This window comes from Streptomyces sp. NPDC060049 (assembly GCF_042736715.1).
Classification (GTDB): Bacteria; Actinomycetota; Actinomycetes; order Streptomycetales; family Streptomycetaceae; genus Streptomyces.
The window spans coordinates 362,362-417,623 of sequence record NZ_JBHWVV010000002.1 but is presented as its reverse complement, the minus strand read 5'-3'; the positions used below and the strand labels follow the sequence as shown (position 1 = coordinate 417,623).

Here is a 55,262-nt window from a genome sequence, read left to right as displayed (position 1 = left end):
GAGCACCGAGGCGTAGCCCCCCACCAGGAAGAAGATCCCGAGCATCTGCAGCAGCCAACTGGCCGGGGCCAGGCCGCCGAAGGCGGAGAGCGGGCTGGCGTTGTGCAGGGCGCCGTCCGAGTCGAGGGTGAACCCGCCGAGCAGCCAGTGCCCGGTCGGCACGGCCAGCAGGGCCAGCGCCCGCAGTCCGTCGATCGCCCGGTCGCGGTGGGCGGGGGTCTTGGCGTCGATCCGCGCGGCGGTGGCCCGCGCCGTGGTGAGGATGCCCGGCGTACTCATCGGGATCCTCCCGTCGCGATGGCGGCGAAGGCCTTCAGGGACTGGGTGCCGGGGACGAAGTAGCCGGCGTGCCCCACTACGTCGGCGGCGGCGATCCGGCGGGCTCCGAAGGCCGCCGAGGTGGGATCGGCGCCGTGGCCGAGCCCGGCGAACTCCACGTTGGGCACGTCCGAGATCCAGTCGGAGGGTCCGCGCGCCGCCCAGACGCGGGCGGTGGTGCGCAGCCCCGCCGCCGTGTCCGCACGCATGCCGGGGGAGCCGAAGGCAACGATGTCGGTGGCGCCGGTGTCCCGGGCGGCCAGTCCGCAGACGACCGAGCCGTAGCTGTGACAGAACAGCACGGGGTCGGGGGCGCCGACCGCGCCGAGCCCCTGAGTCAAGCGGGTCAGGCGGACCGCGCCCGCCCGGGCGAGCCGCTGCTGCGCCACGTCCAGGCCGGCTCCGACGGGCGTGGTGTAACCGGTCCACGCGATGACGGCGGTGGAGTCCGGGGCGGCGGCCCGCAGCGCGCGGGCCATCCCCGCCGGGCCGGTGTGCGGGGCGCGCGGGCGGTCGTAGGTGGTGGCGTCGTTGTCCGAGCCCGGGACGATCACCGAGACGTGAGCGGCCCGCCCCAGGTCGCCGAACACCTCGGCGACCGTGCCCCGTCCGCGCGGGTCGAAGGCCAGGACCTGCCGGCCGGGCGCGGCGAGGGAGGCGAAGCGCGCTTCACCCGACGCGAGGACGGCCAGCCGGTTGGCCTCGTACCTGAGGGGGAGCGGAGCCCCGTCCAGATTGCCCACCACCAGCGGGTGGGACCGTACGAGGCTGCGCGCCCGGTCCTCGTCCAGCCCGGCGAAGAACCGCGCGACCTCGCGCGGCGCCGACCCCGCCGGATCCGGCAGCCGCTGCCCGGACACGGTGTCCGCCCGCCAGGCGGCGGTGCCCGGCGGTGGGCCGGTGACCGCCGTCTGGGTGTCGGCGGAGGCCCATCCCGCGGTCCCCGTGACGACGGCCGCGGCGAGCGCGGCCGTGACCAGTGTCCTTGCGAAGCGGCGCATGCCCCTTCTCCTCTCCTCGTGACGAGGAGGAAGGTAAGAAGGAGGTACCGGTGGGGGCGTCGGACCGTAGAGCCAAGTCGGAGGTCATACCCCGGTAGGGGGTGGAGGAGACGCGACACCCCCGGCGCGCGGCGTGCCGCCTTCGTCAGCCCTTCGCGTCGCCCGGCCGCACCAGCCCCGCCTCGTAGGCGAAGATCACGGCCTGCGCCCGGTCCCGCAGGTCCAGCTTGCCCAGCACCCGCCCGATGTGGGTCTTGACCGTCTGCTCGGCGACCACCAGGTGGCCGGCGATCTCCTGGTTCGAGAGCCCGCGCGCGATGAGCTCCAGTACCTCGGTCTCACGCGGGGTCAGCCCGTTCAGCCGCAGCGCCGGGTCCTTGCGCGGCGCCGGCCGCCGCTCGACGAAGTCCGCGATCAGCCGCCGGGTCACCGAGGGTGCGAGCAGCGCCTCGCCCGAGGCGACCACACGGACCGCCGCGATCAGATCCGCCGGCGGGGCGTCCTTCAGCAAGAACCCGGAGGCTCCCGCGCGCAGGGCCTCGTACACGTAGTCGTCGATGTCGAAGGTGGTCAGCATCAGCACCTTCGGCCGGTGCACCACCCCCGGCGGGGGGTCGAGGAGCTCGCGGGCGGCGCTCAGCCCGTCCATCTCCGGCATCCGGACGTCCATCAGCACCACGTCGGGGTGGACGGTGCGCGAGAGCCGGACTCCCTGGCGCCCGTCGGGCGCCTCGCCCACCACATCGATGTCGGCCTGCGCCGAGAGCAGTGCGGCGAATCCCGCCCGCACCATGGCCTGGTCGTCGACGATGATCACGCGGATGGTCAACTCTGTTCCTCTGCCGGGGTGTTCAAGGGAAGACGGGCGGCGACCCGGAAGCCGCCGTCGGGCAGCGGACCGGTGTCCAGCGTCCCGCCCGTCAACCGTACGCGCTCCCGCATCCCCACCAGACCGTGCCCGGTGCCCGAGGACTCCAGCGCCACCACCGCGTCCCGGGCCGGGCCGTTGACCACGAGCACGAGGATCTCGTCGGCATCGAAGGTGACCGACACCCGGGTCGGCGCGCCGGGCGCGTGCCGCACCACATTGGCGAGGGCCTCCTGCACGATCCGGTACGCCGACAGGTCCACGGCCGGCGGCGCCGCCCCCGCGGCCCCGGCGGCCAGCGCCAACTCCACGGGCTGCCCGGCCCGTACGGTCGCCTCCACCAGCTGCTGCAACCTGCCGAGCCCCGGCTGCGGGGCCAGGTCGTGCCCGCCCGTCTCGTCCCCGCGCAGCACCGTCAGCAGCCGGCGCATCTCGCCCAGCGACTCCCGGGCGCTCGCGGCGATCGCCGCGAACTCCTCCCGTACCGGCTCCGCCATGCCGGGCAGCCGGTACGGCGCGGAATCCGCCTGCACCGTGATCACCGACATGTGATGGGCCACGACGTCGTGCAACTCGCGGGCGATGCGCGCCCGTTCCTCCAGCAGGGTGCGCCGGGACCGCTCGGCCTCGCTGATGCTCTCCTGCTCGGCGATCTTCTGCCGGGCGTCGCCGAGCCCGCGCAGCGCCCCCGTCAGCGCGAGCACGACGCCGGAGAGGACGAAGAGCAGGGCGATGGTGTTGACCACCCCGTCCGGCTGGAAGAAGCCCAGCACCACCCCGGCCGCCCCGGTCGCCAGCCACACCCAGACCAGGGTCCGGATGGACTCGCGCAGCCCCAAGCAGGCCATCAGCACCAGGTAGCCGATGATCACCATCGGCGTCCACGGCCAGGCGTGCCGGGCGACCTGGTCGGCCTGGGTCAGTACGACCGCCCCGACGACGTCGGCGAGCAGCACCAGCGCCCACGCCTGCAGCGGCCGGGTCACGGCGAGCAGCAGCGGCACGGTCTGGGCCACGCCCAGCGCGCCGGCCCAGCCGCCTCCCGCCTCGTAGTCGTTGGTCAGCACCACGATCGTCACCGGCAGCAGCGCCATCACGCACAGGGCGGTCACGGCGTAGGGCATCATGCGCTGCCAGGCCTTGGGCGCCTGGGCGAACAGCGGCTCGCCGGGCCGCGCGGGCGTGCGCAGCGCCACCACGGGCCGGGCCGGCGGGTGCGGCGCCCCCGCGGCGGACGCGGCGGCGCCGGCCTCGGCGGAGGAAGCCTCGGCGGCGGACGCGGACAGGGATCGGGCTCGTTCGCTCATGATCCGTCCAGCGTATGCGCCCGCGGGCGGGCCGGCCCCGTGCGGCGCCCGCCGAGGGGAAGCGGACTCCCGACGCCGTCGGCATAGACTGCGCCGGGGCCGGACGATCAACGAACGGCGGGGAGCGAGAACGCATGGGCGGGGCAGCCGCGCTCGAGAAGCTGATACCGGTCGTACTGGCCTTCGGCGCCGGCGTGCTGCTCGCGCGCCGCAAGGTGGTCCCCGCCGAGGCCTCCAAGGTCTTCGCCGACTACGCCTTCCTCTTCGCCGTCCCGTGCTACCTGTTCGGCAACATCTACGCCGCGAACCTCTCCGCCCTCTTCGACTGGCGGGCCATCGGCGGCTACGCGACGGCCGCCGCCCTCGCCGTCGCGGCGATCGCCGCCGCCTCGGTGCTGACCGGCCTGCGGGAGCCGCGCGCCGTGGCGCTGCGCGTGATGGCCGGGGTCCAGGTCAACACCGCCTACTTCGCCGTCCCCGTCTTCATCACCTTCTTCGGGACGGCGGCGCCGATCTTCCCGGTGCTGCTCTTCCAGGTGTGCGTCCTGTCCCTCGTCGTCATCTCCATCATGGAACTGGGCCGCGCCGACCCCGGTGCGGGCGGCCCCCCGCAGCGCCTCGCCCGGGCCGTCGGGTCCTCGCTCCTCACCCCGCTGGTGCTCGCCTGCAACGCCGGGATCCTGCTCAACCTGCTCTCCGTGCGCGTCCCCGGAGTGGTCCTGGACGGGGCCGCCTTCGTCGGCGACAGCGCCTCCCCGGTGGCCCTCTTCGCCCTCGGCCTCCACCTCGGCGGCATCGGCCTCGACATCCGTGGCACGACGCGCGAGGAACTGGCGCTCATCGGATTCAAATGCCTCCTCTTCCCGCTGCTGGCCTGGGCGGTGTGCGGGGCGCTGTTCGGGGTCCGGGGCGAGTGGCTCACCTATCTCGTGCTGATCGCCGCGATGCCGACGCCGCAGAACCTGTTCATCTTCGCCCAGCGCTACGACGTGGGTGTGGACCTCTCCGCCGCCGTCGTGATCAAGAGCTCGGTGGTGTCCCTCCTCCTGCTGCCGCTCTGGCTGCAGGCCGTGTCCGCCTGAGACACCGGTACGGGGCCCGGGGCGGCCGGGAGATCGGCCACGGCCCGTCGTTCCCCCGGCGGTCTCCGCTCGTTGACCGGGCATGGAGCTGCCGATCATCGCGGCGCCCGGCGTCGGGGAACGGGCCGACGCCGTGGCCGATGCCGCCTGCCACCTCTACGACGCCATCGCGCCCTGGGGCCAGGCCGCGCCCGGGGGGTGGAGCCGTAGCGCCGCCGAGGACGCCGCCGAGGCGATCGAGACGGCCGCGTACGCCCTGGCCCACGCCCACCCGCGCGCCGAGGTCATCCTCGGCCCGGTGCACACCGCCCTCGCGGACCTGCGCCGCCAGCTGGGCCTGGCGCCGGCGGATCCGCTGACCGGGGACGGGCTGCCGGTGACCCCGCGCTCGGTCGGCAACCCGCGCCGCACCCGCTGGGTGCGGGTGCTCACCCCACCCGCGCCCCGGCAAGAGCCTTCTCGTACAACTTCCTGACGTCGGCGCCGAAGTACGAGCTGTAGGAGGTGTCGGGGGTGTCCCCGCCCGTCTTCCAGCCGCCGATGACCCCGACGACGTTGCCCGTCTCGGTCCGCTCGTCGTAGCCCGTCAGGAAGGGGCCGCCGCTGGTCCCGCCCGGATAGCCGGTGCAGTCGATCCGCAGGAACGATCCGGGGATCCGCGGATCGGTGCTGGTGAACTTCGTCGTCCGGTTCACGCACAGCCGCGGCCGGGCGGCGGACGCCGGATAGCCGATCAGCGACACCTTCTTGTGCGCGAAGGTGGCGCCGGTGACCAGGCGGTTGCCGCCCACGACGTCCTCCACAGGGAAGCCGTCGGCGTCGGGGCCCACCTGGGCGAAGGCCACGTCGAGGGCGGCGCCCTTGTCCGCGCCGAGCTGCCGGTAGCGCGGATCGATCCACACCTTGGAGCGGCCGCGGGCGTCGCGCAGGATGGGGAACATCCCGTACGGCTGCGGATTCCCGGCCGTGTAGTGCGGTACGAAGGCCACCTGCCGGGCATCGGTCCCCAGCAGGCAGTGCGCCGCGCTGAGCACCAGGTCGCGGCCGGGGGAGGAGACCACGCTCGCGGTGCAGAAGTACGCGCCGCCGCCCTTCATGACGAACATCCGGCCGACGACCGGGATCCCGTCGAAGTCCTGCCCGGTCCCGTTGCCCGCCGCCGGGGCTCCGCCGCGGGTGACGGGGACGGCGGACGCCATCCGGTCGGGGGTCCAGAAGGACTGCGCCTCCCGGGCCGACCACCGCCCGGCGGACGGCGGTGCGCTGCCGGCCTCGGCCAGGGGCAGTGGCCCGGCGGGGACCAGCAGGGCGGCCGTCATGGCCGCCACCGTCAACCTACGTCGCATGTCCGTCTCCTTCTTCGTCGCGTCTCTGGAGCTGGAACTGGAGCTGGAACTCGAGCTGGGAACTGGAAGTGGAAGCGAACTGGACCGGAGGGCGGGGGAGGAGGACGCCGCCGGGCTACACGGCCTGGGGGAAGCGGAAGAGCCGGTCGGGGTCGTAGGCGCGCCGGACCGCTTCGAGACGGGCCAGGTTCGGCCCGTAGTAGGCCTCGCGCCAGCCGGTCAGGCCCGGGTCGGCGTAGTTCTGGTACGCCGATCCGCTCGCCCAGGGGCGCAGGTCCCGCCAGAGCGAGTCGAGCCAGCCCTGATGTCGGGCGATGTCGGCGGCGGGCGCCCGGTCGGGCCAGTAGGCGAGGTACTGCGCGAGGAAGCCGGCCGAGCGGTGCGCGAAGGCGGTGGCGGTCGGTGCGATCCGGTTGAGGGCGCCGCCGCACACACCGTCGAACTGCACCACCCCGAACCCGCCGCTCGGCACGCTTCCCGCGTAGCGCCGGACCGCGGCCAGCACCGCTCCCACGGCCGGCTCGGTGAGCCCACCGGGCGCCCAGAAGTCGCAGCGGGCGGCGTAGGAGTCGCGGCCGAGCCGGCCCCGGGGATCGTGGCCGGGCAGGGTGCCGGGTAGCCGGCACTCGGCGGGGCTCCGGTCGAGGCAGCCCGACATGGCCCGGACGGTGTCCCCGTAGCCGCGGACGACGGTCCAGCCGTCGCGCGGCGGGCGCCCCACCAGGTCGGACAGCCGGGTCAGCTGCCGTTCCAGTTCGAGGCGCCCTCCGTCCAGGCAGAGCACCCGCAGGGCCGGGGCGGCGGCCGGACCGCCGTCGACGGTGAACTCCACCTGGCTCCAGAACGGGTCCGGCAGCGCTTCGAGCCAGCGCTGCCAGCCCCGCAGGACGGTGGCGGAGTCGGCGGGGGACCAGTGCAGTTCGGCGAAGGCGCAGTCGGCCACCGGGTGGGCGCGGAACCGGAAGCCGGTGACCACGCCGAAGTTGCCGCCCCCGCCCCCGCGCAGGGCCCAGAACAGCGAGGGATCGCGGTCGGCGCCGACCTCGCGGACGCGCCCGTCGGGAGTCACCACGGTCGCGCCGGTGAGCTGGTCGGCGGTGGCGCCGTAGGTCCGGGAGGCCAGGCCGAGCCCGCCGCCGAGGGTGAGCCCGGCGATGCCGACGGAGGGGCACAGCCCCGTCGGCACGGCCAGGCCGCGCTCGGCCAGGGCCGCGTTCACGTCACCGAGCCGGGCGCCGGCGCCGATCCGCACGTCGGCTCCCGAGGCGGACACCTCCGCCATGGCCCCCGCGTCGATGACGAGCCCGGCCTCGCGCGTGGACCAGCCGGCGTAGCCGTGGCCCCCGCCGCGCGCGACGACGGGGACGGCCGAACGGCGGGCGAAGTCCAGGCAGACGGACACGTCCCCGGCGTGCGCGGGGTAGGCCACCGCGCCCGGCCGGACCGTGTCGTAGCGGGGCTGGAACAGCCGGCGGGCCTCGGGGTAGTCCGGATCGTCCGCCGTCACCAGCCGGCCGTCGAGCGCCCGGGCCAGCGCCCCGAAGCCGGGGTCCCGCGCACGCCGGCCCGCCGCGCCGAGGGAGGCGAGTGCGCCGGCGGCGCCGGCCGCGAGGAGCTGGCGGCGGTGGAGGCTCATCCCTCCTTCCTGCCACCGCCGCGCCCGTTCGCCACGAAGGCGGGCCCACGGGAGCCGAGTTGCCCCCCGAACGGCCCACAACCGGCTGCCCCGGGGCCCCCGGTCGCTGCCGGACGCCGTCAGGAGGCCTTGCGGGCCGGCAGGAACCCCTGCGGGGACTTCTCGCTGTCGCCCGGTGCCCGGATCAGGCGGGCCGTCTCGGTGAGCCCGGCGCCCGCCAGAAGCGCGGCGATGTGGTCGGGCGGGGTCCAGTAAACGTCGAGCTCGACCGGGTGTCCGTACGCGCGTTCCAGCCGGATCTGTCCGTCGCCCGCCTTGAACGCGATCAGCACATAGCCGCCCGGCGCCGGCACCCGCGCGAACTCACCCGAGATCGGAGCGAGTTCGGAAGGCGGAGTGTGGACCGTGAAGTACCAGGCCAGTACCCCGCCCAGTACCGCGAAGGCGGCCAGTACGGCCCGGTCCAGCGGTTTGCGCTCAAGCTCCCCGGCCAGCAGCCGGGCGTAGTCGGCGGCGACGGCGTCGTAGGACGCCCGGACGCCGTTCGCATGCGAAGTCGGTGCCACGCCGAGGACACTAGGCCGTCTCCGCCGGGCCCGTGACGCCTGGTAGCCCGGCCCGCCCCGAACTCAGCCCCCCGTCAGGGGATTGTCCAGCGCGGCCCACTGGTCGCCCGGGGTGCCGGGGCTCAGCCGCATCAGGGTCAGTGCCTTGGTGGGCAGGGGACGGCCCAGCAGAGCCTCGGTGTCGGCCGTGGCCGCGAGTGCGGGCGCCGCCGCCGCGAGGTCCGCCGCGAGCGCGGCCGCCGAGCCGGCCGTGGAGGCGAGCGCGCCGGCCACCAGCGAGCCGAAGAGCTTGCGCCGCAGCGCGGTCACCTCGTCGGTGATCAGCCGGCCCGTCAGCGGGGGCACCGGCATTCCGTGGCGCGCGAGCCGGGCCGGACTGATCCGGATGTCGGCGAGATCGCGGTAGACGAGGCGCAGCGGGGTCCCGTCGGCGGCCAGGACGACCAGGAGGTTCTGACCGTGGGCCTCCAGGGCGACGCCGAGTTCCAGCACCCGCAGGCACACCGACAGCGCCAGGCGGGCGAAATTCGCCCGCCAGGGTGCGGAGCGCGCGTACGGCGTGAGGGCCAGCGCGGCCACGGGCAGCACGCGCTCGCCCGCGCCGGTGTCCGCGTACGCCTCGGGGGGCTCGCGCAGCACGGCGGCCAGGTCCGGGGTGTGCGCGGTGACGGCGCCCAGGGTGCGGGTGACGTGCAGGCGGCCGTCGAGCCGCTCGGACAGGCTCTGGCCGAGGGCGGAGACCGCCGCGGCCGTCTCGACGGAGTAGGCGGAGATGTCCCGTACGGAGGAGGTGAGACGGGTGCTGAGCGCGGTCTTCACATGCGGCCCGCCGTCGGCGGGGGCCAGGGTGCGCAGGGCCATCAGCGGGTGCGCGGCGGGACCGGGCAGGACCTCCTGCCCCGCGGGGCCCTCCTGCTTGAAGACGTGCTCCGCCTGCCACGGATGGACCGGTACGAGGATCCGCCCGGCCTCGCGCCACGCGGCCGGCCAGTCCCCGGCGACCAGGCACTCCTCGGCCCGCACGGCGGCCAGCCCGAGCGTGACGCGGGGCCGGTGCTCGGGCGCGTACGCCAGCTGCTCCCCGACCGTGAAGCCGGGTCGGGAACGGCAGTTGGGGTGGTACGGATGCCCGTCGACCACCCGCTGTTCCCACTCCCAGGTGGTCCGGGGCTCGGTGTCGGCGCCGGTCGGTTGCCCGGCCCGGGACAGTGCGAGGGAGGCCGCGCTGTCGTCGAGCTCGGCGGCGAACGCTTCCCCGTGCGGCACGCCGAGCGCCTCCACCAGGCGGGCCGCCGCCCGGTACGGGCGGCCGTCGAGCAGGATCTCGGTGACGTAGGGCGCCGTCGCGTAGGGGTCCGCCGCCGGGCCCTCCAGCCGGGCGCCCGAGGCGAGGCGCAGCGCGAGCGAGCCGGAGCCCCGCTCCCGGTGCGCGATCCACGGCAGTGGTTCGCACGCGAGCGCCCGCCACAGCCGGGTCAGTACGGCGGCGCGCGCACCCGGGAGCGCGGCGGCGTACGCGGCGCCGAGGCCGGGACGGGTTGTGGCCCGGGCGGCCAGTTCGGCGGCCACGGCCTCTTCGGCCGGGGTGGCGGGGAGGTTCACGCTGGGGTCCAGGGCCCTGATCCTCTCGGATGACGTGGTGATCTTTTCATCATCGCGGATACTGAAGATCACGGCCGGTGGTACGCCCCGCGACCTCCGGCGATCCGGATGGACCGAATGGAATCCGTGGACCTCAACGCCGCAGGCACCGCCGCCGCCCACTTCGCCGCCCCCGCGGCCGACAGTGCCACAGCCGATGCTTACGCAGCCGCTCCGCTGCTGAACTGCCTGCTCAGAGAGGCGGCAGAACCCGGCGGGGGCACAGGCGGCGAGGAGGGCGCGGATGCCTACCGACTGCTCGGCAGCGGCCGGCTGCTGCGGGTGAGCGGCGGGCGCCGGCCCGCCCGCCCCGAACTGCTCACCGCGGACGGATGGCACCCGCTCAGCCACACGGAGCTGGTCAAACTGGTCGCCGACGAGCTGTTCCAGTACACCGGAGTGTCCAACGACGAGCTCCCCGTGGAGATCGCCGACAGCCGTGAGACCGTCGCCGCGCTGCTGGCCGCGCGGGCGGTGGCCGAGCCGCCCCGGGATCCGTACGTCCGCTCCGAACAGGCCCTGGTGATGGGGCACCCGCACCACCCGGCCCCCAAGGCCCGGGGCGGCGCCCCGGCCTCGGGCTGGCTGCCGTACGCCCCCGAGGCGCACGCCCGGTTCCCGCTGGTCTTCCTGGGGCTGCGCGAGGACCAGGTGGTGGAGGAGGGCGGGGCCGCGGCGGCCGCCGCGATCGACTCGCTCGCGCGGGTGGCGGGCGGGCCGCGCCCGCCCGCAGGCTACCGGCTGCTGCCCGCCCACCCCTGGCAGCTCGACCTGGTCGGGGCCCGGCCCGCGCTGCGCGGGGCGTTCGCGGACGGACGGCTGCTGCGGCTGGGGACCGGGCGGCTGCCCGTCTGGCCGACGGCCTCGATCCGGACCCTGTACGTACCCGGCGGCGGTACGGGGCGGGCCGGCGACCCCGGCTCCGACCTGTTCGTGAAGTTCAGCCTCGACGTCCGGATCACCAACGACGTGCGCCGGCTGTGGCGTCACGACCTGCTGCGGCTCCGTCGCACGGACACGGCGGTCGCGGCCGGCTTCGCGGACCTGCGCCGCTCCGGATCACGGGCGGCCTGGCTGCCCGACCGGGGTTACCGCACGGCCGCCTTCGCCTTCGAGGAGCTCGCGGTACTGGTCCGCGACGGCCTGCGGGCCCACGCGGAGCCCGGGGTCACGCCCCTGCTGGCGGCCGCGCTGGCGGAGGGCTACCCGGGCAGCCCGCTCGCGGCCACCACCGACCCGGCCGCGTGGTGGCGGGCATACCTGCGCGAGGTGGTACCGCCCGTGCTGCACCTGTTCGCCCGGCACGGCGTCGTGCTGGAGGCCCACCTCCAGAACACCCTGGTCGCCGTCGACGCCGAGGGCATGCCCGCGCAGGCCCTCTTCCGGGACGCGGAGGGCGTGAAACTCCTGCCGGACCTCGAGCGCGGCGCCGCCTGGCAGCGCCTCGTCTACTGCCTGGTGGTCAACCATCTGACCGAGGTGGCGGGCGCGCTCGCGCAGAGCCACCCGCGGGCGGCCGGAGCCCTGTGGCCGGCGGCCCGCGCGGAATTCCGGCGCTTCGAGGAGTCCCACGGGCTCCCCGAGGTCACGGCCCTGCTGGCCGCCCCCACCCTCCCGGCCAAGACCAACCTGCTGCTGCGCTGGACCCGGGCCGACGGCGCGGATTCCCGCTACCTGCCGCTCCCCAACCCCCTGCACGGCTGAGGGCCGTGAAGCGGGGGACAAGGTTCCGGCCAATCCGGGCCGGTTGTCGGCGCCCCTCTCACTTACAGGTATAGACCAATGCTAGGTTGGTCGGGCAGACCGCGCAGTCCTTGACCTCCCGTCAGAGGAGAAGCCATGCCCTCCCCTTCGCGGGGCGGCGGCCAGGCCGCCATGCCCAAGTACCAGCGGATCGCCGCAGCCCTGCGGCGCGAGATCGACCACGCCGCGCTCACCCCCGGGGCCAGGCTGCCCTCCGAACGCAGCCTGGCCGCCCGCTACCAGGTCAACCGGCAGACCGTCCGGGCCGCCCTCCAGCACCTGCGCGAGGACGGCCTCGTCGTCACCGGGCGGCGCGGAACGCGGACGGCCCCGCCGCCGCCGCAACCCCCGGCGGCCGTCCCCGCCGCGGACCCGGTACCCGTCGTCGCCGCCCCGGCGCAGGCGCCGCCGGCCTCGGGCCCCGCGCAGCACTGGCTGACGCTCGTCACCCTGGCCCCCGCCCTCGCCGACCAGCTCGGCATGCGCGGCGGCGAGCGGACCCTGGTCCACCACCACCGCGAAAGCGGCCCGGGGGGCGAGACGCGGCGGCACGAGGTGACGTACCTCTGCCCGCGCACCGTCGACGGGACGCCGGAGCTGGCCCGCTACCGCGACCGCGCGGCGGCCGGTGTCCGGGACGAGGACCTGGGCCCCCTGCACCGCTGGCTGGAGCGGGCGGCACGCGGCGGCCGGGTCGCGGAGACCATCACCATGACCCGGACCAGCTTTCCCCACGCGCCGGCGCCCGCGGGCGGACTCTCCGTACGCCGCACCCTGCACGACGTCTCCGGCAGGCTGCTCGCCGTCACCGACCTGGCCTTTCCCGGCTGGGACCGGCTGACCTTCGACCGTACCCACCCCGCCATCGGCTTCCGGGTGACGTAGGTCCCGAGGGCCCCGGGGTCCCGCCGGGGTACGGGCGCGGGCGGCCGTGCCGTCGGCCACGGCCGGCCCGCCGGTTACGAACCCGTGTGGATGTCCCCGGAGGTCGTGGAGGTGATGACCGCGCGGCGGCCCAGGTCACCCGGCGGGATCCCCGGGTGGTGGCCGCCCGGCCGCCCCGCGGCCGCGGGCGCCCCGAGGGCGAGGCGCGAGACGATCCGGTAGCGGTCGCCGCGGTAGACGGAGTGCACGTACTCCACCGGGCGGCCGGTGGAATCGGTCGTGAGCCGCTCGATGAGCAGGGCGGGCGAGAGCAGCGGGACGTCCAGCAGGCCCGCCTCCGCCTCGTTGACGACGGTCGGCTCGATGGACTGCTGTGCCTCGTGCACGTACACGCCGTGGTGGTCGCGCAGGTGCTCGTAGAGGTCCCCGGCCTCCAGCTCGGCCGGTGTCAGGGCGGGTACCAGGGCGGCCGGGATGTGCAGGTGCTCGATCGCCATCGGGGCCCCGTCCACCAGCCGCAGCCGGGCGACGTAGAGCAGCTGCGCGCCGGGCGAGATGCGCAGCCGGCGGCCGATGCGGGCGCCCGCCTGGACGGTGGAGTGCTCCAGGAGCCGGCTGGACCAGTGTCCGGCGGCCTGGCGCATCGCGAACGCCGCCTCGGCGGAGGTCAGCTCCTGGGTGATCTTGGCGGGGGCGACGAACATCCCCCGACCGTGTTCCCGGACGAGGATGCCCGTGGCGACGAGTTCGTCCACCGCCGCGCGCAGGGTGGGGCGGGAGACCTCCAGGGTGGCGCAGAGGGTGCGTTCGGAGGGGATGGCGTCTCCGGGGCGCCGGACGTCGATGAGGCCGAGGAGGTGCTCGCGCACCCGCTCCCGCTTGAGGACCGACCCCGACGCGTCGGACTTCGAAACCGCCTCCGACGCGTCGGAGGAGCCGGATGTGCCCTTCTGCACGGCCAGACCCCGCTTCCCTCTGGTCATTTCACCTGTCCAACTGGTCATGTGTATCTAACCATTCGGACGCCGGGGAGCGCGAGGTGTACGTGCAAAAAGCACCGGGAGCGCGGGGTTGACGGCGAACGCGGGCCGTGTCACCTTCTAGCCACTCAGCTAACCAATTGGTCAGTTGGTCAACTCGTCGATCCCCTGCGTGAGTTGCCCCCACGACCAGGTGAGGAACCACGACGCCGTGCCCGCAGCCGCCCTCCGCCCCGACCTCGCGCTCGTCCCGCGCCCCGACTCGGTCACCGCCCGGCCCGGACGCTTCGCCCTGGACCACCGCACCGGACTGCGGGCCGGCCCCGGCGCCGGGGCGGCGGCCGATCTCCTGCGCGAACTGCTCACCCCCGTCACCGGCTTGCCGCTCGCCCCCGACCCCGACGGGCGGATCGTCTTCCTGCTGGCCCCCGGGGACAAGGCCCTCGGAGCCGAGGGGTACGCCCTCACCGTCCACCCCGACGAAGTGCTGCTGCTCGCCGCCCGACCCGAGGGACTGCTCCGCGGGGTCCAGACCCTGCGCCAGCTGCTGCCCCCCGAGGCGCTCGCCCCCGGGGCGCCGACCGGTGGGGGCGCGCCGCCCCGTACGCCCGCCCCCGACTGGTCGCTGCCCTGCGTACGGATCACCGACCGGCCGCGGTTCGCCTGGCGCGGAGCCATGCTGGACGTGGCCCGCCACTTCCAGCCCGCGGCCTACCTACGGCGCTTCGTCGACCTGCTCGCCCTGCACAAACTCAACGTCCTGCACCTCCACCTCACCGACGACCAGGGCTGGCGGATGCCGGTCGCGGCCTACCCCCGGCTCACCGAGATCGGCGGACGCCGCGCCGAGAGCGCGGGCGACGGCATCCCGCACCAGGGCTCCTACACCCGCGCCGAACTGGTCGGCCTCGTCGCCTACGCGGCCCGGCGCGGCGTGAGCGTCGTCCCCGAGATCGAGATGCCCGGCCACGCCCGCGCCGCCCTCGCCGCCTACCCCGAACTCGGCAACCGGCCCGGCGTCCGGCTGGAGCCGTGGACCAGCTGGGGAGTCTGTGAGAACGTCCTCGGCGTCCACGACGGAGTGCTCGACTTCTGCCGGGCGGTCCTGGACGAGGTCGCGGACGTGTTCCCCGCCCCCTACGTGCACGTCGGCGGAGACGAATGCCCCCGCACGGAATGGGAACGCTCGCCGGCCGCCCGCGCACGGATCGCCGCCGCGGGACTGTCCGGTCCGGGCGCCCTCCACGGCTGGTTCCTCGGCGCCGTCGCCACGCACCTGGCCGGGCTCGGCCGCCGCCCCCTCGGCTGGACCGATACCGGATCCGAACTGCCCGCCGCCTTCACGGCCATGGCCTGGCGCGACGCGGAACACGGAGCGGCCGCCGCCCTGCGCGGCCACGACGTGATCATGGCCCCGTACCGCTCCACCTACCTCGACTATCCGCAGTCCGCCGACCCCGGCGAGCCCCGCGGCCAGGACGGCGTGCTCGACCTGCGCGGCGTCTACGACAACGAGCCCGTCCCCGCGCACTGGGAGCCCGAGGCAGCGCGCCGCGTCCTCGGTACCCAGGCGCAGCTGTGGACCGAGTACGCCCGCACCCCGGCCCAGCTCGAATACCTGGCCTTCCCGCGGCTGTGCGCCCTGGCCGACACCGCATGGTCGGCGCACCGCGACTGGCCGGACTTCCGCCGCCGGCTGGACCACCACGAGACCCGGCTCGCCGCCCTCGGCGTACACGGCCGGTCCCCGCACCGCACCGCCCCGCGAGCCCCTCTGCCCGCCAAGTGATCCCCCCACCCCGAGAGGACCCCGCATGCGAACGCCCCGAAGCCCCCGAACCCCGCTCGACGCCACGCGCCGTACGGCCGTCGCCATGGCCTTCGTCGTCACCGCCGGACTCGGCTCGGCGGCCCTGACCGCACTGCCCGCGACCGCCGCGGCCGACTCGGTCAAGGTCCAGTACCGCACCAGCGCGACCGGGGCCACCGCCGACCAGGTGGAGCCCTGGTTCAAGGTGGTCAACAACGGTTCGGCCGCCGTGTCGCTCAGCCAGGTCAAGCTCCGCTACTACTTCAAGGCCGACGGGCCGGACGTCCAGTACCGGTACGCCTGTTCCTGGGCCGTCAAGGGCTGCGCCAACATCACCGGCACCTTCGGCACCCCGGCCAACCCGACGCCCACCGCCGACCGCTACCTGGAGATCACCTTCACCGGCGGCGCGGGCAGCCTCGCCCCGGGCGCCGACACGGGGGACATGCAGCTGCGCTTCCACCGCGCCGACTGGCAGACGCTGCGGCAGTCCGACGACTACTCCTTCGACGCGGCCCGTACGGCGTACGGCGACTGGGACAAGGTGACGGCCCAACTGGGCTCCGCCACGGTCTGGGGCGCCGCACCGGCGGGCAACACCCCCGATCCCACGCCGACCCCGACCGGCCCCACACCCACCCCGACGCCGACCGACCCGGGACCCGCCGGAGCCGCCCTCTTCGACGACTTCACCTACACGTCGTCCTCGGACCCGGCGATAGCGGCCCACGGCTGGAACGTGCGCTCCAACGCCGGCGGCCCCGGCGTCCCGGGCGCCGCCTGGTCCCCGGAGAACGTCACCTTCCAGACCGAGGGCGGCAACTCCCTCATGAACATGGAGACGTCCACGGCCGGATCCGGCGAGAGCACCAAGCAGACCGAAGTCCTCACCAAGGCCACCAAGTTCAAGAACGGCACCTACGCGGCGCGCGTCAAGTTCTCCGACGCCCCCAAGTACGGCCCGGACGGCGACCACCTCGTGCAGACCTTCTTCACCATCAACGACCTCAAGGCCCCGATGGCCGACGACTACGCCGAGTACGACTTCGAGTACCTCCCCAACGGCGGCTGGGGAGAGCCCTCGAACATCCTGTACACCACGTCGTGGGAGACCTACCGCCCCGACCCCTGGGAGGCGGTCAACCAGCACACGGAGTCCCGGACCACCTACGCGGGCTGGCACGACCTGGTGCTCACCATCGACGCCAACGCCATCACCTACTACATGGACGGCCGGCTGTTCGGCACGCACGACGCCAGGTACCTGCCCGAGCGGCCCATGTCGATCAACTTCAACCAGTGGCTGATCGACCTGAACGGCCAGCCCGGGGCAACGCCCCGCGCCTACGACCAGAAGGTCGACTACGTCCTGCACGTCAAGGACCAGGTCCTCACTCCGGCCCAGGTCGCGGCCAAGGTGGGCGCCTACCGGGCGGCGGGCACGACCTTCGTGGACCAGGTCCCGAACGGCTGACCGTACGGGGCGGGGCGGCGCGCTCCGGGTCCTGCTGCGCCCGGAGCGCGCCGCGCCGTCCGCTCAGAACCGCAGCGCCCACCCGTCGAGGTAGCCGGTGTATCCGGCCCAGGCGTCGAACGCGCGCAGCTTCCACACCCCGGCCGCCGTCTCCGAGGAGGCGTCCACCCCGTACAGCCCGACCAGGTCGCCCTCGCCCCAGCCCGTGTACTCGTCCTTGACCGGGTACACCGTCCCGTCGGGTGCGACCAGATCGATCCGCAGGTTCCCCGAGTCCGGATGTTTGACGTACAGCTCGACGTCCAGCTGGGCGGGGGCGCGGCCCGGGACCCCGCTGACCGTGATCGGGGACTCGATGGTCTCCAAGTCGCCCACCGGGTAGTCGGCGGTGTTCGCGAAGCGCTTGCCCGGGACCCGGTTCGGCGCGCTGCCCACGTAGAGGGTGCGGTCGGGGGAGCCCGGGCCGGCGTCGAGCACCGCACCGGTGGACGCCGACGCCGTCAGGGCGGACGCCACCTGGGCCGGCGTGGCGGTGCGGCGGGTGGAGAGGTAGAGCGCCGCCGCGCCCGCCACGTGCGGTGTGGCCATCGAGGTGCCCGACATGACGGTGCTCCAGTCGTCACCCCAGTAGACCGCCGAGGTGATGTAGTCGCCGGGGGCGAACAGGTCCACCAGCGGACCGAAGTTGGAGTACGACGAACGCGCGTCGTGGTCGTTCACCGCCCCGACGGTGAGCGCCTGGGACACCCGGGCCGGCGAGTGCCCCGAGGCGTCCGCGCTCTGGTTGCCGGCGGCCACCGCGTAGGTGATGCCGGAGGCGATGGAGCCCCGCACGGCCGCGTCCAGCACCTCGTCCGGGTCCCCGCCCAGGCTCATGTTCGCGACGGCCGGCTTGACAGCGTTGCGGGTGACCCAGTCGATGCCGGCGACCACCTGCTCCGTCGTGCCCTCGCCGTACCAGTCGAGCACCCGGACGGCCACGACCTTCGCCTGCTTGGCCACGCCGAAGGTGCTGCCGGCGATGGTTCCGGCGACGTGCGTGCCGTGCCCGTGCGAGTCGTCGGCCTCGAAGTCGTCGTCGATCGCGTCGTAGCCGTACGAGGCGCGCCCGCCGAAGTCCTGGTGGCTGATGTTGACCCCGGTGTCGATGACGTAGGCGGTCACGCCCCGGCCGGCCGAATCGGGGTACGCGTAGGACTCGTTCAGTGGCAGCCTGCGCTGGTCGATGCGGTCCAGGCCCCAGGACGGGGGCGTCGGCTGGGTGGAGTCGAGCCGCAGCCTGCGGTTCTGCGCGACCTCGGCGACGGCCGGATCGGCGGCGACCCGGCGAGCCTGGCGTTCGGTCATCCGCGCGGAGAAGCCGCTCAGCGCGGAGTCGTACGTATGCCGGACGGTGCCGCCGTGCCGTTCGACGACGGACCGGCCGAGCGCCGTACGGGCACTGGCGCGGGCCGGATCGAGGACGACGAGGTAGCTGCCGGGAACGGCGTTCGCGGCGCCGGCGTAGTGGACGACGCCCTCGGCGGGCGCGGGCGAGGCGGCGGACGGCAGCGTCTGGGCCCCGAGGGCGAGCGCGGCGGCGAGTGCGAGGACTAAGCCCCGTAAGGGAGGTCTGGTGGCCATCCGCTCACGGTGGGGTGCGCGGAGCCGAGGGCACAAGGGCGCCCTGGTGGCCCCGGGGGTCCTGGGGCCGGCGGGGGTCGGGAGGGGGAACCGGCGGAGACCGGCGGGAAACGGCCCTCCGTGCGGAAGCGGCTAAGGTGTACGCCCATCAAGGTCACGCGCCGCAAGCCGATCAGCCCAAGGAGCGACCCCATGCCGATGCCCGCCCCCTTCTCCCATACCGCCGGACCCGTCGCAGCCCGGGGATGCCCTGCCGCCTCTGTGCCGCTGCCCCGGATCGAAGAGCCGCGCGAGGTGGCCCCGGCGGACGCGCGCGAGCTGTCGAGACTGTTCTTCCGCAGGCTGCACGAACTCACCGAAGGCACCCCGGAGCATCGTTACGTACGTCACACGCTGGTCGAGATGAACATCTCGCTCGTCCAGTTCGCCGTCCGCCCCTTCCGCGGCCGGGGTGACGGGGGCGACCTCGAAGACCTCGTCCAGGTCGGCACCATCGGGCTGATCAAGGCCATCGACCGCTTCGACCCGGCCCGCGAGATCGAGTTCTCCTCCCTCGCCATGCCGTACATCACCGGCGAGATCAAGCGGCACTTCCGCGACACCAGCTGGGCGGTCCGCGTCCCGCGCCGGCTCCAGGAGCTGCGCGTCGACCTCGCGAAGGCGAAGGAGGACCTGACGTCGGCGCTCGACCGCTCGCCGACCGTCGCGGACCTCGCCGCGCACCTCTCGCTCACGGAAGAGGAGATCGTCGAAGGCCTCGTCGCCGCCAACGGCCACACCAGCGGCTCCCTGGACGCCCCGTACTCCGAGCGCGCGGACGGCCGGACCGAGGGCCACTCCCTCGCCGAGACCATCGGAGCCGAGGAGCCCGCGCTGGAGCAGGTCGAGGACATCCACACCCTGGCGCCGCTGCTGGAACGGCTCACCGAACGCGAGCGGCGCATGCTGTCGATGCGTTTCGGCGAGGAGCTCACCCAGGCCCAGATCGGCGACGCCCTCGGCATTTCCCAGATGCAAGTTTCGCGCCTCCTGAACCGGGTGCTCGCCCATCTGCGGGCCTCGATGCTGGCCGGCACGGACTGGGCCGAAGCCGGTTTCCCCGCGCAAGCGGCAGCCGGCTCCGGTGGCGCGGCCGAGGGCGTGGGCAGCGACGTACGCAAGTGACATGACTCACTTCACCGTTTGCAGGGGTTAACCCAGGGAAGTAGTACTGGCGGAGCGGACCCGTCCGCCGGCTGTCAGCGGCCGACGACGGGCGACGGGCGGATCCCGTCCCGCTCCACGAGCCGCCGGCCGTACGCACGCCGGTGGACCGTTTCCCGTACGACCCGTGAGGTGTATGTGTCCACGCTCATAGCCGAGCACGTGTACAAGGTGTTCGGCAACGGACCCGACAACGGCGAAGCCGTCGCGAAGGCGGTCCGCGCGCTCGAAAGCGGGGAGACCGACCGCGACGAGCTGCGCGCCGAGGGAACGACGGCCGCGGTGATCGACGCCTCCTTCCGCGTGGAGCCCGGTCGGATCTTCGTCGTCATGGGTCTGTCGGGGTCCGGCAAGTCCACGCTGCTGCGCATGCTCAACGGACTCCTGGAGCCCACCGCCGGACGCATCCTCTTCGACGGCGAGGACCTCACGGCGCTCTCCGCGAGCGAACTGCGCCGGGTGCGGTCCACGAAGATCAGCATGGTCTTCCAGCACTTCGCGCTGTTCCCGCACCGCGACGTCCTGGAGAACGCCGGATACGGACTGGAGGTCCAGGGCGTCCCGCGGGCCGAGCGCGAACGGCGGGCCGCCGAGGCGCTCGCCCTGTGCGGGCTCGGCGGCTGGGAGAAGTCCTGGCCCGACGAGCTCTCCGGCGGCATGCAGCAGCGCGTCGGCCTCGCCCGCGCCCTGGCCACCGACGCCGATCTGCTGCTGATGGACGAGTCGTTCAGCGCGCTCGACCCGCTGATCCGCCGCGACATGCAGGACCAGCTCCTCGTGCTCCAGCAAAGCCTGGGCAAGACCATCGTGTTCATCACCCACGACCTCAACGAAGCCATGCGGCTCGGCGACGGCATCGCCGTCATGCGCGACGGCCGCATCGTCCAGCAGGGCACGGCCGAGGACATCCTGACCCGCCCCGCCGACGACTACGTCGCCTCCTTCATCCAGGACGTGGACCGCTCGCGCGTCCTGACGGCCGACGCCGTCATGGACGAGGTGCCCGCCGACGGGGACGCCTGCGGCTGCCCCACCGTCAGCGCCGGCACCGCGGTCGCCGACCTGTGCGCGGTCAGCGCCCGCGTCCCGCACCCCGTCTCCGTCACCGACGAGCACGGCGCCGTCATCGGCCGGGTACCGCAGGACCGCCTCATCGCCTTCCTCGGCGATGAACACAGACCCCCGATGGCCTGCGCGGAGGTGGCCTCCTGATGCCCCGCCTGAACCTCGGCGCCTGGGTCGACAGTGGCGTCGACTTCCTCCAGCGCCACCTGTCCTGGCTGTTCGACGCCATCAGCACGCTCGTCACCGGGCTCTACGACGGCATCGAAGCCGTCCTCTCCGCGCCGTCCCCGCTGCTGCTGGCCGGCGTCCTCGCCGTCGCCGCGTGGTGGCTGCGCGGTCTGCTCGCCGCACTGCTCGCCTTCGCGGGCTTCGCCCTCGTCGACTCGGTCGGCCTGTGGCCCGACGCCATGTCCACGCTCGCGCTGGTCGTGGTCGCCACCCTCGTCACGCTGCTCTTCGCGATCCCGCTGGGCATCTGGGCCTCGCGCTCCGACAGGGTCAGCGCCGTCCTGAAGCCGCTCCTGGACTTCATGCAGACCATGCCCGCCATGGTCTACCTCATCCCCGGCATCATCTTCTTCGGGGTGGGCGTGGTGCCGGGCATCATCGCCACCATCATCTTCTCGCTGGCGCCCGGCGTGCGGATGACCGAGCTCGGCATCCGCCAGGTCGACGCGGAACTCGTCGAAGCCGCCGACGCCTTCGGCACCACCCCGCGCGACATCCTCGTACGGGTCCAGCTCCCGCTGGCGCTGCCCACGATCATGGCGGGCATCAACCAGGTCATCATGCTCGGCCTGTCCATGGTCGTCATCGCCGGCATGGTCGGCGGCGGCGGCCTCGGCGGCGCCGTCTACCGAGCCATCGGCAGCGTCGACATCGGCCTCGGCTTCGAGGCGGGCATCTCCATCGTCATCCTGGCCATGTACCTGGACCGGATGACCGGCGCGCTCGGCCGCCAGGTCTCCCCGCTCGGCCGCCGCGCCCTCGCCAAGGCGCGCTCCGCCGCCACCGGCACCGCCAAGCTGTGGGGCCACCGGCCGCAGCCCGTCCTTGCCGTCGCCTCGGCCGTGGTGCTGGCCCTGGTCGCGGGCGGGCTGGGTGTCTTCGCGGACACGGGGAAGTCACAGGTCAACGCCGCCGGCGGGGCCGGCGTCAAGAACATCGGCAAGGGCCGAGAGGTCAGCATCGGCTACATCCCCTGGGACGAGGGCATCGCCTCCACGTACCTGTGGAAGGAACTCCTCGAACGCCGCGGCTTCAAGGTCGACGCCCGCCAGCTGGAACTCGGCGCGCTGTTCACCGGCCTCGCGGGCGGCCAGATCGACTTCCAGACCGACGCCTGGCTGCCCGCCACGCAGGCCGAGTACTGGGACAAGTACGGGAACAAGCTCGACGACCTCGGCTCGTGGTACGGCCCCACCTCCATCGAGCTGGCGGTCCCGTCCTACATGAAGGACGTCAAGACCCTCGCGGACCTGAAGGGCAAGGGCTCGCAGTTCAAGGGCCGGATCATCGGCATCGAGCCCAGCGCGGGCGCGATGGGCCTCCTCAAGGACGAGGTGCTGCCGCGCTACGGCCTCGACGGCGAGTACAAGGTCGTCGACGGCTCCACCCCGGGCATGCTCGCCGAGCTCGAGCGCGCCTACGCGAAGAAGGAGCCCGTCGCGGTGGTGCTCTGGTCACCGCACTGGGCGTACGCCTCCTACGAGCTCACGAAGCTTGCGGACCCCGAGGGTGCGTGGGGCAAGGGCGACGGCATCCACAACATCGCCCGCAAGGGCTTCGCCGCCGACGAGCCCGAGATCGCCCGGTGGCTGCGCTCGTTCAAGCTGACCGAAGCCCAGCTGACCGGTCTGGAGGCCAAGATCCAGGAGGCCGGCAAGGGCAAGGAGCAGGAGGCCGTCCGCGCGTGGCTGGCAGACCACCCGGAGGTGGACACGCTGGCGTGAGCCGGAGCCGGAGCCGGTGATCCGGTGAGGCAGTCGGCGCAACCGGTGCGCGAGGGACCGTCACGGTCCCTCGCGCACCGGCGCGTCCGGACCTAGAGGTGGGGCCGGAGGGGGGAAGTATCCGGGCATACACCTCTGACCAGCCGGAACGCCGGAGGATTCACCCGTGCGGGCAGGGCCCTGTCCATGGCACAGTGCGGACAGCCCAACCGCACGACCAGGGAGCCTCCATGCGCGATCCGCACTCCACGCAGCCGGCGGCCGCCCCCGAGTACCTGCCGGAGCCGAGCCCGCTGCCCCGCTGCCCGGTGTGCGACGGCGCCCCGGAGCGCATCTCCTGGAGTCAGCGCCCGGGGGAGCCGGTGGTCCTCGTCTTCGCCCCCTGCGGCCACCGGCACACCTCCCCGGCGGCGCCGGTCCTGGCGGTCACGGCGGGTGCCCCGCCGCTCGGGTACGCGGGACGGGCCCGCGCCTGAGGCGTCCGACCCCCTACGGCCCGTCCGTGCACGATGATTGACAGTTCGTCAGCGGGGGAGGAAGTTATATCGGCAACCCGATATAACGTTCCGGTGAGCCTCGGAGGCCCGTTGACACCCGACCGCACCCCGCAGGCACAGCGCACCCCGCAGGCACAGCGCACCCCGCAGGCACAGCGCACCCCGCAGGCGCAGCGCAAGTCCGAGACCCGCTCGCGGCTCATCGACGCGGCCGCCGAGCTCTTCGCGCGCAAGGGGTTCCACGCCGTCTCCGCCGAAGCCGTCGCCGACGCGGCCGGCCGGACCACCGGCGCGCTGTACAGCCACTTCGGCGGCAAGGAGGGCCTGCTGCTCGCCCTCCTGGAGGTGTGGAAGGAGCGCACCGCCGAGGAACTGGCCGCCGAGATCGCGGCGGGCGACCCCGTCGATCCCGCCGTGCACTTCTCCGCGATGTGGGGGAGCCTCACCCGCCCGCACCCCGAGTACGGCGGCTCCTGGCTGCTGCTGGAGACGGAGCTGTGGCTGCACGCCGCCCGCGGCCCCCTCATCGGCGGCCGGCTGGCGCAGCGCTACGCCGAGATCCGGGCCCAGCTCGGCGAAGGACTCGCCGACTGGGCCGAGGCCACCGGCACGCCCCTCACCCGCCCGCCCGAGGAGACCGGAGCCCTGGTCCTCGGCCTCCTGCTCGGGCTGTCCATGCAGCACCGCCTCGACCCGGGGGGCGTTCCCGACACCCTCGTCGTCGAAGCGCTCACCACCCTCCTCGGACTCGGCTGAACCGAACGAAGGGAACCGCTCCATGCCGCCCACCGGCGAGATAGACCTCCTTGAGGACACCTGGGCCCGCGAGGTCCCGCACGCGCAGTTCGCCCGGCTGCGCCGCGACGACCCGGTGCACTGGCACGAGGTGCCCGGCCACCACGACGGCTTCTTCGCCGTCACCCGCCACGCCGACGTCAAGGCCGTCAGCCGCGACCCCGAGCTGTGGTCCACCGAACTCGGCTCGTTCATGATCCGGGACCAGGCCCCCGAGTCCTTGGAGACCCTGCGCCTGGTCCTGCTGGGGATGGACGCCCCGCGCCACTCCCGGTACCGCTCGCTGGTCAGCGCGGGGTTCACCCCCCGGGTCGTACGAAAACTCGCGGCCCGGATCCAGGAGCGGGCGGTCCGCCTGGTGGAGAGAGCGGTGACCCCGGGCCGGGACATGGACTTCGTCTCCGAGGTCGCCGCCTGGCTGCCGATCCAGACGATCTGCGAGATGGTCGGCGTACCGGAGGGCGACGAGCGGCTGATCTTCGACTGGAGCAACCGGATGGCCGGCGGCCAGGACCCGGAGCTCTCGGCGGGGAAGCACGACAGCGATCTCGCGGCCGCGGAGATCTACGCCTACTGCGACGCGCTGGCCGCCGAGCGGCGGGCCCGTCCCCGCGAGGACATCCTCTCGACCTTGGTCCACGCCGAGGTCGACGGGGACCGGTTGACGGAGGACGAGATCAACATGTTCTTCGTGCTGCTGTGCGTCGCGGGCAACGAGACCACCCGCAACCTCCTCTCCGCCACGCTGCTGGCCCTCGTCGACCACCCGGCCGCGCGCGCCGAACTGGCCGCCGCCCCGCACGACGATGTGCTGTGGGCCTCCGCAACGGAGGAGTTCCTGCGCTGGGGCGGCTCGATCCACAACTTCCGGCGCACCGCGACCCGCGACACCGTGCTGCGAGGGCAGCCCATCGCCGAGGGCCAGAAGGTGGTCACCTACTACACCTCCGCCAACCGCGACGAGGAGGTCTTCGCCGATCCCTTCGCCTTCGACATCCGCCGCACCCCGAACGACCACGTCACCTTCGGCGGCGGCGGCCCCCACTTCTGCCTCGGCGCAGGCCTCGCCCGCACCCAGATCAAGGCCCTCGTCCGGGAACTCCTGCGCCACCACCCCGACGTGGCCCTCACCGGCGAAGTCCGCCGACTGCGCTCGGACTTCATCAACGGCATCAAGTACCTCCCGGTGCGCTTCGGCTGAGGCCCCGGCCCGAGCTGCGCGTAGTCTCGGCCGGATGTGGATACGCGGGGAGATCTGGAACGAGGCGGGTCCGGCCGAGCGGCGGCTGGCGGACCTGGCGGTGAATCCGGCCACCCCCTGCTGCGCCGCCATGCGGCTGCCGACCACCACCTGCCGCCGGACCTCGTCGCGCTGTTCGCCGCCGACGCGGACCACGGCGTACGGATCACCCTCGCGCAGAACCATCCGGACGCGCCCGCCGCACTCCTGCTGCGCTGCTTCCTGGAGTACACCGGCCGCTACCGCGCCGACCTGCTCACCCGCCCGCGCTTCCCGACCGTAGGCCTGGCCGCCTACGCGGAACACGAGGACCCGGCCGTACGGGCCCTCGTGGCCCGCGATCCCGAGGCGGATCCGGATCTCGTCGACCGGCTCACCCGCGATCCGGATCCGGTGGTGCGAGCCGCACTGGCCCGGCATCCGAATCTGCCCGCGGCCCGTATCGCCGAGCTGTTGGACGACGAGGAACTGGCCCCCCGCGCCGCGGCGAATACGGCGTTGGACCCGGCCCTCATGGAGGAGCTCGTCAACACCACCTGCTGATTGTTGCGCAAAGATGCTTGATGACAAGCCAGTTCAAGCATCTTCCTTCATGTGGGGCCTCCCGAGCGCTATGTTGCCCGGTGCATGCCAACAGGTGTGTCCGCGAACCGGACCGCACGAGGAGCCGCCCCATGAGACTCATCAGCATCCGCAGGAGCCCACGGCGGCGGCGCGCCCCCGCGGCCGCGCTGCTCGCCGCCGCCCTCACCGTGGCCGGCCTGGCCGCCGCCGGCCCGATCGCCTCACCGGCCTCGGCGGCCGGCGCCGGCGCCGCGGCCGCCCCGGCCCCCTCCACCGCGGGCAACGTCACCGGCCTCACCCAGTCGGGCAACACCTTCACCGCCACCACGTCCAGCGGCGCCAAGGCCCGCGTGGTCGTCGCCCGCGCCGACATCTTCAGGCTCTGGCTCTCGCCCGACGGCGCCTTCACCAACGATCCGGCCGGCAAGGACCTCGCCCCCACCACCGACTTCGGCCCCGTCACCGCCGGCTGGACCGACGCGGGCACGCACTACCGGATCACCACCGGATCCCTGTCCATCAGGGTCAACAAGACACCCCTGCGGTTCTCCGTCTACCGGGCCGACAACTCCACCCTCGTCTGGGAGGAGGCACAGCCCACTTCCTGGACCGGCAACCAGACCACCCAGTACCTGGCGCGCGGCGCGGACGAGCAGTTCTACGGAACCGGCCTGCGCCTGGGCGAATGGGCACTGCGCGGCAAGACCGTCCCGGTCGCCGTCGACAACAAGTGGCGCGAGAACAACAACGCCAGCCCCGCACCCTTCTACATGTCGACCAACGGCTACGGCGTGATGCGCAACACCTGGGCGCCTGGCTCGTACGGGTTCAACGCGCCCACCACCCTGACCCACAACGAGAGCCGCTTCGACGCCTGGTACTTCGCCGGCGACTCCCTCAAGTCGGTCCTCGACGCCTACACCGACGTCAGCGGCAAACCCTTCATGGCCCCCTCGTGGGGCTTCGAGCTCGGCAACGCCGACTGCTTCAACGCCTCCAACCCGGACTACCAGGGCGACCACAACCGGCTGCGCCACCAGACCACCCCGGACGTGGTCGGCTACGCCGCCGACGCCCGCGCCGCCGACATGCCCTCGGGCTGGTTCCTGCCCAACGACGGCTACGGCTGCGGCTACACCGCGCCCCTGAAGTCCACGGTCGACGCGCTCAAGGCCAAGGGCTTCCAGACCGGCCTGTGGACCTCGACCGGGCTCGGCTCCATCAAAGACGAGGTGGGGGTGGCCGGTTCCCGGGGCGTGAAGACCGACGTCGCCTGGATCGGCGGCGGCTACAAAACGGCGTTCAGCGGGGTCCAGCAGGCCGTCGACGGCATCGAGAAGAACTCCGATGCCCGCCGCTACGTCTGGACCGTCGACGGCTGGGCCGGCACCCAGCGCAACGCCGTCGTCTGGACCGGAGACACCAACGGCACCTGGGACGACATGCGCTGGCACGTCCCGGCGATCACCGGCGCCGGCCTCTCCGGCCTCAACTACGCCTCCGGGGACATCGACGGCATCTTCGCGGGCAGCCCGAAGACCTACGCCCGCGACCTGCAGTGGAAGGCCTTCACCCCCGCCTTCATGACGATGTCGGGGTGGGGCGCGACCGGCCCGACGGCCGGCTACCAGGACAAGCAGCCCTGGCGGTTCGCGGAGCCGTACCTCTCCATCAACCGCAAGTACCTCCAGCTCAAGATGCGGCTCATGCCGTACCTGTACACGATGAGCCGGACCGCACACGAAACGGGCGTCCCGAGCACCCGCGCGATGGTCCTGGAGTACCCGGACGACCCGGTGGCGCGCGGCAACCTGACCAGCGGCCAGTTCATGGCCGGCGACTCCTTCCTCGTCGCGCCGGTCGTCTCCGACACCTCCGTACGGGACGGCATCTACCTGCCCGCCGGCACCTGGACCGACTACTGGACGGGCAAGACGTACGCGGGACCGGGCTGGCTCAACGGCTACCAGGCACCGCTGGACACCCTGCCCCTCTTCGTCAAGGGCGGCGCGATCGTCCCGATGTGGCCGCAGATGAACTACACGGGGGAGAAGCCCCTCTCCACCCTCACCTACGACATCCACCCGCGCGGCAGCTCCTCCTTCAGCCTCTACGAGGACGACGGCATCACCCGCGCCTACCAGTCGGGCGCGTTCGCCCGCCAGCAGGTCGACGTCACCGCCCCCGCCACGGGCTCCGGCGCGGTCACCGTCTCCGTCGGTGCCCCGACCGGCGGCTACACCGGCAAACCGGCGTCGCGCGGCTACGAGTTCAGCCTCCACGTGGCCACCGCACCGGGCGCGGTCACCGTCGACGGCGCCGCCCTCACCCGGCTCACGACCAAGTCGGCCTACGACACGGCTGCCACCGGATGGTTCTTCGACGCCTCCGACCGGGGCGGCATCCTGTGGACCAAGACGGGTACGAAGTCGGGCGCGTTCAGCGTCACCGCCGACGGCACCTCCGTCCCGGCCGCCGACCCCGTCCCGGCCACCTCCAGCCCCGTCCCGCAGACGGCCTGGACCCTGGTCTCCGCCGACAGCCAGGAGACCGCCGCGGAGAACGGCGCCGCCCCGCGCGCCTTCGACGGCAACGCGGGAACCATGTGGCACACCGCCTGGTCGGCCGGCACCCCGGCCTCGCTGCCGCACGAGATCCAGATCGACCTCGGTGCCCGCTACACGGTGGACGGCCTCGGCTACCTGCCCCGCCAGGACGGCGGCGTCAACGGCCGGATCGGCGGCTACGAGGTGTACGTCTCGGACACCACCAGCGACTGGGGCACCGCGGTGGCGACCGGCACCTTCGCCGACACCCCGTCCCTCAAGTCCCTCTCCATGGCGGCGAAGACGGGCCGCTACCTCCGCCTGAGAGCACTCACCGAGGCGGGCGCCCGCGGCCCCTGGAGCAGCGCCGCCGAGATCACCCTCACCGGCCGCCCCACCCCGCTGCCGGCCGCCGCGACACTCGTCAACGGAGCTTCGTCCACCTGCCTCGACCTCCCCGGGAGCGCCACCACCCCGGGTACCCAGCCCGCCCTCTACAGCTGCCACGGCGGCCCGAACCAGCGCTGGACCCTGCAGGGCGACGGGCGTCTGACCGGCTTGAACGGAATCTGCCTGGACGCCGCGACGGCCTCGGCCGTCGCCGTCCGGACCTGCGACGGCGGCTCCGGCCAGAGCTGGCAGACCGGCCCGGACGGCAGCCTGCGCAACGCCGGCCAGTGCCTGACACCGGCCGGCTCCGCCACGGGCAACGGCACCAAGCTGACCCGCGTCGCCTGCGCCGGCGCCGCGGCCCAGCGCTGGACCTTCACTCCCTGAGGCTCCCCGCACCGCCCGACACCCCCCACCGAGCCCGGCCCGGCATCACGCCGGGCCGGGCTCGCCCTTCCCCAACCGCCCCGCGGCCGGCGGATATCGTGGAGGACCATGATCTTCGAGCCGTCAGGAAAGGCGCCCATGCCCGCAGGGACATCGACACCCCGGAAGATGCACGCCGACGAACCGGACATCGACACGTCCCTCGTGCACCGGCTGATCGCCGGACAGTTCCCCCGGTGGGCGGGGCTCCCCGTCGAGAGGGTCGAATCGGCCGGCACGTCCAACTTCATGTACCGGCTGGGCGAGGACATGGTCGTCCGCCTCCCGCGTACGCAGGGCGCCGCCGGCGACATAGCGACGGAGCACGTCTGGCTGCCGAGGCTCGCCCCGGCGCTTCCGGCCGCGATCCCCGTTCCGGTCGGCACGGGGCAGCCCGCCGAGGGATATCCGTGGCCCTGGTCCGTCTACGGATGGCTCCCCGGCGCGAACCCGGTGGCCGGGCGGATCCCCGAACCGGAGCTCTTCGCCCGGGACTTGGCGGAGTTCATCACCGCGCTGCACCGGGTCGACCCGCTGGACGCGCCGCCGGCCTACCGCGGTGAGCCCCTGGCCGCGCGGGACGAGGCCACCCGCGCCGTGATCGCCGAACTGGGCGCAAGCGCCGACATCGACGCCGAAGCGGCAACCGAGGTCTGGGAGGAGGCCCTGGCGGCCCCGGCGCCGAACGGACCGCCGGTCTGGATCCACTCGGACCTGCAACCGGGGAACGTACTGCTGGCCGACGGCCGGCTCGCGGCCGTCATCGACTTCGGCTGCGCGGGTCTCGGTGACCCCGCCGTCGACCTGATCGCGGCCTGGTACGTGCTCCCGGCCGGCGCGCGGTCCGTCTTCCGGGCCGCCCTGGGCGCCGACGACGCGGCCTGGGCGCGCGGGCGCGGCTGGGCCCTGTCGATCGCGCTCCCCGAACTGGGCTACTACCGGCAGACGAACCCGGTCATGGCGGACACGGCCCGCCACGTCATCCGTGAGCTCCTGGCGTCCCGCCCGGCGCGCGGCTGACCGGGGACGACCGGGGGATGGATCTTGTCGGTGCCGGTTGCGAGGATGGGCGGCATGACACCTTTACTCCTGACCGACATCGACCGCGCCGTCCGCAGCAGTTGGAGCGAGCAGACGTGCACCCCCGAGTACCGCGACCGCTGGACGCGGGAGAATCCGGCCCGTGACCAGTGCGGTGTGACCGCCCTGGTCCTCCACGACCTGCTGGGCGGCGAGCTCATCCGCGGCGAGGTCCTCGTGGACGGCGAGCGCGTGGACTACCACTGGTGGAACCGCCTGGGCATGGGAATAGAGATCGACCTCACCCGCGAGCAGTTCGGACCGGAGGAGAAGATCACCGAGGGCGTCGTCGTCCCCCGCCCCCCGGACAGCGAACTGCGGCGCCTGCGCACGGAGTACGAGATCCTCCGGGACCAGGTGATGGCCAAGCTCGACGCCTAGTGCTGTGACCGGCGGAGCCGGAACGCGGCGGGTCGGCACCCGTTCCCGTCCTCGCGATGACGGGGACGGGTTGCCGCCCTGGGCCGTGAGTTGATCGTCGGCCAGGGCGGCCACCCAAGTCAATCCTCCACATGTCTGGTAACCCCCCAGTGATAACTTGGGGGTTGTGACCCTCGACGACCTCCGCGTCTTCGTCGCCGTCTGCCGGGCCGGCAGCCTCAGCGCCGTCTGCCGGGCCGGCAGCCTCAGCGCCGTCGCCCGCGACCTCGGCCGCACCCAGTCCGCCGTCAGTCAGCACATCCGACGGCTGGAGAAGGAAACCGGAGCCGCGCTCCTGGAGCGCCACCCGCGCGGCGTGTCGCCCACCGAGGCCGGTCTGATCCTCCAGGCGGCCGCCGCCGACGGGATCGCCGGGCTCGACGGGGCCCTGCGCCGCCTCGACACCCTCGTGCGGGACGACGGCGGGTCGGTCCGCGTCACCACCGGGGCCACCACCGTGCGGCACTTCATGGCCGAGGCCGTCGTCGCCTTCCGGGCGGTCCACCCCCGGGTCAGCCTGGAGTTCCAGACCGAGAACTCAAGCCGCAGCTGCTTCGACGCCCTGGCCGCCGCCGACCTCGACCTCGCCTGGATCACCATCGGCGCACCCGTGCGGGGCATCGAGCAGCGCCCCGTCATGCGCCTGCCCTGGGTCCTCGCGGTCGGCGCCGACGACGCACTCGCCACCCGCTCCCGCCTGGAGCCCGCCGACCTCGCCGGCATCCGCCACATCAGGCTGCCGGAGAACTCCACCTCCCGGGCCCACCTCGACGCCGCTCTCGACGAGGCCGGCGTCCGGATCAGCTCCGACACCGGCGTCGCCGACTGGGACACAGCCCTCCTGCTCTCCGAACTAGGCCTCGGCCACGCGGTCGTGCCCGCCCTGCCCGGCTGGCAGGTCCCCGGCACCGACGGGCCGCTGCGCCTGGTGCCGATCCCGGCCCTGCGGCCCCTCGCCGTCGGCTGGGCCGTCCGCCGCTGGTCCTCCCTCGCCCCGCTCGCCCGCGCCTTCGCCGACGAGGTGGCCCGCACCTGCGTGGCGCGCGCGGGCGCCTCCGGGCAGCCGTGACGCAGGCAGCAGCCCGACGGCCGCCAGTACGGCCATCGCCGTGGTCGAAGCCCCCGCGGTTCCCGCGGCGACCGCGATGCCGAAGGCCGGGCCCACGTTCATCGCCGTCTGCTTGAGCCCGCCCACGACGCCCGCGTGCCCGGCGGGCGCGTCCCCGACCACCGTCCCTGTGGCCGTCACCATCACGGCGGCGAAGCCCGCCCCGAGCAGGCCGAAACCCCAGCCGGGACCCAGCCCCGCGATCCCGAGGACCACGAGGCCGGTTCCGGCGGCCGCCGTCCCCCGTGCCCCGAACCGGCGCAGCGCGGCCCCCGCGACCGGCGCCCCGGCGACCATGGCCGCGGTCATGGGAAGCACCCGCAGCCCGGTCGCGAGCGGGTCGAGCCCCGCCGCGTCCTGGAGCGCGAAGCTCGCCGAGAAGAGGGCCCCGAACAGCGCGCCGGAGACGAGGGCCAACAGAGCGATGGACGCCGTCACCGAGCCGGACCGGGCCACCGCGCGCGGTACCAGCGGCCGCGCGGAACGCCGCTCCGAGCGCACGAGCAGTGCCGTGAGCGCGGCCGCCCCGGCGAACCCGGCCAGCGTCGGCGTCCCCGCCCAACCGTGTTCCGGTACGCCGGCCAGCGTGTGCACCAGCGCCGCGACGGCCGTCGCGAGCAGAGCCGCCCCGCCCGGCCGGATCCGGCCGGTCCCCGTGCGCGGGGGCGCGGGGACCCGTAGGAACAGGGCCGCCGCGGCGATGGCCAGGGCGGCGGGAACGTTCGCGACGAACACCGCGCGCCAGCCGAACCGTTCGACCAGGACGCCGCCGAGGAGCGGCCCGGCCGCCGCGGCCAGCCCGATGGCGGCGGTGCGCACCGCGACCGCCGTACCGAGCCGCTCGGGCGGGTACGCGAGCCGCAGCAGCGCGAGGGTCGCCGGCTGCAGCAGCGCTCCGAAGAGGCCCTGGGCGGCGCGCAGGGCGATCACCCAGCCGGCGCCCGGCGCGAGTGCGATGCCCGCCGAGGCCGCGGCGAAGCCGAGTACGCCGGTGAAGAGCAGCCGCGCGTGCCCGTACCGGTCGCCGAGCCGGCCCGCGAGCACGAGGAACGCGGCCACGGTCAGGAGGTAGGCGGTGCTGGTCCACTGCACCTGGGCCAGGCTCGCCCCGAGGTCCCGCCGCAGGCTGGGCTGCGCCATGAGCAGCACCGTCCCGTCGACGGCGACGAGCATCGCGCCGGCCGCGCTGACGAGGAGCGCGAGTCCGGGCCTCACGGGCGCAGGTACGCGTCGACGGCGGCGTCGACGAGCGCGTCGACACGGTCCTGGGCAGGGTCCTGCGGACCGCTCCCGAGGGCGAGGGCGAGGCTGCCCCAGGACCACAGCTGCGCCACGCCGTGCAGGTTGGCCCACAGGGCGGCCGCGGTGATCCGCGGCGAGCCGGCCGCTTCGCAGCGGGCGACGAGCGAGACGAGCAGCTCGAACAGCGGCAGCGTGGAATCCCGCAGCCGGGAACCCGCCGGGCCGTCCTGCCCGGTGCTGTCGAGCAGGTCGTGCCGGAACATCAGCTCGAACATGCCGCGGCGCTCCAGCGCGAAGCCCACGTACGCGCGACCCAGCGCCCGCACCTGTTCGCGCGGGTCCCCGTTCCCGCAGGCCCCTGCCGCCGAGATCGCCGCGGGGACGCGTGCGCCGAGGTCGTCGAAGCCGCGCCGGGCGATGGCGGAGAGCAGTGCGTGGTGGGTGGCGAAGTACCGCCGGGGCGCCCCGTGGGACACGCCGGCCCGCCGGGCGATCTCGCGCAGCCCGAGCGCTGCGGTCCCCTCGCTCGCGACGAGCTCCGCACCGACGTCGATCAGCCGCTCGCGCAGCCCGTTGTCCTGTTCCATAGACACTGTCTACCAGTGAGCGTAGACAGTGTCTACCGTCCCCCGTCCGGGATGATGGAGTGAGCACGGCCGGGCGAAGCGCCCGGCCCGGCCGAGGAGGAGGTGACCGTCATGGCGGAGCACGCGCCGCACGAGGCCGGTCCGTCGGCGAGCGAGCTGGAGGAGGGCCGCCTGATGAAGGAGCTCGAGGCCATCCACCGGACGCGCCACGAGACCTTGCTGCACGGGTCGGACGACGCTCTGGTCACCCACACCCAGCGGATGGACGAGCTGGAGCGCGAATACCTGCGCCGCCACCCGGACCGCGCGCAGACCGCCGGGCGCACCCGTTCCGGCGCCCGCGCCCGCACGGGGGCGGAGGCGGAAGGGCGGAGCTAGCCGTCCGCTCGGCCTGCGCGCGGGCCCGCCTTCTCGGCGTGCTCGCCCGCGCGCGGCGACGCCCTTCCCTTCCCACTCTCGTACGCGTACGAAGTAGCCGCTGCCCTCGCCGTGCATCAGATTTGCATCATGTGAGACAAATTTGTATCGTTTGATACAAAGGAGGATCACATGATGACCGAAGAAGAGATGCTGGACGGCGCCGCCCGCGTCCTCGCAGGCGACCACAGCGCCTCGATGACGCACATCGCCGCCGGCATCGGCACCAGCCGCGCCACGCTGAGCCGCCGCTACGCCACCCGCGAGGCACTGCTCAAAGCCGTCGCCGCCCGGGCCATCGAGGTGGTCGACGGCTGCCTGGAGCCCGCCGACCTGCCCCACACCGCCGACGGCGCCGCCTTCGACGCCGCCCTGGAGCGGCTCGTCACCGGCCTGCTCCCCGCCGCGCACCTCTACGGCTTCACCTCGCGCGACGCCACCGTGCTCGCCGACCCCGCCTTCCGCGCCGGCATCCAGCGCCAGGACCAGCGCGCCCTCGCCTTCCTCGGCCTCGGCCAGAGCCTCGGCCGACTGCGCGTCGACCTGCCCCCGTACTGGATCTGGTACTCGCTCTGGGGACTGCTCGACGCCGCCGCCGAAGGCGTCCGCGACGGCCACCTCGCCCGCCGTGACATCGGCCGGCTGGTCCTCGCCTCCTTCCTCAGCGGAACCAGGCCGTCCCCCTCCGCGTGACCCCCGCGTGCCTCCCGCACCGCCCCCCGCGTACGACCGTGAACGGAACCTTCATGCACACCCCCACGCAGGACCCGCGCCGATGGATCGTGCTCGCGATCCTCTCCGGCAGCCTCCTGCTCATCTCCATGGACACCACGATCCTCAACGTGGCGTTCCCCTCCCTCGTCGGCGACCTCCAGCCGGGCGCCGTGCAACAGCTGTGGATCATCGACATCTACGCGCTCGCCCTCTCCGGGCTGCTGGTCACCGCCGGCGCCCTCGGCGACCGCTGGGGCCGCAAGCGGCTGCTGATGGCCGGCTTCGGCATCTTCGCCGTGGCCTCGCTCATCGCCGTCTTCTCCACCGAGGCCTGGCACGTCATCGCGGCCCGCGCCCTCCTCGGCGTCGGCGGCGCCGCGATCATGCCGTCCACCCTGTCGATCCTGCGCAGCGTCTTCACCGACGCCAAGGAACGCGCCTTCGCGCTCGCCGTCTGGGCCGCCGTCTTCGGCGGCGGCATGGCCTTCGGCCCGGTCGTCGGCGGCCTCCTCGTCCAGGACTTCGGCTGGCACTCGGCCTTCCTCCTCAATCTGCCCGTCGCCGCGCTCATCGTCGCGGCAGGCCTGCGCTACCTCCCCGAATCCCGCTCCCCGCGCGCCACCGGCAAGTGGGACTGGTGGGGCGTCGGCCAGTCGATCGTCGGCATGCTCGCCCTCGCGGGCGGCATCAAGCAGCTCGGCAAGAGCGGCGTCGCCGACCCGCTGCCGTGGGCCCTGCTCGCCCTCGCCGCCGTCTCCCTGACCGTGTTCGTACGCCGCCAGCTGAGCACGGACAACCCTCTGCTCCAGGTCCGGCTGTTCGCCAAGCCCGCCTTCAGCGTGGCCGCCACCGCGATCTTCCTGCCCATGGTGGGCATGGGCGCGGTCCTGTTCCTGGTCACCCAGTGGTTCCAGTACGGCCAGGGCTACACCCCGCTCGAAGCCGGCCTGTCCCTGCTGCCCGCCCCCCTCGCGCTGATCTGCGGCTCGATGATCGCCCCGACCCTCATGCAGCGCTTCGCGATCCGTCACGTGCTCGGCGGCGGCCTGGTGCTCCTCGCCGCGGGCATGGCCCTGCCCTGGACCTTCCAGCAGTTCACCAGCCTGGGCTACCCCGCCTTCGCCCTGGCTCTGGCCGTCATGGGCCTGGGCGCGGGCATGGCCACCACGGTCGCCTCGGTGACCCTGATCTCCACGGCACCGGCCGACGAGGTCTCCAGCGCCGCGGCCATCGAGGAGACCTGCTACGAACTGGGCTCGGCCATGGGCGTCGCCATCCTCGGCTCCACCGCCGCCACGCTCTACCGGGCCAACCTCCCGGCCCTCGACCTGGACTCCTCCACACTGAGCGCCGTACGGGACTCCGTGGGCGAGGCGGCGCACACCGCCGAGCGGCTCGGCGGCACCGTCGGCCAGAACCTGCTCGACGCCGCCTCACAGGCCTACACCCTCGCGATCACCCCGGCGTTCCTGATAGCCGGCGGGCTCGCCGTCGCCGCCGCCGCGACCACGTGGACCCTGATCCCGCGCGACCTGCGTCCGACCGACAACCATTAGCCGGGAAGCAACTCAAGCCCCCACCGCTAAGGGCTGTCCCGTAATCCCCGGTGGATCAGCGCGCGGCGTCAGATGCGGTGCCCCGCAAGGCGGAGGAGCGTCCGCATACTGTGCGTATTCGGGCGTTCCGACAACGCGGCGAGGTGCCGTAGCTGTCGTCGTGCGCCCGCCGGGGATTACGGGACAGCCCTTAGGAGGCGGCGTACGCCCACACCGCGCGCATCGTCTCCGGCGGGGGCGTCGGACCGGTCAGCTCCCGCTGTGTCATGAGGATGGTGGTGGCGCCCGTCGAGGGGACGATGTGCGCGGCCGTGCCGGTGCCGCCGATCCAGCCGTAGCGGCCGGGCACGTTCCACGGGTTGGCCCGGGTGACGTCGACCGACCCGCCGAAGCCCCAGCCCTGCCCCTCCAGGAAGAGTTCGGCGCCGGCCCGCTGGGCCGGCGTCAGCCAGTCGGTGGTCATCCGCCGCACCGCATCCGCCGAGAGCAGCGGGCCGCCGTCGTCGAGCAGCATCCGGGTGAAGGCGAAGTAGTCGTCCACCGTCGACACCAGTCCGCCGGCGCCGGAGGGGAAGGCGGGCACGGTGCTCCACTGGCCGTGGGGGGCGTCGACGAGGTCGAGGCCCCCGTCCGCGCCGCCGCGGTAGTAGTGGGTGAACCGGCCCAGCTGCCCGGACGGCACGGCGAATCCGGTATCGGCCATCGACAGAGGCTCGAAGATCCGCTCCGCCAGGAACTCGGGCAGCGGACACCCGGCCACCCGCGCGATCAGCACCCCGAGGACGTCCGAGCAGGTGTTGTACAGCCAGGCCTCGCCCGGCTGGTACAGCATCGGGATCCGCGCCAGCCTCGCCATCCACTCGTCCGGCGACACGATGGCCTGGGGGTGCGGCGGCCCCTGCCCCAGCTCGCCGGTCAGCGGTGCGACCGCCGGGAGCGAGAAGTCGTCCGGGAAACCCCATCCGGCACGGAAGGTCAGCAGATCGGCCACGGTGACCGGCCGCGCGGCCGGGACCACGTCGTCGACGGGACTCGCGGGAGTCCGTACGACCATCGGCGCGGCGATCTCCGGCAGCCAGGGTGCCACCGGGTCGTTCAGCCCGAACCGGCCGTCCTCCACCAGCATCATGACCGCCACCGCCGTGACCGGTTTGGCCAGGGAGGCGATCCGGAAGATCGAGTCCCGGACCATCGGAGCGCTGCCTTCGGCGTCCGCGCTGCCCACGGCCACCACCTCCGGCTCAGCGCCGTCGCCCCGGTCCACGAGGGCGACCGCACCGGGGATGGTTCCGCCGTCCACGTACGGCGTGAGGATGTCGATCAAACCGGCCACGAGTCCGCCTTTCGGGCAGGGGCATGGGGGATGGGGCATGGGTACGCGAGTGCGGGGGCGCGAGGGCGTCAGGGCGTGCGGGCCACGGAGTCCCACAGGGCGCAGTGGTGTTCGGCCGCCGCGTCCACGGGACGGATCCCCGACGGCCCCGGCGCCAGGGACAGGACGGCGGGGGAGCGCGGCCACCAGGGCCCCGATCCGGGCGCGTTGGGATCTCCGGTCGCCGCGAACCGGGTCCAGTAGCCGGTCATCCGGTCCGACAGCGCCCGCTGCGGAGCGCTCAACGCCAGTCCGGTGTCGAAGAGATAGGGCAGTTCGAAACCGTGCGAGGCGCCGTAGGGGAAGTCCGCCACCGGCGGCAGTCCGGTGAAGTCCGGCGCCCGGCGGTCGTCGAAGCGGTAGTCGTACGTCGGCACGTGCCGCGCCAGCGCACGGCTGTCCCGCAGCTGCGGACAGATGAAGGAGGCGTCCGAGAGCACGGCCGCCAGAGCCAGCGCGGGCGTCGGACGCGCCGCCACCGGATAGGCCGCCTCGATCCTGTCGGCCCGCGCTCCGAACGCGGCGCGCAGCCGGGCCCGGTAGGCCTGCGCGTCGGGGACCGGGAAGGCGCCCAGGGTCTGCCCGAGGAAGATCCGCATCTCGTCGCGGGTCGAGCCCTGCACGACCGGGACCCGGTGGAACTCCCCGCGTTCCAGGGCGCGTCGGGGCTCGGTGGGCAGCAGCCCGGTGCCGTAGGACACGGGGGAGAAGCGCAGCATGAGCTCGGGTGTCGCCAGCACCCCGGGCGCCAGGCCGCGCAGGCACGCCAGTACCTCCTCGTCCGAGGGCCGGCCGCAGCCGAGCCGGGCCGCGGCGGCGATCCCGTCGGCCACGGTGCGGTGCTCCGGCACGAACGGTTCGTAGGCGCCCATGGTGGGAAGCCACGACCGCGGCGGGACCGCGAGCGAGCAGGGGCCGCTCTGCGCGATCGCCCGGTGGAAGAGACCGGCGGAGGCCGGGGAGGTGAGGTGCAGGCAGACGCTGAGGCCGCCCGCCGACTCGCCGAACACGGTGACGTTGCCCGGATCACCGCCGAAGCGGGCGGCGTTCGCCCGCACCCACCGAAGCGCGGCCTGCTGGTCGGCGAGCGCGAGATCGGGGGCCCCGCCGAGCGCGGGATGCCCGAAGAGGCCGAAGATCCCGAGGCGGTAGTTGACGGTGACGACCACGGCGCCGCCGGCCGCGGCCAGCCGGCCCGGACGGTACAGGTCCCCGGCGCCGTTCATGAAGCCACCGCCGTGGAACCACACCATGACCGGGCGGCCGGTCCCCTCGTCGGCCGGCCCTCCCACCGGGGCGGTGACGTTCAGGAACAGGCAGTCCTCCGAGCCGCTCGGACCGCCCGGCCCCACAGCCGGCAGCTGTACGCAGCGTGCCCCGGGCGAGCCCGCGTCCCGTACGGCCGCCCAGCGCGCGGCGGGCTCCGGCAGCCGCCAGCGCAGCGGACCGGTCGGCGGGGCGGCGTAGGGGATGCCCTCGTAGGTGCGGTTCCCGGCCGACTCCCGTCCGCGCACGGGCCCGCGATCGGTCTCCACCACCGGCGGCCGGCGGCCCTCCTCGGAGGCGGAGGCGGAGGCGGAGGCGTAGGCGGAGGAGGAGGAAGCGGAGGGGACGGCGGAAGCGGAGGTGAAGGCGGTGGCGGAAGCCGAAGCGGTGGCGGCCGGAGCGGCCGCGCCGCCGGCCAGCAGGAGAAGGGCCGGCAGGACCGCCCCGCGCCCCGCCCTCCGGCACGCCATCAGCGCCCCCTCTCCAGCACGCCCCGTACGTAGGCCGCCTGTCCCGCGTGCTGGAGGTCGTCGCCGATCACACTGACCAGCCGCACCCCGAGGGTCACCGGCGGGTCCCACCGTTCGTCCACCACCCGGTCCAGGTCGGCGGCGGTCAGCCCGCGCAGGAACCGTCCGGTCTGCGCGTGGACGGCGTCGAAGTACTCCAGCAGCAGGTCCCCGGATGCCACCCGCACGGCGGCGGCCTGGCGGGCGGTGTGCCCGTAGCCGGTCGACCCGGCCGGGAGCGAGAGGGCGAACCGCCCCTCCCAGCCCTGCGCGTGCCAGACCTGCTCCCATCCCGCCGCGTCCGCCACGTGGTCGTCCTGGATGCGGGTCAGGTGCCAGACGAGCCAGGTGACCGAGTTCGCGCCCGGGTCCACCCGCGCGTCCAGCCGCTCGGCGTCCAGCCCCTCGACCACCTCGTGCACCACGCCGTGGATCCGGTCGAACGCGTCGGCAAGTAGCTCCGTACCCTTCATGCCCCCACCATGCCCACGACGCGAGCCGGGACCCCCCGAGGCGCCGCGCGGAACCCCCGTTTGCCCGCCCCGAATGGCGCAGCGCGACACGGAGGCGCTGAATGTGACGAAGCGTGCGATTCCCATGACGCACGATGACCGGCGCGCGACGTGTAGACCCGCGTGTCGGCGAACGGAGCTTTCCATGAATGACCCCATCACGCTCGCGGCGACGGAGCACGAAGGCCCGCGCGGGTTTCCCGACACCACGGCGGCCCGGCCGCCGACCGAGCCCACCGCGGGCCCCGGCGCCACCTCCGGCCCCGACGACGTCCCCGACGCCGGGGCCGTGGGCGGAGCCTGCGCCGGTCCCGGCCCCGACCGTGACCCGGGCCGTGACTCCGACCGTGACCCGGACCAGGACCCAAGCCGTGACTCCGAGCCCGGGGGCGCGACCGCGCCGCCGGAAGGGGCCGGGGCCGCGCCGGCGGAAGGGGCCGGGGCCGCGCCGGCGGAAGGGGCCGCGACCGCGCCGCCGGAAGGGGCCGCGACCGCGCCGGCGGAAGGGGCCGGGGCGGCGCCGATACGGACCGTCCTGGAGACCGCCGCCACCGGCCGTTCGGTCAAGGAGGTAGCCGCGCTGGTGAACCTCCTCAAGGACTCCGGACAGCTGCCCAACCCCGGACACGCGGCGCTGCGCGCGGCCGCCGTGGCCCGTCCCGTCCAGGACGTCCACGAGATGGTCGCCCTGCTGGGAGAGCCGGGCCACGAGGCCGTAGAAACCGACATCACCCTGCGGGCCGCCGCCCTCGGCCGCCCCATCGAGGACGTGGCCCTGCTGGTCGGCATCCTGGGCACCGGCGACGGACAGGCCCCGTACCGCGGGACGGCATCCGATCCGGAGCCCCCGGGGCGCCCCGCCGCCCGGCGGCCCGCTCCGGCCCCGGTTCCGCAGCCGGCCCCGGCGAGGTCGGCGGGCGGCGCGCTGCGCCACGTACTGCGCTGGCCGGTGGTGTTCGCGCTGCTGCTCTGCGGTGCGCTGCACGTGCCCGGCGACATGGCGGCCCTGCCCTCCGGTGATCCCGACGGGCTGCTCGCCCTGGCGGTCACGCTGCTGTGCCCGACCGCCGGCGTGCTGCTGGCGGTGCGCGACACGGCCGGGGCGTGGCGGACCGGGGCGGTCGTCGCGCTGGGCGTCGCCGCGCTCCATGTGGTGGGCGGCGCCGTGCGGTTCGACCCGCTCGCCGGCGCGGTCGGCGGCACCGTCGAATGGGCCGGTGTCACCGCGGTGCTCAGCGCCGCGACCGCCGCCGTCCTCGCCGGCCTGGCCCTGCAGTACCGTCCGGCGGCCGACCCGGCCGACGGAGCCTGACCCGGGCGGGGAGGGGATCCGGGCACCGAGCCCGGGTCCCCTCCCCGCCGTCGAACGGAGCGAGGAGCAGGATGGACCCGGTGGCGGCACTGGACCGCATCGCGTTCCTGCTGGAGCGTGCCCAGGAGCCGACGTACCGGGTCCACGCCTTCCGCACCGCCTCCGCGGCCCTCGTACGGATGGGGGAGCGGGAGGTGGCCGAGCGGGTCGCGGCCGGCACGCTCGAAGAGGTCAAGGGCATCGGCCCGAAGACCGCCAAGGCCGTCCGCGAAGCACTCGGCGGCCACATCCCGGAGTACCTCCAGCGGCTGGAGGACAAGGCCGCCGCCCACCCCGAGGGGCCGCCGTCGAGCCCCGAGGCCCTCGCGCTGCGCGCCGCCCTGCGCGGGGACTGTCACGTGCACTCGGACTGGTCGGACGGCGGCAGCCCGATCGAGGCGATGGGCCGGGCCGCGGCCGGCCTCGGGCACGAGTGGGCGGTGCTGACCGACCACTCGCCGCGCCTGACGGTCGCCCGGGGGCTCTCGCCGGAGCGGCTTCGCGAACAGCTGCGGGTCGTGGCCGAACTCAACGCGGCCTGGGCCCCGTTCCGGCTGCTCACCGGCATCGAGTGCGACATCCTCCTCGACGGCTCGCTCGACCAGGAGCCCGAACTCCTTGCCGAAGTGGACCTGGTGGTCGGCTCCGTCCACTCCAAACTGCGGATGGACGCCCCCGCCATGACCCGGCGGATGATCGCCGCCGTGCGCAACCCGCACCTGGACGTCCTCGGCCACTGCACCGGCCGGCTGGTGACGGGAAGGACCCGCCCGGAGTCCGAGTTCGACGCCGAGGCCGTCTTCGCGGCGTGCGCCGAGTCCGGCGCCGCCGTGGAGATCAACAGCCGGCCCGAACGGCTCGACCCGCCGCGACGGCTGCTGCGGCTCGCCGTGGCCGCGGGCACCTTCTTCGCGATCGACACCGACGCGCACGCCCCCGGCCAGCTCGACTGGCAGATCGCGGGCTGCGAACGCGCCCTTGAATGCGGGGTGCCGGCCGACCGGATCGTCAACACCTGGTCAGCGGACGACCTCCTCACCTGGACCCGGACGCGCCGACAGCCGTAGGCCCGCCGGAGTGCGCAGACCCGCCTGGAGCCGGCGCCGGAGCTCCCCCCCGAAGCCGCGGACCCGCACGCGCCCACGTGCACGGATATCCGCTTGGCGGTACGCGGACCGGCTCCTATGGTGCGCGTATGACGATCATCGATTCCCAGGACGTGGATACCGCGGTGTCCCTCACCGCGCGGGCGCTGCGGGACGTGGCGCACCTCGACTGGAGCGCTCCGGCCGCCGGCCTGGAGTGGAGCTGCCACGACACCGCCGTCCACGTGGCGGAGGACTTCACGGCCTACGCCGCCCAGCTCACGGTGAGCGCCGCCGACGCGTACGTCCCCCTTGAGATACGGGCCGAGGAGGGCACCGGCCCCAGCGGCCTCATCGACGTGATCGAGGCGTCCGGCGGGTTCCTGTCCGCCGCCGTGGCCCTCGCCGGTCCCGGTGCCCGTGCCTGGCACCCGTACGGCAGGGCGGGCGCGGACGGCTTCGCCGCGATGGGCGTCGTCGAGACGCTGCTGCACACCCACGACATCCTCGGGGGGCTCGGGGTCCACGACTGGCAGCCCGATCCCGCACTGCCCGAGCGGGTCCTGGACCGCCTCTTCCCGCACGTCCCGCGCGGCACCGGCGGCCACGACGCCTGGCGGACCCTGCTGTGGGCGACCGGCCGCGGCGAACTCCCGGGACTGCCCCGGCAAGCGACCTGGCGCTGGTACGCCGAACCCGTCGAGGCCGAGCGCGTACTGCTCTGCGACCTCTCCCCGATGGCCGCGGCCGACCTGCACGCGGGCGGCACCGGAGGCTTCGCCTGGGCCGAGGACGGCCCCGGCGACGGCACCCGCCGCGCCGCCGGGAGCGTGGCCAGGGCACGGGAGGCGGGGACGTACCGGCCGGGCTGGGGACCGTACGCGATCATCCGCGCGAGCGACCGCCGGGCCATCGGCGGCATGGGCTTCCACGGGGTCCCCGACGCCGACGGCCGCGCCGAGGTCGGCTACGACCTCGTTCCCTCGGCGCGCGGCAACGGCTACGCCACCGAAGCGCTGAAGGCGCTGTCGGCGTGGGCCTTCACACAGCCGGGCCTCACCCTCCTGGCGGCGACGACGGACGAGGACAACGCACTCTCCCAGGGGGTGCTGCGGCGGACCGGTTTCACCGCGGCCGGAACCGGGGAGGGCCTGGTCCGGTACGTCATGAGGGGCTCCGGGCCCGAAGCGGCCTAGCGTTTCCCGCCCCCCGGCCCGGAAAGCAGGTTCCGCATGGTCAGTTGTCAGGTCCCCGTGATCGACCTCGGCCCGTGGCGTGCCGGCGGGCCCGGGATGCGCCGGAGCGTCGCCGACCGCGTCGACGAGGCGCTCCAGGCGGCCGGTTTCCTGCTGGTGACCGGGCACGGGGTGGACCCGGAGCTGCCCGGGCGGATCCGGGAGGCGGCGCACGCGTTCTTCCGGCTCCCCGCCGCCGCCAAGGCGCCGTACGCCGTCGCGGTCGGCGGCCGCGGCTGGCTCGGCCCGGGCGCGGAGGCCAACAGCCACGCGGAGGGCGCGGCCTCCCCGCCGGACCTGAAGGAGTCCTGGTCGTGCGCGGCCGAGGACCCGACCGGGATCCCCTCCGTGGACGCGGAGTGGTTCCGGCCCAACGCCTGGCCGGCCGAAGCGCCCTCGCTACGGCCGCTGGTGGCCCAGTACCTGACCGCGATGCGGGCGCTCTGCGACGAGCTGCTGGAGCTGCTGGCGGCCGCCCTGCGCCTGGAGGCGGACCACTTCACCCGCCACACCGGCCACCCCACCTGGGGGTTCAACATCAACTGGTATCCCGGGACCGAGCTCGTCGGGCCGCCGCTGCCCGGCCAGTTCCGCATCGGGGCCCACACCGACTTCGGCACCGTCACGGTCCTGGACCGCCAACAGGGCGCGGGAGGCCTGCAGATCCACACCGAGGCCGGCGGCTGGCAGGACGCCCCGTACGATCCGGCCGCGCTCACGGTGAACATCGGCGACCTGATGGCGCGCTGGACGGGCGACCGGTGGCGGGCCGGCCGCCACCGGGTGCTGCCGCCGCCGGCCGACGCGCCGGCCGAGGAGCTGATCTCGCTGGTCTACTTCTACGAGTGCGACGCGCACACCCGGGTGGAGTCCCTCCCGGCGCCCCTGGGCCGGACCGCGCACGAGCCGGTCGACTCGCACGCCTACCTGCGGGCGCAGCTCGACGCGATCACCGTCCCGGCGGGGGAAGCGGGCCCTCCCGCGGATCCGGCCCGCCCGGGAGACGCGGCTGGTCAGGCGGGTCCGATCGGCTGAGGGCGGCCCGGCGGGGGACCCGATTACCCGATGCCGGGCGCGTTCGGCAGGATGGACGTCATGACCGAGATCCGCACCCCCCGCCTCCTCCTCCGCCGCTGGTCCGAGGACGACCTCGTCCCCCTGTCGGAGATCAATGCCGACCCCGAGGTGATGCGCTGGATCGGCGACGGCGAGACCCTCGACCTGGAGGAGACCGCCGAGACCATCGAGCGCTGGGAGGACGAGTGGGACGAGGAGGGCTTCGGGATCTTCGCCGTGGAGCTGTTGGCCTCCGGCGAGCTGATCGGCGCCGTAGGGCTGTCCATGCCGTGGTGGCTCCCCGAGGTCCTGCCCGCGGCGGAGATCACCTGGCGCCTCGGCCGCTCCTACTGGGGTCAGGGCTACGCCTCCGAGGCCGCGCACGCCACGCTGGAGTTCGCCCTCCAGGACCGGGGTCTCGACCGGGTCGTGGCCGTCAACCGGGCGGGCAACGACGAGTCCGAGAGCGTGATCCGCAAGCTCGGGATGACGGCGGAGAAGGACACGGCGCACCCGGAGTCCGGGGCGCTCCTCAACATCCACGCCATCGACCTCACGGAGTACGAGGGCTGAGCGGTCCGCCCCTTCCGGCCGGTCCTGTCCGAGGTCGTTCCGGCCGGACCTGCACCGCCCGCCCCGCCCCCGCATCAGCCGATCGGTCGACCCGCCGGTCGGCCGGCGGTCCTCGCCGGGGCCCTGCTGCTCGGAGCCCGCACCGAGCCCGGGCGGGAGCCGGCCGCGGCGCCCGCCGCCTCCCCGCTCCCGGCGGTCTCCCGGACCCCCGGCGGAACGCTCCTGGTCGCCGACTTCGGCGCCGATACCGTCTCCTACCGGAACGGCATCATTATCTTCGACCTCGACACCGGGAGCAGCCGCCGGCTCGCGGCGGGGTCGCGGCCGTTGGGCATCGCGGTCCTGTGAGGCTGCCCGGGCGACCGGGCCGGCGTCAGTGCGGAGCGGACGGAGCCGCGGCGCCGTCGCGGGTCATGCCGCGCACGCCTCCAGCATGGTGGAGAGCATCCGCTTCTCGGGTTCGGTGACGGTCAGGCCGTACGCCGACTTGACGGTCGTCCAGGCCCGTCCGTACTGGCACCAGGCCGTCTTCGACGGCGGCTGCCACAGGTCGGGGCTCTGATCGCCCTTCGAGCGGTTCGAGGAGGCGGTCACCGCGAGCAGTTGGGGGCGGGTCAGGTCGTTCGCGAAGGCTTTGCGCTTCGCGGCGTCCCAGCCGGCCGCGCCGGAGCGCCAGCCCTCGGCGAGGGGCACCATGTGGTCGATGTCCACCTTCGACGCCTGGGTGACCACCACGCCGTCGTACAGGCTCTTCCACGTACCGGACACGGCTTTGCACTCGGAGTCCCGGGTGACGTCCGTGCCGTCCCGCTGGAGGATGACCTCGCGGGTGTCGCACTTGTCGCCCTGCTCCGCCCAGTGCGTGAACTTGTCCCGGCTGTACCCGGACATGGTTCCCGCGGGGGCCACCTTCAGCGCGGCCAGCTGCGTACGGGCCACCGCGGCGCTCACCATGCCGGGCAGTACGTCCCCGGGGGCGGGCTTCCCGTCGTCCGGAGCGGGGCGGGACGGGGCGGAAGAGGCGGTGCCCGGCTTCGGGTCGTCACCGGGAACGGCCCCGGTCCCCGAACAGCCGGCGAGGGCCAGCAGTGACGCGGCCGCCACTACCACACCGGACACACGTGTCTGACGTCCCATTACCCCACCCCGAGCTCTTCGCCGTGTCCCGGGAAGCCTACCCAGGGCGGACGGGTCGCCAAGCCCCGCCCGTCGGCCGGGCAGTGAGCGCCGAGCGGCTGCCGTGACCCGGCTCCGCGGACGCAGGCCACCAACCCCCGGACGGGTGAGCGGGGTTGGGTTCCACCGCCCGGACAGCTGCGTCGTGCGAACCTTCGCCGATCCGGGGGGAAGGAACACCGGCGGCGCCGTGGGTCCGCGCGGCGCGGAGCCCCGGTACCGGGGAGGGCGGGAACCGCGGCTGCCGTTCGCCCCTCTTGTACGGGGAGCGGGGGAGACGACGATCATGAAGAAGACTGGTGTGTCCGCGACCGGGCGGACGGCTCTGGCGGGGTTCGCGGGACTGCTGTGCGCGGTGCTCGCGGCCTGCGGCACCGTACGGGCGGGGGAGGCGGCCGGGCCCGCCCCCGCGGCGGCGCCGAGTCCGCGGATCTGCGACTTGGACGGGCCGACGCACGGCGCCACGGCGGCCCCCGGCATCCCGACGGATGAGGAGACGGGCGCGCACGCGGGCCCGCCGACCGACGGGGAGACAGGGGCGTACGCGGGCCCGCCGACCGACGAGGAGACGGGCGCGTACGCGGGCCCGCCGACCGACGAGGAGACGGGCGCGTACGCCGGCCCGCCCACCGACGAGGAGACGGGTGCCTACGCGGGGCCCCCGACGGATCAGGACACCGGCCTTCCGGACCCGCCCACCGACCGGGGCGCCGGCACCCCGGATCCACCGACGGACGGCACGGCCGCGCCGGGCGGCCCCGGAGCCGTCACCAACGGCGCCGGCCCCTGCGGAGCCGCCGGATGGTTCGACATGACCCGGGACTTCGCCGGCTGGTACGCCACGCACCGCACCGGAGAGGACCAGGACATTTCCGCCGACGGGATCGGCCCGGTCCGCGTCCGCAAGGTGGGCGGCGCGGGCCGCGCGGAGGTGACCTTCACCACCGCGGGAGTGGGCAAGAGCCGCGGCGACGACGCGCGCAGGGTCGTACGGGTCTTCGCGGACTGGCGCCACGAGGTGTACGGGGACTCCGGTACGGTCACCGTCCGGACGGTCGAGACCTCGCCGGTCACCGTCACCGGCTCCTGGTGACCCCCGCGCGGCCCCTCCGCCGCCCGCACCGGCAGCCGGGCGCACAGTCGTCATGGTGCCGCCGGAGAAGGCCGCGATCTCCAAGTGCGACTTGGATAAGCCATAAGGCAGAGTTATAGGGGCATAAGTAGGGGGTGGGTTCTGGGTTAGGCTTGCCTCAGTTTAGTGTTCCCTTGATCGAGTCAATTCGTCGTTCGAAGGGAACCAGACATGCCTCGCCCCCTGCGGGTAGCAATCGTCGGTGCCGGCCCCGCCGGCATCTACGCCGCCGACGCCCTGCTGAAGTCCGAGGCGGCAACCGAGCCGGGTGTGTCCATCGACCTGTTCGAGCGGATGCCGGCGCCCTTCGGTCTGATCCGTTACGGCGTCGCCCCCGACCACCCGCGCATCAAGGGCATCATCACCGCCCTTCACCAGGTGCTCGACAAGCCCCAGGTCCGCCTCTTCGGCAACGTCGACTATCCGAACGACATCAGCCTCGACGAGCTGCACTCGTTCTATGACGCGGTGATCTTCTCCACCGGCGCCACCGCCGACCGCGACCTCACCATCCCCGGGGTCGAGCTCGACGGCTCCTACGGCGCCGCCGACTTCGTCTCCTGGTACGACGGTCACCCGGACGTCCCGCGCACCTGGCCGCTGGAGGCGCGGAAGGTCGCCGTCCTCGGTGTCGGCAACGTCGCCCTCGACGTGGCCCGCATCCTCGCCAAGACCGCCGACGAGCTGCTGCCGACGGAGATACCGGCGAACGTCTACGACGGCCTCAAGGCCAACGAGGCGCTCGAGGTCCACGTCTTCGGCCGCCGCGGCCCCGCGCAGGCCAAGTTCAGCCCGATGGAGCTGCGCGAGCTGGACCACTCGCCGAACATCGAGGTCATCGTCAACCCCGAGGACATCGACTACGACGAGGGCTCGATCGCCGAGCGCCGCAAGAACAAGCAGACCGACATGGTCGCCAAGACCCTGGAGAACTGGGCGATCCGCGACACCGGCGACCGCCCGCACAAGCTCTTCCTGCACTTCTTCGAGTCTCCGTCCGAGATCCTCGGCGAGGACGGCAAGGTCGTCGGACTGCGCACCGAGCGCACCGAGCTCGACGGCACCGGGAACGTCAAGGGCACCGGCCGGTTCACCGACTGGGACGTCCAGTCCGTCTACCGCGCGGTCGGTTACCTCTCCGACGAGCTCCCCAAGCTGCCGTGGGACGTCGCCTCCGGCACGGTCCCGGACGAGGGCGGCCGCGTCATCGAAGCGGGCGCGCACCTGGCGTCGACGTACGTCACCGGCTGGATCCGCCGCGGCCCGATCGGCCTGATCGGCCACACCAAGGGCGACGCCAACGAGACGGTCTCCAACCTCCTCGCCGACCACGCGAACGGCCGGCTGCGGACCCCCGCCGCCCCTGAGCCGGAGGCCGTCGAGGCCTTCCTCGCCGGCCGGGAGATCCGCTTCACGACGTGGGAGGGCTGGCACAAGCTGGACGCGGCCGAGAAGGCGCTGGGCGAGCCGCAGGGCCGAGAGCGCGTGAAGCTGGTCGAGCGCGAGGACATGCTCAAGGCGAGCGGCGCGTAGTCCCGGGCTCCGGGTGGTGCCCGCCGCGTGCGGGCCCACCCGGACGACCGCGCGGCCCGGCCCTGCGGCGGCGCCTCACCCACCGGGGCCGCGCACGACCGTCCCGAGGTGTGACGGAAGTCTGACGAAAGCCCGCGCCCCCTGGCCGCGGGGGCACGGCCGGTGGTCGAATCGGCGCGTGAGCACAGAACAACGACCGGATCCCGACGGCCCCGACGGCTCCGAGGGGCGCGTCGGCCGCGACGCCGACGGCTTCGGCGCCCCCGTAGGGCGGCGGCTGATCCTCGGCATGGTGGGGCTCGGCGCCCTCGGCCTGGCCGCCGCGCCCCGCCTCCAGTCCGGCCTCGACGCGGTACTGGGACGGGCCTCCGCGTCGGACCCCACCGGCCTGACCGGACTGCTGCCGGGCGGCGGCGGGTTCCGCTACTACTCCGTCGCCTCCTCGGTCCCCCACCGGGGCCCGGCGGACTACCGGCTGACCGTCGACGGCCTGGTCGAGCGCCCGGGCTCGTACACCCTCGACGCGCTCCGCGGCCTGCCGCAGACCCGCGTCGTCCGCGACGTCCAGTGCGTGACCGGCTGGCGGGTGCCCGGCACGCCTTTCGAAGGGGTCCCGCTCTCCCGGCTCCTGGACGCCGCCGGGGTCCGCCCGGAAGCCCGCGCGATCCGCTTCACCTGCTTCGACGGCACGTACACCGAGAGCCTCACGCTCCCGCAGGCCCGTCGTGACGACGTGATGGTCGCCCTGCGGATGCGGGACGAGCCCCTCAGCCACGCGCACGGCGGCCCGGTCCGTCTCTACGTCGCTCCCATGTACTTCTACAAGTCGGCGAAATGGCTGTCGGGCATCACGCTCACCCAGGACGTCCGCCCCGGCTACTGGGAGGAACTCGGCTACGACGTCGATGCCTGGGTCGGCAAGTCGAACGGACGAGACGATGCCCCGACGGTCTGAACTCCCCGGCCGGATCCGCCGGTTCACCCCCGCCGAACGCTGGATCCACCGGACCACCGCCGCACTCACGGGGCTGTGCCTGGCGACCGCCGGCTGCCTCTACCTGCCGCCGCTGGCCGAGATCGTCGGCCGCCGCCACCTGGTGGTCACCGTCCACGAATGGTCCGGGCTGCTGATCCCGGCCCCCGCCCTGCTGGGGCTCGCCTCCCGCGCTTTCCGCGCCGACCTGCGCCGCCTGAACCGCTTCGGCCCGCACGACCGGACCTGGCTGCGTTCCGCGCTGCGCCGGGACGCGCGGCCCGCCGGCCGCCCGGCGGGCAAGTTCAACGCCGGTCAGAAGCTCTACGCGAGCTGGAGCGCCGGTGCGGCCCTGGTCATGCTCGGCACCGGCCTGCTGATGTGGTTCACCGGGCTGGCCCCGCTGCCCTGGCGTACGGGCGCCACCTTCGTCCACGACTGGCTGGCCATCGCGCTGGCCGTGGCCGTCGCGGGGCACGTCGTGAAGGCCCTGGCCGATCCGGAAGCCCGGCGCGGCATGCGTACGGGCTCGGTGGCGGCCGAGTGGGCCCGGCGCGAGCACCCGTTGTGGCGTACGCCGTCCGCCCGCGGGGCGGCCGCCGCTACTCCTGCGGAACCGCCGCGTCCAGGGCTTCGGTGAGTCGCCGCAGCCGGTCCTGGAGATCCCTGATCTCGCCGAGCTCGAAGCCGGTCGCCGTGGCGATCCGCCGGGGCACCTCGACGGCACGGGCGCGCAGGGCCGTACCCGACTCGGTCAGCCGGGCCTGTACGGACCGCTCGTCCTCGGCGCTGCGCTCGCGCGAGATCAGCCCGGTCGCCTCCAGGCGCTTGAGCAGCGGGGACAGCGTGCCCGAGTCGAGGCGCAGGTGCCGGCCGAGCTGTTTGACCGGCATCTCCCCGTGCTCCCAGAGCACCAGCATCACCAGGTACTGCGGGTAGGTCAGCCCGAGATCCTTGAGGATCACGCGGTAGAGGCCCCCGAAGGCGCGGTTCGCCGCGCCCAGCGCGAAGCAGATCTGGCCGTCCAGGCGAAGGAAGTCCTGGTCGGGGTGGGTGGCGGGCGGCTGCTCGGTCATGGGAACCAGTCTACTCGGCGCTGCTGTGTCGACAACTGAATTGTGCACAACTTAATTGTGTGCAATATTCATGGGGCGAGGTCGCCGACCGACGGCCCCGCCTCCGCCCCGTGAGAGGAACCCCGAGATGGACGCGCTCTACACCGCTGTCGCCACCGCCAACGGCCGCGAAGGCCGCGCCGTCAGCTCCGACGGTCAGATCGACCTCGCGCTGGCCATGCCGCAGGCCCTCGGCGGAAACGGGCTGGGCACCAACCCCGAGCAGCTCTTCGCGGCCGGCTACGCCGCCTGCTTCGCCAGCGCGCTCGGACTGGTCGGCCGCCAGGCCAAGGTCGACACCAGCGAGATCTCCGTCACCTCGGAGGTCTCCATCGGCAAGGACGGCGCGGGCTTCGGGCTCGCCGTCGTCCTTCGCGTGGAGCTCCCGGACGCCCTGGAGGGCGAGACCGGCGCCCTGCTGGTCAAGCAGGCGCACGAGGTCTGCCCGTACTCCCGGGCCACCCGCGGCAACATCCCCGTCGAGCTCGTCGTCGAGTAGTCCCCGGTTCCCCCGGGCCCCCGCACCACGCGGAGCGGCCGTCCTCCCCGTCAGCCCGCCGCACGCGCGGCGCGGACGGCGGGCACGGCCGCTCCGGCGTCAGAGCGTCCGGTCCAGCAGTGCGAACAGCGCCGCCCAGTGGCGCTCGTCGCCGGACTCGTCGTAGGTGGACGTGTCCGCCAGCGTGTAGCCGTGCGGCGCGCCCCCGTAGACCTCGGCGCGGTGGCGGACACCGGCCGCGGTGAGGGCCTTGTCCAGCCGGTCGATCTGCTCGGCGGGCAGTGACGGGTCCTGGTCCGCGTGGCCGAAGTACAGCTCCGCCGTCACCCCGGGCGCGAGCAGGTGCGGGCTGTCCGCCGCGTCGGTGGCCAGGGCCCCGCCGTGGAAACCGGCCGCCGCCGCGACCCGCCGCGGGTACGTGCCCGCGGTGAGCAGGGCCAGCCGGGCGCCCAGGCAGTACCCCGTGATCCCCACCGGACCGGCGGCAGCGCCGGGGAAGTCCGAGAGCCAGTCCAGGTACGCCCCCGCGTCACGCATCGCGAGCTCGGCGGTCAGGGAGTCCAGGACCGGGAGGACCCGGTCGAAGAGCTCCGGCTGCCGGCCGAAGTCGACGAACTCCGGCAGTTCGAAGACCGGTGTGCGCCCGTGGCGGTAGAAGAGGTTGGGCAGCAGCACCACGTACCCCGCGGCGGCGATCCGGTCCGCCATCGACTTGATGTGCGGACGGACCCCGAGTGCGTTCATGTACAGCAGGACCCCGGGGTACCTGCCGTCGCCGTCGGGCCGGGCCAGATAAGCGTCGGCTGTTCCGTCCCGTGTGACGATCTCCACGGATGTCCTGACTACCTCGCGTGCGGTCGTCATGGCCGTCCCCCCCTTTTCGTATGGCGAAGGCCGCAGACTACCGTGATCGCCGGGTCATCCCAGAGTGTCCTGAAATCGCCCTCTCCCACGTCAACCGCCGTTTTACTGTGGTCCGATGCCAGTCGTGGACATCAGTGCCAGCGCCGAGGACTTCAACGCCGACCCGTATCCCTACTACGCGAGACTCCGTGAGGCGGGCCCGGTCCACCAGGTCGTCGTCACGGCCGACGCGTACGAGCCGAGCTGGCTAGTCGTCGGCCACGACGAGGCGCGCCAGGCGCTCAACCACCCCTCCCTGTCGAAGGACTGGCGCGCTTCGGGGCACTTCCCCGACGCCCTCGTCACCGCGGTGAACGCCAACATGCTGGAGTCCGACCCGCCGCACCACACCCGGCTGCGCCGGCTGGTCGCACGGGAGTTCACCGCCCGCCGCATGGAAGGCATGCGTGCCCGCGTCCAGCAGATCACCGACGAGCTGATCGACGCCATGGCCGCCCGGCCGGGGCGCACCGCCGACCTCATCGACGCGCTGGCGTTCCCCCTGCCGATGACAGTGATCTGCGAACTGCTCGGCGTGCCCGACCTGGACCGCGCCCGCTTCCGCTCCTGGTCCAACGCGGTCGTCGCCCCCGCTCCCGGGGCCCCCGACAACACCGCGCACCGGCAGCTCGGCGCCTATCTCGCGGAGCTCATCGAAGCCAAGGCCAAGGACCCCGGCGAAGACCTGCTGAGCGCGCTGATCCGTAGCCGAGACGAGGACGGCGACTCGCTCTCGTCCGACGAAGTGGTCGGGATGGCCTTCCTGCTCCTGGTCGCGGGCCACGAGACCACCGTCAACCTCATCTCCAACGGCGTACGGGCCCTGCTCGCCCACCCCGACCAACTGGCCGCGCTCCGCGGAGACTTCGACGGACTCCTCGACGGAGCCGTCGAGGAGATGCTCCGCTACGACGGCCCCGTGCAGCACTCCACTTACCGCTACGCCCGCGAGGCCCTGGACCTGGGCGGCACCACCATCCCGGCCGGGGCCACCGTACTCGTCTCCCTGGCCGGCGCCGACCGCGACCCCGCGCGCTTCCCGCAGCCCGACACCTTCGACATCCGCCGCGCACCCCAGGGCCACCTGGCCTTCGGCCACGGCCTCCACTTCTGCATCGGCGCGCCCCTGGCCCGCATGGAGGGCCGCATTGCGATCCGTTCCCTGCTCGAACGCTTCCCCGGCCTGAGCGAAGACCCGGAGGCGGGCCCGCCGCCCTGGCTGACCGGGAGCCTGATGCGCGGCGTGAGCCGCCTCCCGCTGCGCTGGTAGCCCGGCCGGCCGGCCGGCGTCCGTCGTGTACCCCGTGCCCGCGCGCACCGGCAGGGGTGGACGCGGCCGGGATGCCGCAAGCCCGCCGGCCGACCGACCCCCGCATCGGCCGCCCGCCGTGAACGCCCCGCCGGTGAGGACCGGAACGATCTCGCAAAGGTCCACTTCGGTCGCGATGGCCACGTCCCGGGCGAACCCGCCCCCCGCGAGTTCCCGGCCCGACGCGCTGCCGGCGACCGCGGCGCCGACGGTCGGAGTCGCGCGGGGGAGCCACCTCGGCGCGACAGGGCATGGCGGCGGCGACAGGGCATAGCCTCGACCCCATGGACACCACCGGCGAAGGCGGAGACCCGGCCTGTCACCTCCACCTCCTGTGCCCCGTCTGCGGGGCGTTCGCCTCGCAGCGGCTCGCGCCCTGCTGCGTCCGGTGCGCCGGGCCGGTCCGCCACCCGTGGCTGGGGGTCCTGCGGCCGGACGCGGAAGGCCGGCTCGTCGGCGGGATCGACATCGATCCCACGGTCCGGCCGGCCGCTGCCAACGGGGACACGGACTGCGGCGTGACGATCGGTCCCGGCGCGGCCGGCGCCGAGCCCGTCGACCTCGACGGCGCGGCGGCACGCATCCGCCGGGTCCTCGAAGGGCTGGAGACGCTCAAGGACTTCGCCCTCGCGCACGCCCCCGCACACCGGCGGAGCCACTTCGACGCGACGGACGGGACGGACGGGACGACCCCGCGGGACCGGCTGTTCCTCGACGGGTTCGACGTGGTCTCGCCGGACGCGATGGACGTCTCCTTCGACTGCGGGGACCTCGGCACGCTGCTGGTCCGCCTGGACGGCTCCGGCCGGGCCCGGGAGGTCAGGCCGGACGCCTGAGCGCGCGGCGCCCGGGCCGGGGCCCGAGTGGGGGCCGGTTTCAGCCGGTGTCGCCCCGCGCGAGGAGGCGTACGGCCTCGGTCAGGCGGGCGCGGCGGATCTCCGGGGTGAGGGCCTGCAGGAGGGGGAGAACGACGAGGTACCGGCCGGTCCGGTCGAGGGCCTCGAAGGCCTTCCGGGCCGCCGGGTCCGCCGCCAGCGCCTGCGTGACGTCGGGCGGGACCTCCGCCGTCCGTTGGGAGGCGTAGGCCCCCGCCCAGCGGCCGTCCTCCTGCGCCTTGCGCACCTCGGCGAGGCCCGGCTCGCGCATGCGGCCCATGGCCGTCAGCTCGGCGACCTTGTCCACATTGACCTGCGACCACAGGCTGCGCGGCCTGCGCGGCACGTACTTCTGCAGGTAGTACCGCTCGTCCAGGGACCGCCGCTGCCCGGAGATCCAGCCGTAGCAGAGCCCGATGTCGACCAGTTCGTCCGAGGAGACCGACGCGATCCCCGAGGCCTTCTTCGCCAGCTTGACCCACACGCCCTCGTGCCGGGCGTGGTGCCCGGCCAGCCACTCCTCGAAGGCCCCGCCATCCGCGAAGGCGATGACCTCTGCGCCGTCCAGCTCGTCCATGCGGCCAGATTAGTGCGCGCCCCCGGGAGCGGGGAGGGTGCCGGGGGTGCGGGATAATGATCTCGGCGCGGGCCCGGTCCGCGCCGCACACCCGGAACGACCCGAGATGGAGCCCCCGATGGACGTACG

General features: G+C 73.9%; 51 protein-coding genes and 1 pseudogene (2 of these 52 only partly in view). 33 read left to right on the top strand and 19 right to left on the bottom strand.

All coding sequences use genetic code 11. The annotated features are described in order from the left end of the window. From ACFWBY_RS04650 to ACFWBY_RS04635, 4 genes are all read right to left on the bottom strand, one after another. Nucleotides 1-279 carry the start of an acyltransferase gene (locus ACFWBY_RS04650; RefSeq protein WP_385329965.1) on the bottom strand. The gene continues 942 nt to the left of window position 1, outside the view, so 279 of the gene's 1,221 nt are visible here — the first part of the coding sequence; its start codon is at nt 277-279; its stop codon lies off the left edge, out of view. After that, entirely contained in the window at nt 276-1,319 is a 1,044-nt protein-coding gene (locus tag ACFWBY_RS04645; RefSeq protein ID WP_385329962.1) for an alpha/beta hydrolase, read from the bottom strand. Before ACFWBY_RS04645 ends, ACFWBY_RS04650 begins: the two co-directional genes overlap by 4 nt. A gap of 145 nt (nt 1,320-1,464) precedes the next feature. Beyond that, a complete protein-coding gene (locus ACFWBY_RS04640) occupies nt 1,465-2,148 on the bottom strand; it encodes a response regulator (protein ID WP_385329960.1) in 684 nt (227 codons plus the stop codon). Then, entirely contained in the window at nt 2,145-3,494 is a 1,350-nt protein-coding gene (locus ACFWBY_RS04635; RefSeq protein WP_385329956.1) for a sensor histidine kinase, read from the bottom strand. The genes ACFWBY_RS04640 and ACFWBY_RS04635 overlap by 4 nt, the downstream gene beginning before the upstream one ends. A 134-nt stretch (nt 3,495-3,628) precedes the next feature. Between ACFWBY_RS04635 and ACFWBY_RS04630 the strand changes: the two genes are divergently transcribed. Beyond that, nucleotides 3,629-4,576: an AEC family transporter gene (locus ACFWBY_RS04630; RefSeq protein WP_385329953.1), complete on the top strand. Its 948-nt coding sequence runs from the start codon at nt 3,629-3,631 to the stop codon at nt 4,574-4,576. Nucleotides 4,577-4,658: 82 nt separating this feature from the next. After that, nucleotides 4,659-5,051, top strand: a complete 393-nt coding sequence (locus ACFWBY_RS04625) for a hypothetical protein (protein ID WP_385329950.1) — start codon at nt 4,659-4,661, stop codon at nt 5,049-5,051. Here the strand turns inward: ACFWBY_RS04625 and ACFWBY_RS04620 are convergent. The 4 genes from ACFWBY_RS04620 to ACFWBY_RS04605 all read right to left on the bottom strand — a co-directional run bounded on the left by ACFWBY_RS04620 (nt 5,005) and on the right by ACFWBY_RS04605 (nt 9,726). After that, nucleotides 5,005-5,922, bottom strand: a complete 918-nt coding sequence (locus ACFWBY_RS04620) for a serine protease (protein ID WP_385329948.1) — start codon at nt 5,920-5,922, stop codon at nt 5,005-5,007. The two genes, ACFWBY_RS04625 and ACFWBY_RS04620, sit on opposite strands and share 47 nt — an antisense overlap. Before the next feature lie 115 nt (nt 5,923-6,037). Next, complete coding sequence (locus ACFWBY_RS04615) at nt 6,038-7,558, bottom strand: FAD-binding oxidoreductase (RefSeq protein ID WP_385329945.1); 1,521 nt, start codon at nt 7,556-7,558, stop codon at nt 6,038-6,040. A 119-nt stretch (nt 7,559-7,677) separates the two neighbouring features. Further along, entirely contained in the window at nt 7,678-8,124 is a 447-nt protein-coding gene (locus ACFWBY_RS04610) for a hypothetical protein (protein ID WP_385329943.1), read from the bottom strand. Between the two features lie 63 nt (nt 8,125-8,187). Then, nucleotides 8,188-9,726, bottom strand: coding sequence for an IucA/IucC family protein (locus ACFWBY_RS04605; protein ID WP_385329940.1), 1,539 nt, complete (start codon nt 9,724-9,726; stop codon nt 8,188-8,190). A 117-nt stretch (nt 9,727-9,843) separates the two neighbouring features. On the opposite strand from ACFWBY_RS04605, the gene ACFWBY_RS04600 reads away from it, so the two are divergent. Together ACFWBY_RS04600 and ACFWBY_RS04595 are read left to right on the top strand one after the other, a co-directional pair. After that, entirely contained in the window at nt 9,844-11,469 is a 1,626-nt protein-coding gene (locus ACFWBY_RS04600) for an IucA/IucC family protein (protein ID WP_385330285.1), read from the top strand. A gap of 135 nt (nt 11,470-11,604) precedes the next feature. Next, nucleotides 11,605-12,393 carry a GntR family transcriptional regulator gene (locus ACFWBY_RS04595; RefSeq protein ID WP_385329937.1) on the top strand — a complete coding sequence of 263 codons (789 nt, stop codon included), beginning with the start codon at nt 11,605-11,607 and terminating at the stop codon, nt 12,391-12,393. A 74-nt stretch (nt 12,394-12,467) separates the two neighbouring features. Here the strand turns inward: ACFWBY_RS04595 and ACFWBY_RS04590 are convergent, their stop codons facing one another. Further along, a complete protein-coding gene (locus tag ACFWBY_RS04590) occupies nt 12,468-13,376 on the bottom strand; it encodes a GntR family transcriptional regulator (protein WP_385329934.1) in 909 nt (302 codons plus the stop codon). A 208-nt stretch (nt 13,377-13,584) separates the two neighbouring features. Between ACFWBY_RS04590 and ACFWBY_RS04585 the strand changes: the two genes are divergently transcribed. Further along, nucleotides 13,585-15,162 (top strand): beta-N-acetylhexosaminidase, encoded by a 1,578-nt coding sequence (locus ACFWBY_RS04585; RefSeq protein WP_385329932.1) that lies wholly within the window; start codon nt 13,585-13,587, stop codon nt 15,160-15,162. A 25-nt stretch (nt 15,163-15,187) separates the two neighbouring features. After that, nucleotides 15,188-16,657: a cellulose binding domain-containing protein gene (locus ACFWBY_RS04580; RefSeq protein WP_385329930.1), complete on the top strand. Its 1,470-nt coding sequence runs from the start codon at nt 15,188-15,190 to the stop codon at nt 16,655-16,657. Between the two features lie 63 nt (nt 16,658-16,720). Here the strand turns inward: ACFWBY_RS04580 and ACFWBY_RS04575 are convergent, their stop codons facing one another. Then, a complete protein-coding gene (locus ACFWBY_RS04575) occupies nt 16,721-18,280 on the bottom strand; it encodes a S8 family serine peptidase (protein ID WP_385329927.1) in 1,560 nt (519 codons plus the stop codon). A 192-nt stretch (nt 18,281-18,472) separates the two neighbouring features. On the opposite strand from ACFWBY_RS04575, the gene ACFWBY_RS04570 reads away from it, so the two are divergent. The 11 genes from ACFWBY_RS04570 to ACFWBY_RS04520 all read left to right on the top strand — a co-directional run bounded on the left by ACFWBY_RS04570 (nt 18,473) and on the right by ACFWBY_RS04520 (nt 31,527). Beyond that, nucleotides 18,473-19,444 carry a SigB/SigF/SigG family RNA polymerase sigma factor gene (locus ACFWBY_RS04570; protein ID WP_385329924.1) on the top strand — a complete coding sequence of 324 codons (972 nt, stop codon included), beginning with the start codon at nt 18,473-18,475 and terminating at the stop codon, nt 19,442-19,444. A gap of 177 nt (nt 19,445-19,621) precedes the next feature. Then, nucleotides 19,622-20,695 carry a glycine betaine/L-proline ABC transporter ATP-binding protein gene (locus tag ACFWBY_RS04565; protein WP_385329922.1) on the top strand — a complete coding sequence of 358 codons (1,074 nt, stop codon included), beginning with the start codon at nt 19,622-19,624 and terminating at the stop codon, nt 20,693-20,695. Further along, nucleotides 20,695-22,500 (top strand): ABC transporter permease/substrate binding protein, encoded by a 1,806-nt coding sequence (locus ACFWBY_RS04560; protein ID WP_385329920.1) that lies wholly within the window; start codon nt 20,695-20,697, stop codon nt 22,498-22,500. Before ACFWBY_RS04565 ends, ACFWBY_RS04560 begins: the two co-directional genes overlap by 1 nt. A gap of 230 nt (nt 22,501-22,730) precedes the next feature. Next, nucleotides 22,731-22,976: a hypothetical protein gene (locus ACFWBY_RS04555; RefSeq protein ID WP_385329917.1), complete on the top strand. Its 246-nt coding sequence runs from the start codon at nt 22,731-22,733 to the stop codon at nt 22,974-22,976. Nucleotides 22,977-23,069: 93 nt separating this feature from the next. After that, on the top strand, nt 23,070-23,753 hold the full coding sequence (locus tag ACFWBY_RS04550) for a TetR/AcrR family transcriptional regulator (protein ID WP_385329915.1): 684 nt from the start codon (nt 23,070-23,072) through the stop codon (nt 23,751-23,753). 22 nt (nt 23,754-23,775) lie between these two features. After that, on the top strand, nt 23,776-24,993 hold the full coding sequence (locus ACFWBY_RS04545; RefSeq protein ID WP_385329913.1) for a cytochrome P450: 1,218 nt from the start codon (nt 23,776-23,778) through the stop codon (nt 24,991-24,993). Between the two features lie 36 nt (nt 24,994-25,029). Continuing rightward, the gene (locus ACFWBY_RS04540) at nt 25,030-25,575 is read left to right on the top strand and encodes a hypothetical protein (RefSeq protein WP_385329911.1); all 546 of its coding nucleotides are present in this window, start codon (nt 25,030-25,032) and stop codon (nt 25,573-25,575) included. A gap of 131 nt (nt 25,576-25,706) precedes the next feature. After that, on the top strand, nt 25,707-28,919 hold the full coding sequence (locus ACFWBY_RS04535; RefSeq protein WP_385329908.1) for a TIM-barrel domain-containing protein: 3,213 nt from the start codon (nt 25,707-25,709) through the stop codon (nt 28,917-28,919). A 168-nt stretch (nt 28,920-29,087) separates the two neighbouring features. After that, nucleotides 29,088-29,978, top strand: coding sequence for an aminoglycoside phosphotransferase family protein (locus tag ACFWBY_RS04530; RefSeq protein WP_385329906.1), 891 nt, complete (start codon nt 29,088-29,090; stop codon nt 29,976-29,978). A 54-nt stretch (nt 29,979-30,032) separates the two neighbouring features. Further along, complete coding sequence (locus tag ACFWBY_RS04525; protein WP_385329904.1) at nt 30,033-30,419, top strand: hypothetical protein; 387 nt, start codon at nt 30,033-30,035, stop codon at nt 30,417-30,419. 166 nt (nt 30,420-30,585) lie between these two features. Next, nucleotides 30,586-31,527, top strand: a complete 942-nt coding sequence (locus ACFWBY_RS04520; protein WP_385329901.1) for a LysR family transcriptional regulator — start codon at nt 30,586-30,588, stop codon at nt 31,525-31,527. Here ACFWBY_RS04520 and ACFWBY_RS04515 read toward each other — a convergent pair. Both ACFWBY_RS04515 and ACFWBY_RS04510 read right to left on the bottom strand, forming a co-directional pair. Further along, nucleotides 31,498-32,739 (bottom strand): annotated as a pseudogene (locus tag ACFWBY_RS04515) (MFS transporter); the annotation flags it as partial. The gene ACFWBY_RS04520 and the pseudogene ACFWBY_RS04515 overlap by 30 nt on opposite strands. Before the next feature lie 38 nt (nt 32,740-32,777). Beyond that, the gene (locus ACFWBY_RS04510; protein ID WP_385329899.1) at nt 32,778-33,395 is read right to left on the bottom strand and encodes a TetR/AcrR family transcriptional regulator; all 618 of its coding nucleotides are present in this window, start codon (nt 33,393-33,395) and stop codon (nt 32,778-32,780) included. 111 nt (nt 33,396-33,506) lie between these two features. Between ACFWBY_RS04510 and ACFWBY_RS04505 the strand changes: the two genes are divergently transcribed. From ACFWBY_RS04505 to ACFWBY_RS04495, 3 genes are all read left to right on the top strand, one after another. Then, entirely contained in the window at nt 33,507-33,773 is a 267-nt protein-coding gene (locus tag ACFWBY_RS04505; RefSeq protein ID WP_385329896.1) for a DUF6158 family protein, read from the top strand. 171 nt (nt 33,774-33,944) lie between these two features. Further along, complete coding sequence (locus ACFWBY_RS04500) at nt 33,945-34,505, top strand: TetR/AcrR family transcriptional regulator (protein ID WP_385329893.1); 561 nt, start codon at nt 33,945-33,947, stop codon at nt 34,503-34,505. A 53-nt stretch (nt 34,506-34,558) separates the two neighbouring features. Beyond that, complete coding sequence (locus ACFWBY_RS04495; protein WP_385329890.1) at nt 34,559-36,082, top strand: MFS transporter; 1,524 nt, start codon at nt 34,559-34,561, stop codon at nt 36,080-36,082. Between the two features lie 190 nt (nt 36,083-36,272). Here ACFWBY_RS04495 and ACFWBY_RS04490 read toward each other — a convergent pair whose 3' ends face one another. The 3 genes from ACFWBY_RS04490 to ACFWBY_RS04480 all read right to left on the bottom strand — a co-directional run bounded on the left by ACFWBY_RS04490 (nt 36,273) and on the right by ACFWBY_RS04480 (nt 39,702). Then, the gene (locus ACFWBY_RS04490) at nt 36,273-37,415 is read right to left on the bottom strand and encodes a serine hydrolase domain-containing protein (RefSeq protein WP_385329888.1); all 1,143 of its coding nucleotides are present in this window, start codon (nt 37,413-37,415) and stop codon (nt 36,273-36,275) included. 68 nt (nt 37,416-37,483) lie between these two features. Next, entirely contained in the window at nt 37,484-39,190 is a 1,707-nt protein-coding gene (locus tag ACFWBY_RS04485; protein ID WP_385329885.1) for a carboxylesterase/lipase family protein, read from the bottom strand. Then, nucleotides 39,190-39,702 (bottom strand): DinB family protein, encoded by a 513-nt coding sequence (locus ACFWBY_RS04480; RefSeq protein ID WP_385329882.1) that lies wholly within the window; start codon nt 39,700-39,702, stop codon nt 39,190-39,192. Before ACFWBY_RS04480 ends, ACFWBY_RS04485 begins: the two co-directional genes overlap by 1 nt. Before the next feature lie 184 nt (nt 39,703-39,886). Here ACFWBY_RS04480 and ACFWBY_RS04475 point away from each other — a divergent pair, with 184 nt between their 5' ends. From ACFWBY_RS04475 to ACFWBY_RS04455, 5 genes are all read left to right on the top strand, one after another. Beyond that, nucleotides 39,887-41,053, top strand: a complete 1,167-nt coding sequence (locus tag ACFWBY_RS04475) for a hypothetical protein (protein ID WP_385409626.1) — start codon at nt 39,887-39,889, stop codon at nt 41,051-41,053. Nucleotides 41,054-41,124: 71 nt separating this feature from the next. Next, nucleotides 41,125-42,159 (top strand): PHP domain-containing protein, encoded by a 1,035-nt coding sequence (locus ACFWBY_RS04470; protein ID WP_385329877.1) that lies wholly within the window; start codon nt 41,125-41,127, stop codon nt 42,157-42,159. Between the two features lie 128 nt (nt 42,160-42,287). Continuing rightward, entirely contained in the window at nt 42,288-43,373 is a 1,086-nt protein-coding gene (locus tag ACFWBY_RS04465; RefSeq protein ID WP_385329875.1) for a GNAT family N-acetyltransferase, read from the top strand. Nucleotides 43,374-43,409: 36 nt separating this feature from the next. After that, nucleotides 43,410-44,447, top strand: a complete 1,038-nt coding sequence (locus ACFWBY_RS04460; RefSeq protein WP_385329872.1) for an isopenicillin N synthase family dioxygenase — start codon at nt 43,410-43,412, stop codon at nt 44,445-44,447. Nucleotides 44,448-44,507: 60 nt separating this feature from the next. Further along, nucleotides 44,508-45,041, top strand: coding sequence for a GNAT family N-acetyltransferase (locus ACFWBY_RS04455; RefSeq protein WP_385329869.1), 534 nt, complete (start codon nt 44,508-44,510; stop codon nt 45,039-45,041). 411 nt (nt 45,042-45,452) lie between these two features. On the opposite strand, the gene ACFWBY_RS04450 is transcribed toward ACFWBY_RS04455, so the two are convergent. Continuing rightward, nucleotides 45,453-46,178: an HNH endonuclease family protein gene (locus tag ACFWBY_RS04450; protein ID WP_385329867.1), complete on the bottom strand. Its 726-nt coding sequence runs from the start codon at nt 46,176-46,178 to the stop codon at nt 45,453-45,455. A 325-nt stretch (nt 46,179-46,503) separates the two neighbouring features. Here ACFWBY_RS04450 and ACFWBY_RS04445 point away from each other — a divergent pair, with 325 nt between their 5' ends. From ACFWBY_RS04445 to ACFWBY_RS04430, 4 genes are all read left to right on the top strand, one after another. Further along, entirely contained in the window at nt 46,504-47,310 is an 807-nt protein-coding gene (locus ACFWBY_RS04445) for a hypothetical protein (RefSeq protein WP_385329864.1), read from the top strand. Nucleotides 47,311-47,520: 210 nt separating this feature from the next. Beyond that, the gene (locus ACFWBY_RS04440) at nt 47,521-48,882 is read left to right on the top strand and encodes an FAD-dependent oxidoreductase (RefSeq protein WP_385329862.1); all 1,362 of its coding nucleotides are present in this window, start codon (nt 47,521-47,523) and stop codon (nt 48,880-48,882) included. 289 nt (nt 48,883-49,171) lie between these two features. Continuing rightward, complete coding sequence (locus ACFWBY_RS04435; protein ID WP_385330283.1) at nt 49,172-49,837, top strand: molybdopterin-dependent oxidoreductase; 666 nt, start codon at nt 49,172-49,174, stop codon at nt 49,835-49,837. Further along, nucleotides 49,821-50,495, top strand: coding sequence for a cytochrome b/b6 domain-containing protein (locus ACFWBY_RS04430; RefSeq protein ID WP_385329859.1), 675 nt, complete (start codon nt 49,821-49,823; stop codon nt 50,493-50,495). Before ACFWBY_RS04435 ends, ACFWBY_RS04430 begins: the two co-directional genes overlap by 17 nt. Here the strand turns inward: ACFWBY_RS04430 and ACFWBY_RS04425 are convergent. Next, nucleotides 50,458-50,931 (bottom strand): MarR family winged helix-turn-helix transcriptional regulator, encoded by a 474-nt coding sequence (locus ACFWBY_RS04425; protein ID WP_385329856.1) that lies wholly within the window; start codon nt 50,929-50,931, stop codon nt 50,458-50,460. The two genes, ACFWBY_RS04430 and ACFWBY_RS04425, sit on opposite strands and share 38 nt — an antisense overlap. A 127-nt stretch (nt 50,932-51,058) precedes the next feature. Here ACFWBY_RS04425 and ACFWBY_RS04420 point away from each other — a divergent pair, with 127 nt between their 5' ends. Beyond that, complete coding sequence (locus ACFWBY_RS04420) at nt 51,059-51,469, top strand: organic hydroperoxide resistance protein (protein ID WP_385329853.1); 411 nt, start codon at nt 51,059-51,061, stop codon at nt 51,467-51,469. A gap of 99 nt (nt 51,470-51,568) precedes the next feature. On the opposite strand, the gene ACFWBY_RS04415 is transcribed toward ACFWBY_RS04420, so the two are convergent. Then, entirely contained in the window at nt 51,569-52,333 is a 765-nt protein-coding gene (locus ACFWBY_RS04415; RefSeq protein WP_385329850.1) for a dienelactone hydrolase family protein, read from the bottom strand. 115 nt (nt 52,334-52,448) lie between these two features. Here ACFWBY_RS04415 and ACFWBY_RS04410 point away from each other — a divergent pair, with 115 nt between their 5' ends. Continuing rightward, nucleotides 52,449-53,642, top strand: coding sequence for a cytochrome P450 (locus tag ACFWBY_RS04410; protein WP_385329847.1), 1,194 nt, complete (start codon nt 52,449-52,451; stop codon nt 53,640-53,642). A gap of 323 nt (nt 53,643-53,965) precedes the next feature. Next, on the top strand, nt 53,966-54,517 hold the full coding sequence (locus ACFWBY_RS04405) for a hypothetical protein (RefSeq protein ID WP_385329845.1): 552 nt from the start codon (nt 53,966-53,968) through the stop codon (nt 54,515-54,517). A 40-nt stretch (nt 54,518-54,557) separates the two neighbouring features. Here the strand turns inward: ACFWBY_RS04405 and ACFWBY_RS04400 are convergent, their stop codons facing one another. After that, entirely contained in the window at nt 54,558-55,133 is a 576-nt protein-coding gene (locus tag ACFWBY_RS04400) for a YdeI family protein (RefSeq protein WP_385329843.1), read from the bottom strand. Between the two features lie 118 nt (nt 55,134-55,251). On the opposite strand from ACFWBY_RS04400, the gene ACFWBY_RS04395 reads away from it, so the two are divergent. Beyond that, on the top strand, nt 55,252-55,262 hold the 5' portion of the coding sequence (locus tag ACFWBY_RS04395; protein WP_385329840.1) for a hypothetical protein. It continues 340 nt past the right edge of the window; only the first 11 of its 351 coding nucleotides appear in the window; the start codon lies at nt 55,252-55,254; its stop codon lies beyond the right edge, outside the window.

What these genes read in the sequence shown, in the direction of transcription:
- ACFWBY_RS04500 (WP_385329893.1), top strand. Translation starts at nt 33,945, where the DNA reads ATGATGACCGAAGAAGAGATGCTGGACGGCGCCGCCCGCGTCCTCGCA.
- ACFWBY_RS04465 (WP_385329875.1), top strand. Translation starts at nt 42,288, where the DNA reads ATGACGATCATCGATTCCCAGGACGTGGATACCGCGGTGTCCCTCACC.
- ACFWBY_RS04615 (WP_385329945.1), bottom strand. Translation starts at nt 7,558, where the DNA reads ATGAGCCTCCACCGCCGCCAGCTCCTCGCGGCCGGCGCCGCCGGCGCA.
- ACFWBY_RS04440 (WP_385329862.1), top strand. Translation starts at nt 47,521, where the DNA reads ATGCCTCGCCCCCTGCGGGTAGCAATCGTCGGTGCCGGCCCCGCCGGC.
- ACFWBY_RS04530 (WP_385329906.1), top strand. Translation starts at nt 29,088, where the DNA reads ATGCACGCCGACGAACCGGACATCGACACGTCCCTCGTGCACCGGCTG.
- ACFWBY_RS04535 (WP_385329908.1), top strand. Translation starts at nt 25,707, where the DNA reads ATGAGACTCATCAGCATCCGCAGGAGCCCACGGCGGCGGCGCGCCCCC.
- ACFWBY_RS04495 (WP_385329890.1), top strand. Translation starts at nt 34,559, where the DNA reads ATGCACACCCCCACGCAGGACCCGCGCCGATGGATCGTGCTCGCGATC.
- ACFWBY_RS04630 (WP_385329953.1), top strand. Translation starts at nt 3,629, where the DNA reads ATGGGCGGGGCAGCCGCGCTCGAGAAGCTGATACCGGTCGTACTGGCC.
- ACFWBY_RS04420 (WP_385329853.1), top strand. Translation starts at nt 51,059, where the DNA reads ATGGACGCGCTCTACACCGCTGTCGCCACCGCCAACGGCCGCGAAGGC.
- ACFWBY_RS04445 (WP_385329864.1), top strand. Translation starts at nt 46,504, where the DNA reads ATGAAGAAGACTGGTGTGTCCGCGACCGGGCGGACGGCTCTGGCGGGG.
- ACFWBY_RS04425 (WP_385329856.1), bottom strand. Translation starts at nt 50,931, where the DNA reads ATGACCGAGCAGCCGCCCGCCACCCACCCCGACCAGGACTTCCTTCGC.
- ACFWBY_RS04470 (WP_385329877.1), top strand. Translation starts at nt 41,125, where the DNA reads ATGGACCCGGTGGCGGCACTGGACCGCATCGCGTTCCTGCTGGAGCGT.
- ACFWBY_RS04505 (WP_385329896.1), top strand. Translation starts at nt 33,507, where the DNA reads ATGGCGGAGCACGCGCCGCACGAGGCCGGTCCGTCGGCGAGCGAGCTG.
- ACFWBY_RS04450 (WP_385329867.1), bottom strand. Translation starts at nt 46,178, where the DNA reads ATGGGACGTCAGACACGTGTGTCCGGTGTGGTAGTGGCGGCCGCGTCA.
- ACFWBY_RS04525 (WP_385329904.1), top strand. Translation starts at nt 30,033, where the DNA reads ATGACACCTTTACTCCTGACCGACATCGACCGCGCCGTCCGCAGCAGT.
- ACFWBY_RS04455 (WP_385329869.1), top strand. Translation starts at nt 44,508, where the DNA reads ATGACCGAGATCCGCACCCCCCGCCTCCTCCTCCGCCGCTGGTCCGAG.
- ACFWBY_RS04625 (WP_385329950.1), top strand. Translation starts at nt 4,659, where the DNA reads ATGGAGCTGCCGATCATCGCGGCGCCCGGCGTCGGGGAACGGGCCGAC.
- ACFWBY_RS04415 (WP_385329850.1), bottom strand. Translation starts at nt 52,333, where the DNA reads ATGACGACCGCACGCGAGGTAGTCAGGACATCCGTGGAGATCGTCACA.
- ACFWBY_RS04645 (WP_385329962.1), bottom strand. Translation starts at nt 1,319, where the DNA reads ATGCGCCGCTTCGCAAGGACACTGGTCACGGCCGCGCTCGCCGCGGCC.
- ACFWBY_RS04580 (WP_385329930.1), top strand. Translation starts at nt 15,188, where the DNA reads ATGCGAACGCCCCGAAGCCCCCGAACCCCGCTCGACGCCACGCGCCGT.
- ACFWBY_RS04620 (WP_385329948.1), bottom strand. Translation starts at nt 5,922, where the DNA reads ATGCGACGTAGGTTGACGGTGGCGGCCATGACGGCCGCCCTGCTGGTC.
- ACFWBY_RS04590 (WP_385329934.1), bottom strand. Translation starts at nt 13,376, where the DNA reads ATGACCAGAGGGAAGCGGGGTCTGGCCGTGCAGAAGGGCACATCCGGC.
- ACFWBY_RS04510 (WP_385329899.1), bottom strand. Translation starts at nt 33,395, where the DNA reads ATGGAACAGGACAACGGGCTGCGCGAGCGGCTGATCGACGTCGGTGCG.
- ACFWBY_RS04575 (WP_385329927.1), bottom strand. Translation starts at nt 18,280, where the DNA reads ATGGCCACCAGACCTCCCTTACGGGGCTTAGTCCTCGCACTCGCCGCC.
- ACFWBY_RS04480 (WP_385329882.1), bottom strand. Translation starts at nt 39,702, where the DNA reads ATGAAGGGTACGGAGCTACTTGCCGACGCGTTCGACCGGATCCACGGC.
- ACFWBY_RS04600 (WP_385330285.1), top strand. Translation starts at nt 9,844, where the DNA reads ATGGAATCCGTGGACCTCAACGCCGCAGGCACCGCCGCCGCCCACTTC.
- ACFWBY_RS04430 (WP_385329859.1), top strand. Translation starts at nt 49,821, where the DNA reads ATGCCCCGACGGTCTGAACTCCCCGGCCGGATCCGCCGGTTCACCCCC.
- ACFWBY_RS04405 (WP_385329845.1), top strand. Translation starts at nt 53,966, where the DNA reads ATGGACACCACCGGCGAAGGCGGAGACCCGGCCTGTCACCTCCACCTC.
- ACFWBY_RS04435 (WP_385330283.1), top strand. Translation starts at nt 49,172, where the DNA reads ATGGTGGGGCTCGGCGCCCTCGGCCTGGCCGCCGCGCCCCGCCTCCAG.
- ACFWBY_RS04410 (WP_385329847.1), top strand. Translation starts at nt 52,449, where the DNA reads ATGCCAGTCGTGGACATCAGTGCCAGCGCCGAGGACTTCAACGCCGAC.
- ACFWBY_RS04460 (WP_385329872.1), top strand. Translation starts at nt 43,410, where the DNA reads ATGGTCAGTTGTCAGGTCCCCGTGATCGACCTCGGCCCGTGGCGTGCC.
- ACFWBY_RS04635 (WP_385329956.1), bottom strand. Translation starts at nt 3,494, where the DNA reads ATGAGCGAACGAGCCCGATCCCTGTCCGCGTCCGCCGCCGAGGCTTCC.
- ACFWBY_RS04475 (WP_385409626.1), top strand. Translation starts at nt 39,887, where the DNA reads ATGAATGACCCCATCACGCTCGCGGCGACGGAGCACGAAGGCCCGCGC.
- ACFWBY_RS04485 (WP_385329885.1), bottom strand. Translation starts at nt 39,190, where the DNA reads ATGGCGTGCCGGAGGGCGGGGCGCGGGGCGGTCCTGCCGGCCCTTCTC.
- ACFWBY_RS04560 (WP_385329920.1), top strand. Translation starts at nt 20,695, where the DNA reads ATGCCCCGCCTGAACCTCGGCGCCTGGGTCGACAGTGGCGTCGACTTC.
- ACFWBY_RS04555 (WP_385329917.1), top strand. Translation starts at nt 22,731, where the DNA reads ATGCGCGATCCGCACTCCACGCAGCCGGCGGCCGCCCCCGAGTACCTG.
- ACFWBY_RS04400 (WP_385329843.1), bottom strand. Translation starts at nt 55,133, where the DNA reads ATGGACGAGCTGGACGGCGCAGAGGTCATCGCCTTCGCGGATGGCGGG.
- ACFWBY_RS04595 (WP_385329937.1), top strand. Translation starts at nt 11,605, where the DNA reads ATGCCCTCCCCTTCGCGGGGCGGCGGCCAGGCCGCCATGCCCAAGTAC.
- ACFWBY_RS04570 (WP_385329924.1), top strand. Translation starts at nt 18,473, where the DNA reads ATGCCGATGCCCGCCCCCTTCTCCCATACCGCCGGACCCGTCGCAGCC.
- ACFWBY_RS04545 (WP_385329913.1), top strand. Translation starts at nt 23,776, where the DNA reads ATGCCGCCCACCGGCGAGATAGACCTCCTTGAGGACACCTGGGCCCGC.